Source organism: Amycolatopsis arida (assembly GCF_900115565.1).
GTDB classification, from domain to species: domain Bacteria; phylum Actinomycetota; class Actinomycetes; order Mycobacteriales; family Pseudonocardiaceae; genus Yuhushiella; species Yuhushiella arida.
Map to the genome: position 1 here is coordinate 154,938 of NZ_FOWW01000002.1, position 54,392 is coordinate 209,329.

The window sequence follows — 54,392 nt, forward strand, 5'->3', positions numbered from 1 at the left end:
AACGCGGTGTGCCCCGCCTTCGTGCGCACCGACATGACCCGCGAGTCGGTCGACCGGATCGCCCGGCGCACGGGCCGCGACCCCGCGGAGGCCGAGGCCGCGCTGGCCGCGGCCGCGCCGCTCGGCCGACTGCTCGAGCCCGAGGAGGTCGCGTTCGCCGTGGCGTTCCTCGCCGCACCGGAGGCCGGGGCGATCAACGGCCAGACGCTGGTTCTCGACGGAGGTGGCATCCAGACATGAGTCCGTTCCGCGCGTCGCCCGGCTTCACCGAGCACTGGCGCAACTTCGACCTCTCCCTCGCCGACGGGGTGGCGACGGTGACCCTGTCCCGGCCCGACCGGCTCAACGCGCTCACCTTCGACACCTACGCCGACCTGCGGGACCTGCTCGCCGAGCTGCCGCACCGCGGCGACGCCAGGGTGCTCGTGCTCACCGGGCGCGGGCGCGGGTTCTGCTCCGGCGGCGACGTCGAGGAGATCATCGGCGAGCTGCAGGACATGACGTCCGCGGAGCTGCTGGAGTTCACCCGGATGACCGGCGCGGTGGTGAAGGCGCTGCGCGAGTCCCCGCTGCCGGTCATCGCCGCGGTGAACGGCATCGCCGCCGGCGCCGGCTCGGTGCTCGCCCTGGCCAGCGACTTCCGGCTGCTCGCCCGCTCGGCGACGTTCGCCTTCCTGTTCACCAGGGTGGGCCTGGCCGGCGCGGACATGGGCTCGGCGTACCTGCTGCCCCGGCTGGTCGGCCTCGCCCACGCCACCGAGTTGCTCATGCTCGGCGACTCGATCGACGCCGAGCGGGCCGAGCGGATCGGGCTGGCGAACCGGGTGGTGGACGACGCCGAGCTGGGCGAGGCCGCCGCCGCGCTGGCCCGCCGACTCGCCGAGGGACCGTGGAGCGCCTACTCGGCCACCAAGGTGCTGCTCACCCGCGAGCTGGACATGGACCTGGGCAGCGCGGTGGAGCTGGAGGCGATCACCCAGGCGCTGCTGATGACCGGCGAGGACCACCGCGAGTTCCACCGCGCGTGGTCGGCCGGCCGGAGTCCGAAGTGGACCGGCAAGTGACCGGGGAGGCGCCGGTGCACGAGGTGGTGGTGGCCCCGGGGTTGGCCGCGCCGGTGGGCTTCGCGCACGCGGTGGTCGCGGCCCCGGGCCGGACGGTGTACCTGGGCGGGCAGACCGCGCAGGGACCGGACGGGGCGATCCGCGGCGACACCGTGGTGGAGCAGTTCGACGTCGCGGCCGGCAACGTGGTGGCCGCGCTGCGCGCCGCCGGGGGGCGGCCGGAGCACCTGGTGTCGCTGCTGATCCACGTCACCGACGTGCCGGCCTATCGGGCGGCGCTGGGCGAGCTGGGCGCGGTGTGGCGTCGGCACTTCGGCCGGCACTACCCGGCCGTGGCGCTGTTCGGCGTGGCCGAGCTGTTCGACCCGGACGCCAGGGTGGAGCTGCTGGGCACGGCGGTGGTCCCGTGACCACGTCGGCGTCGGCGGACGCCAGCGACGGCGGTCACATGAGCGGTCCGGTGAGCGGGTCGGAGGAGCTGCTCGCGCGCGCCGAGCGGGTCGGCCGGGAGCTGGTGCCGCTGGCCCGGGCCGGGGAGCCCGGCGCGGTGAACCGGCCGCTGCTCGCCGCGCTGGCCGAGCACGGGCTGCTGGCGAAGGTGGGCACCGCGGGCACCGCCATGGACCTGTGCCTGCTGCGGGAGGGGCTCGCCCTGCACTGCACCGAGGCGGAGACCGCGCTGGCGCTGCAGGGCCTGGGCGGCCGGCCGATCCTGGCCGCGGGGCGGCCGGAGGTGGTCGAGGAGTGGATGCCCCGGGTGCTCGACGGCAGCGCCGTAGCCGGCTTCGCGCTGACCGAGCCGGCCGCGGGGTCGGACGTCGCGGCGCTGGAGCTCGCCGCGGTCCGCGACGGCGACGGGTTCCGGCTCACCGGCGAGAAGGTGTACATCTCCAACGCCCCGGACGCCGACGTGTACTCGGTGTTCGCCCGCACCACACCGGGCGCCGGCGCGCGGGGCATCACCGCGTTCGCCGTGCCGGCGGCCAGCCCCGGCCTGTCCGGCGAGCGGCTGGCGATGCTGGCGCCGCACCCGATCGGCCGGCTGCGCTTCGCCGACGTGTCCGTGCCGGCCGGCAACGTGCTCGGCGAGGTCGACGGCGGGATGCGGGTGGCGATGTCCACGTTGGACCTGTTCCGGCCGAGCGTGGGGGCGTTCGCGGTGGGGATGGCACGGGCGGCGCTGGACGCGGCCGTGGCGCACGCGGCGTCCCGCCGCGCGTTCGGCCGCGCGCTGCGCGAGTTCCAGGGCGTGTCACACCAGCTCGCCGACGTGGCCACCCGGGTCCGCGCGGCGGCGTTGCTGGTCCGCGCGGCGGCCACCGCCTACGACACCGGGGCACCCGACGTGTCCGCGGCGGCCGCGATGGCGAAGCTGTACGCCACCGAGACCGCCCAGCACGCCGTGGACGTGGCGATCCAGGTGCACGGCGCGCGGGCGCTGGAGCGGGGCCACCCGCTGGAGCACCTCTACCGGGAGGTGCGCGCCCCCCGCATCTACGAGGGCGCCTCCGAGATCCAACGGGAGATCATCGCGAGATCACTGTTCCCCCCCTGACCACCGTGTCCGCGCCCTGTGCACGTGTGTCCGCGCTCTGTGCACACGTGCCCGCGTTCCGGGTACGGCCTCCGGACGGGAATGTCGAACACGCGGTCAGGAAACGCGGACACTGGCGCGGGAGGGACGGGGGCGGGTGGGGGTCTGCACGGTGCCCAGTGCGGAGTGCACGGCGGACTCGGCCAGCGCGGCCAGCTCGCGGCGGTCGGCGGCGCGGCCGGGGGCGATCTCCGGGCAGACGAACACCTCGAGCACCAGCCCGCGCAGCCGGGCCACCCGGCGCACCGAGTCGACCAGCGTCTCCGGGCCGACGAACGCCGGCCGGGTCGTCTCCCTGCCGTCGGCCAGCCGGTAGCGCAGCGCCAGCGGCCGCACCGGCACCCCGCCGTCGATCGCCGCCTGGAAGGTGGCGCCGCGGAACCGCCCGGAGGCGAGGCCGCACCACGTGGTGCCCTCCGGGGTGACGCTGACCAGCGAGCCGGCGCGCAGCGCCGCGGCCAGTTGGGCGACGGTGGCCGGCAGGGTGGACAACCGCTCCCGGTCCAGGAACACCGCGCCCGACCGGGTGACCAGGCCGCCCAGCACCGGCCATCCGGCGATCTCGCGCTTGGCCAGCGCGCGCATCGGGCGGATCGCGTTGACCGCCACGATGTCCAGCCACGAGATGTGGTTGTTCACCACGAGCGCGCCGCGGCCGGGCGGGGTGTCCCGCAGCTCCGCGTCGCCGTGCACGACCAGCCGGACACCGAACGCGCGCAGCAGCGCGGCGAAGATCGCCCGCACGGCCCGCTCCCGTGGCCGGGACGGAAGCGCGACCAGCAGCGGGGCGAGGGCGAGTGCCGCCAGCAGCACGCCGAGCGCGGCGCCGACCCGCAGCACCCCGCGCAGCGCTCCCACCCCCGGGGAGTCGCCGGTCAGGCAGGCCGGGCCGCACGGCGACACCGGCATCCAGGGGTGCGCGGTCACGTCGCCGTCCCGAGGAAGAACTTCAGGTAGCGCTGGTCGACGGTGGGCAGGTCGAGCAGCACGAAGAAGTCGGCCACCCCGAACTCCGGGTCGTGCGCCGGCGGTCCGCACACCACGGCGCCGAGCCGCAGATATCCCTTGAGCAGTGGGGGCAGTGCCGTTCGCGGCTGCCGGACGACGTTGGTGGGGTCCCACGGGTGCAGCGGCGCGACCCGCTGGTCCGGCGGCGCGAAGTGCTTCGTCCGCACGGTGTCCCACACGCCAGCGGCGAGCGCGCCGCCGTCGGTGAGCGGCACGGACGCGCAGCCGGCGAGGTAGCGGTGCCCGGACAGCAGCATGTACCGGGCGATCCCGGCCCACACCAGGCCGACCACGGCGCCGGTGCGGTGGTCGGGGTGCACGCACGAGCGTCCGGTCTCCACCAGCGACGGCCGCAACCCGGCCAGCGCGGTGAGGTCGAACTCGGTGTCGGCGTAGAGCCGGCCCGCCGCGGCGGCGCGCTCGGGCGGCAGCATGCGGTAGGTGCCGACGATGGCGCCGCTGTCGTCGTCGCGGACCACGAGGTGGTCGCAGAACTCGTCGAAGGCGTCGGCGTCCAGGCCGGGGCGCGGCGAGTGCAGCGTCGCGCCCATCTCCTCGGCGAACACCTGGTGGCGCAGCCGCTGCGCGGCCACCACCTCGTCGTTGTCGTAGGCCACGAGCAGGGAGTACCGGGGCGCACCCGCGGAGGGCTCGGCACCGGCCCGATCGGTGCTGACGAGCAGTTGGGACCGCGTCATGCTGCTAGGTCTACCGGCCGTTTCGGGACCACGGAGAGTGCGATCCGGTGAGCGCTGGATGCACAGTCCGTTAACGCCCGGTTTGCCGGTCCAGCACGATCGGCGGTGTGGCAGACCCGTTCGTGGCGAGCGTCGAATGGGATACTGGAGCCGACGTGAAGGAGCTTGCCGTGAGCACTCTGCCCGAGCCGCCGAGCCATCTGCTGACGATCGCCGAGTACGCGGCCCTCGGTGAGGTCGAGACCGGCTACACCGAGCTCGTGGAAGGCCGCCTGCTGATGTCGCCGAGCCCGGCACCCCGCCACAACCGTGCGTCCGGCCGCTTGTTCACCCAGCTCGACCAGCAACTGCCCGAAGATCTCGACATCGTCCAGGATGTCGATCTCGATTTGGAGCTGGTGGCACCGAATCAACCCGGGTTCTCGCGCCGACCCGACCTCGTGATCGTTCGGAAGGACGCCCTGGATCGCGTGGACCGGGAGGGTGGACTACTGCGAGCGTCCGAGACCGTGGTGGTCATGGAGATCGTCTCGCCCGGATCGCGGCGGACCGACTACCACGTCAAGCGCTCGGAGTACGCCGACGCCAACATTCCCCACTACTGGATCGTCGACCTCGCCGACCCGGTGACGCTGACCGCCTGCCACCGCACCGAGGAGTTCGGCTACCTCGACAGCGGGACGTTCACCGGCGCCTTCACCACCACCGAGCCGTTCGCCGTGCGGTTGGACCTCGACCGGCTGCGCTGATCACCCGAACGTGCCCGGCCCGGCAGCCGCGAGGCCGCCGGGCCGGGCACGTGTCCGGGCACTCAGCCCTTGCGCTTAACCACCTCGTCGGTGAGTTGCGGCGCGACCTTGAACAGGTCGCCCACCACGCCGAAGTCGGCGATCTCGAAGATCGGCGCCTCCGGGTCTTTGTTCACCGCGACGATCGTCTTCGACGTCTGCATCCCGGCCCGGTGCTGGATCGCGCCGGAGATGCCCAGCGCGATGTACAGCTGCGGCGACACCGTCTTGCCGGTCTGCCCCACCTGGAACTGGGCCGGGTAATAGCCGGAGTCCACCGCGGCCCGCGAGGCGCCCACGGCCGCGCCGAGCGCGTCGGCCAGCTTCTCCACGACCTCGAACTTCTCCGCGGAGCCGACCCCGCGGCCACCGGAGACCACGACCGACGCCTCGGTCAGCTCCGGACGGTCGCCGCCGACCACCGGCTCGACACCGGTGATCCGCGCCGCCTTCGCCGGGTCCACCGCCGGCAGCTGCACGGTCTCCTCCGCCGCGGCGCCCTCGGCCTGCTCGGCCTCCACGCTGCCCGGCCGGACCGAGATGATCGGGAAACCCTTCGTCACCTTGGACTTCACCGAGAACGCGCCACCGAAGATCGACTGCCCGGTGGTGCCGTCGGAACCGACCTCCACCGCGTCGTAGAGCAGGCCGGAGCCGACCCGGACGGCCAACCGCCCGGACACCTCCTTGCCCTCGGCCGACGCGGCCACCAGCACCGCCGCCGGGGACACCTGCTCCACCAGGGTGGCCAGCGCGTCGACCTTCGGTGTCACCAGGTACTTGCCGGCGTCCTCGGACTCGGCGACGTACACCTTCGCCGCGCCGTGGGCGGCCAGCGACTCCTTCACCTTCCCGGCCGTGCCGGGCGCGCCGACGACCACCGCGGAGGGCTCCCCCAGGGCCCGCGCCGCGGTCAGCAGCTCGAGGGTGACCTTCTTGAGCTCGCCGTCGACGTGGTCGACGAGAACCAGTACCTCAGCCATGTCCGTTGTCTCCTTCTCGCTGCCGCCGTCGTCAGATGAGCTTCTGGCCGACCAGGTACTCGGCGACCTTCGCGCCGCCGTCGCCCTCGTCCTCGACGCGCTGACCGGCCTGCCGCGGCGGCTTCGGGGCCGCCTCCAGCACGCTCGTCCACGCGTCGTCCAGGCCCACCTCGCCGGCGTCGACGCCGAGGTCGGCGATCGTCACCGTCTCGACCGGCTTCTTCTTGGCGGCCATGATGCCCTTGAACGACGGGTACCGCGGCTCGTTGATCTTCTCGCCGACGCTCACCACCGCGGGCAGGTCGGCCTCCAGATGCGTGATGCCGTCGTCGGTCTCCCGGTCGGCCTTGACGGTCGTGCCCTCGACGGTCAGCGACCGCACGTGGGTCAGCTGCGGGAGGCCCAGCAGCTCGGCGACCATCGCCGGCACCGCGCCGCCCCGGCCGTCGGAGGCCTCGTTGCCGGCGATGACCAGGTCAACGCCCTCGACCCTGCCGATGGCGGCGGCCAGCACCTTGGCGGTGGCCACGATGTCGGAGCCGTGCAGTGCCTCGTCGGACACGTGGACGGCCTTGTCGGCGCCCATGGACAGCGCCTTGCGGATCGCGTCGGTCGCGCGGTCCGGGCCCATCGAGATCACGGTGACCTCGCCCTCGCCGGCTTCCTTGATCTTCAGCGCCTCCTCGACGGCCTTCTCGTTGATCTCGTCGAGGACGGCGTCGGCGGACTCGCGGTCCAGGGTGTGGTCACCGCTCGAGAGCTTGCGCTCCGAGTAGGTGTCCGGCACCTGCTTGACCAGGACAACGATGTTGGTCATGGGGCTTGCTCGACCTCCCGATGGCTGGAGCGCTCGGCTGGGCTCTACTGGCCGGTAGCTTAGGCCGGTTTCGCCACGGTGGCGTGGCGAGGTGACGCCATTCACCTGGATTCGCCAGTTAGTGGGACTATAGTCCCGATTCTTCTCGGACGCCCGCGGGATCGCTACTTTCGGTGGGGGTCATCCACCATTCGGTCGCACGTCGCTACTTCTACCGGGTGCGAAGGCGTTAACCTCCGGCCTGTGCCCGTTGCCGTGATCACCGACTCGACCGCCTGCCTGCCGGACCAGTTGGCCGCGCAGTGGGGGATCGGCATGGTGCAGGTCCAGCTCCGGCTGGGCGAGCGGCTCGACGACGAGAACCGGTACGACCGGGCGCGGATCATCGACGCGCTGCGGGCCGGGGAGCCGGTGTCCACCGCGCCACCCGACCAGGGCGCCTTCTTCTGGACCTACCAGCAGGCGGCCAGCCAGGGCGCCGACGCCGTCGTCAGCCTGCACATCTCTGGTCGCATGTCGGCGACGGTGGACGTGGCCAGGGCGGCGGCGCGGCAGGTCAGCGTGCCCGTGCACGTGCTGGACAGCGGGACCACCGGGATGAGCCTCGGGTTCGCCGCGCTGTCCGCCGCCAGGGCCGCCGCGGCCGGCGGGCACACCCGGCGGGTGATCGAGGCGGCCGAGCGCCGGTTCTCCGGCAGCAGCGAGCTGCTCTACGTCGACACCCTGGAGTACCTGCGCCGTGGCGGCCGGATCGGCGCCGCCGCCGCGCTGCTCGGCACCGCGCTGTCGGTCAAGCCGCTGCTCACCGTGCGGGGCGGCGAGGTGGCGCCGCTGGCCAGGGTGCCCGGGACGAAGCGGGCGCTCGCCAAGCTCACCGACCTCGCCGTCGAGCGGGCCGCGGGGCGACCGGTGGACGTCGCGATCTCCTGCGCCACCCCCTCCCAGCGGGAGATGTCCCTGGTCCAGCAGCTCCGGGCCCGGCTGCCGGCGCTGCACGACATCATGCTGGTGCGGGCCAGCACGGTGATCGGCGCCCACGTCGGCCCCGGGGCACTCAGCATCACGATCTCCCATCCGGGCTGACAGGGAACTCGACCGATCCGCGGGACGTTGACGATCGCGACGACACCGGCGGCCAGGAGGACTGACGATGGCACTGTTCGGCAAGATCGCCCGATTCGCCAGCAGCCCGGCGGGGCGCCGGGCGATCGCCCAGGCCAAGCGGATGGCCAACGACCCGCGGACCCGCCAGCAGGCCAAGGACGCGCTCGACAAGGTGCGCCGCCGGGTGAACGACACCCGCCGCGGCCGCGGCGGCGGCCCCACCCCACCCCCGGCGGCCTGAGGCCCACCGCACGTACGGTGCCTTGGGTACACGCACCGCGCCCAAGGGCGGTCTTCGATACCCACCCAACGTGCCCAGGGCGGCCTCGGGCGCGCCCGACGCCGGCGGGAGGGTGGGTTACCGGCCGGTTAGGGTCGGGGCGTGAACACGCCACCCACCGGCGCGGCCGGCCGGGCCGAGGCCCTGCACCTGACCGGGGAGCGCACCGTCCCGGGTGTGCCCGAGGAGAACTACTGGTTCCGCCGGCACGAGGCCGCTTACCTGGCGCTGCTGCCCTACTGCGCCGGGGCGACCGTGCTCGAGGCCGGCTGCGGGGAGGGCTACGGCGCGGGGCTGATCGCCCGGCACGCCGCGCGGGTGCTGGCCCTGGACTATGACCCGCCGACGGCCGAGCACGTCGCCCGGTGTTACCCGGAGGTGGACGTGGTGCGCGGCAACCTCGCGTTCCTGCCGGTGGCGACCGGCGCGGTCGACGTGGTCGCCAACTTCCAGGTGATCGAGCACCTCTGGGACCAGGCCGGGTTCCTCCGCGAGTGCCGACGGGTGCTCCGCCCGGGCGGGCGACTGCTGGTCACCACACCGAACCGACTCACCTTCACGCCGGACAGCGACACCCCGCTCAACCCCTACCACACCCGCGAGCTCGCCCCCGTCGAGCTGGCCGAGCTGCTGGGTGCGGCCGGCTTCACCGTCGAGCGGCTGGCTGGGCTGCACCACGGCCCCGCGGTGCGCGCGCTGGACGAGCGCCACGGCGGCTCGATCATCGCCGCGCAGCTGGACGTGGTGCTAGGGCAGCTGCCGGGGCAGGCCGAGTGGCCGGCCGACCTGCTCACCGACGTCGAGGCCATTCGCGCCGACGGCTTCGTGGTGTCCGATGCGGACCTTGACGAGAGCCTGGACCTGGTGGCGGTGGCCCGGTGAGCGGCGGCTCCGAGGGCACCTTCTGTCTGGTGCTGCACAGCCACCTGCCCTGGCTGGCGCACCACGGCTCGTGGCCGGTCGGCGAGGAGTGGCTGTACCAGGCGTGGGCGCACTCGTACCTGCCGGTGGTCGACCTGCTCCGCCGATTCGCCGCCGAAGGCCGGCGCGACGTGCTCACCCTCGGCGTGACGCCGGTGCTGGCCGCGCAGCTCGACGACCCGTACTGCCTGCGCACGTTCCACGAGTGGCTGGGCACGTGGCGGCTGCGCGCGCAGCACGCGGGCACGCTGTGGCGCGGCGGGCCGGAGCTGCTGCGCGACCTCGCGGCGCGGGAGCACCGAACCGCGGAGGCGGCGCTGGCCGACTTCGAGACACGGTGGCGGCACGGCTTCTCGCCGATCCTGCGCGGGCTGGTCGACGCCGAGGTGGTCGAGCTGCTCGGCGGACCGCTGGCGCACCCGTTCCAGCCCCTGCTGGACGAGGGGGTGCGGGCGTTCGCGCTGCGCGGCGGGCTGGCCGACACGGCGCTGCGGATCGGGCACCGCCCCGCGGGGATCTGGGCGCCGGAGTGCGGGTACGCGCCGGGGATGGAGGACGGCTACGCGGCGGCGGGCGTGCGACGGTTCCTGGTGGACGGGCCGTCGCTGCGCGGGGACACCGCCGCGGCGCGGCCGGTCGGGTCGTCCGACGTGGTGTGCTTCGGGCGGGACCTGGAGGTGACCTACCGGGTGTGGTCGCCGAAGGCCGGGTACCCGGGGCACGCCGCGTACCGGGACTTCCACACGTGGGCGCACGAGGTGGGCCTCAAGCCGTCGCGGGTCACCGGCAAGCAGGTGGCGCCCGCCGACAAGGCGCCCTATGACCCGGCGCTGGCCGCCGACACGCTGCGGCTGCACGTCAAGGACTTCGTCGACACGGTGGTGACCCGGCTGCGGTCGCTGCGGGACCGGCACGGCCGGCCGGGGCTGGTGGTGGCGGCGTACGACACGGAGCTGTTCGGGCACTGGTGGCACGAGGGGCCGGCGTGGCTGGAGGGGGTGCTGCGCGCGCTGCCGGAGGCTGGCGTGCGGGTGACCACGCTCCGCGGCGCGCTGGCCGCGGGGCACCTGGGTCCGCCGGTGGACCTGCCCGCGTCGTCGTGGGGGTCGGGCAAGGACTGGCGGGTGTGGGATGGCGCCCAGGTCGCGGACATGGTGGCCGACAACACGGCGTTGCAGGAGCGGCTGCTCGCCGCGCACGTGCGGACCGAGACCCGCGACCCCGTGCGCGACCAGGCACTGCGCGAGGCGATGCTGGCCCTGTCCAGCGACTGGGCGTTCATGGTCACCAAGGACTCGGCGGCCGACTACGCCCGCCGCCGGGCCCGCGTCCACACCGACCGGTTCGACGAGCTGGTCGCGTTGCTCTCCGCCGACCCCGACGCGGCGCGCCGCCGCGCCGCCGAGCTCCACACGGAGGACGGCCCGTTCGGCCAGCTGGACGCCCGCGACCTCTGACCCACGAGATCTACGTTCGAGAGCGCGAACTCGACACTCGGAACCCCGAGTTCCACGGCGGGATCGCGCGGCGGCTCACCCGGCAGCGACGCGAGCGGCGAACACGGCGACGGGAACGGCGGACACGTGCGCACAGACGGCGGACACATGCGCACAGACGGCGGACACATGCGCACAGACGGCGGACACATGCGCACAGACGGCGGACACGTGTGCACAGAGGGCGGACACGTGTGCTGTCGGGTCAGGGGGGCGTGGTGATGACGGCGCGGTTGTGGTCGGCTACGGCTTCCGGGTCCACCTTGAGGACTCGGCGGTCGTAGGTGAGCAGGCCGTTCACCTCGGTCTCCACGTCGGTGAGCTGCGTGTAGATCGCGCCGGAGAGACCGAGCTCCGGGACGAGCCGGGCCACCTCGGCGCTCACCTCGACGTACCGCCGGGTCAGCTCCGCCCTGCTCGCGCACATCTCGTAGGCCATCGGCTCCCCCGGCCACACGTGCCCCGCGACGACCAGCCCGAGCCCGCCGTACTCGCCGTCGAGCACCGCGCGGTGGTCGCGCGCCTCCGGCCGCCCCGGCCCGACGTAGGTGTGGTCGTCGTACACGTCCCCGGCACCGGAGTCGGGCTGCGAGTGGCAGCAGTTCACCCCGCTGTCGGCGATCACCAGCCGGGTCGGATCGGCGGCCTTGACCAGCCCCGCGATCCGCGCGGTGTCGTACTCGCCCCACCCCTCGTTGAACGGAACCCACCCGACGATCGCGGTGCACCAGCGCAGCCGCGCCACCATCTCCAGCAACTCCGCCTCGAAGTGCCGGCGGGCCTCGGCCACCGGCGGCGCCTGCGGCCCCGGCGGGTTGTCCAGCAGCACCGGCAGCGACGGCATGTCCTGCCACACCAGCAGCCCGATCCGCTCGGCCCAGTCGTACCACCGCGCGGGCTCCACCTTGACGTGCTTGCGCACGCAGTTGAACCCCAAGGCCTTCGCCCGCTCCAGGTCGAATCGCAGCGCCTCGTCGGTGGGGGCGGTGTAGATCCCGTCCGGCCAGTACCCCTGGTCGAGCGGCCCGTGCAGGACCGTGACCCGCCCGTTCAGCGCGATCCGCGGCCGGCCCCGCTCGTCGTCGACCAGCGAGACGGTGCGCAGCCCGACGTGGCTGGCCACCTCGTCCAGCACCCGCCCGTCCGCGTCGAGCAGCCGCACGGTGAGGTCGTACCGGAACGGGTCGTCCGGGCTCCACGGCCGCGGGTCCGGCACGTCGACGCGCACCCGCCGGCCCACCGGCGCGCTCGCCCTGGCCACCTCCGTGTCGCCGGCGCGCACCACCACGTCGACCGAGGACGCGCCCTTCCCGACGACCCGCGGCGTCACCGCGAACCCGGCGAGGTCGGTGACCGGGTCCAGCGCGGCCACGTACGCCGGTCCGACCGTCTCCAACCACACGGGCTGCCAGATCCCGGACGCCCCGGTGTAGAGGATCCCGCCGGGCCGCAGCGCCTGCTTGCCCACCGGGAACGTGCCCCGGTTGCCGACGTCCTCGGCCCGCACCACCAGCTCCTGCTCGCCACCGGCGCGCAGCACGCCGGTCACGTCCGCGTCGAACGCCGTGTACCCGCCCTCGTGCTCGGCGACCAACTGGTGGTTCACCCACACCGCGGCCCGCTGGTCGACCGCGCCGAAGTGCAGCAGCACCCGCCCGTCCCGCCAGCCGTCGGGGACCTCGAACGTCCTCCGGTACCACATCACCTCGTCCCGGCGGCCCACGCCGGACAGCGCCGACTCGGGCGGGAACGGCACCAGGATCCGCCCCCTGTACCGCTCGGCGCCGCCGGTGTACTCCCACCACCCGTTGAGCGAGCGCCACCGCGGCCGGTACAGCTGCGGCCGGGGATGCTCGGGCAGCACGGCGTCGGGGTCGACCTGGTCGGCCCAGGGCGTCCGCAGTGGCGACGGCAGTGGCGACGGCACAGGCGAAGATCCAACGGCACTCGACACAATCCAACAGTACGCACCAGATCGTTCCGGCGTGAGGGACGCCATGGCGGTGGTGCGGGCGCGGGGTGCGAGGATCGACGGACCATGCGCGTGTTGATGCTGTCCTGGGAGTACCCGCCGGTAGTCGTCGGCGGACTGGCCCGGCACGTCCACGCGCTGGCCCGCCACCTCGTCCACGCCGGCCACGACGTCGTCGTGCTGTGCCGGCACGTCGCGGGCACCGACGCGGAGACCCACCCCACCACCGATCGAGTGGTCGAGGGCGTGCGGATCATCCGGGTCGCCGAGGACCCGATGCACGTGACGTTCGAGCGCGACCTCGTCGCCTGGACGCTCGCCATGGGGCACGCCATGGTCCGCGCCGGCACCGAGTTGCTGCGCACCTGGCGGCCGGACGTGGTGCACGCGCACGACTGGCTGGTGACCCACCCGGCGATCGCGCTCGCCGACGCCGCCAGGGTCCCGCTGGTCGGCACGATCCACGCCACCGAGGCCGGCCGGCACTCCGGCTGGCTGTCCCACCCGCTGAACCAGCAGGTGCACTCCGTGGAGTGGTGGCTGGCCAACAGGGCGGACGAGCTGATCACCTGCTCGGAGGCGATGCGCCGGGAGGTGGCGCACCTGTTCGAGATCGACCTCGCCGAGATCACCGTGATCCACAACGGCATCGAGGAGCGCGGCTGGCGGGTACCCGAGGAGGAGATCACCCGCGCCCGCGCCGTGCACAGCCCGGCGAAGGCGCCACTGCTGCTGTTCTTCGGCCGGCTGGAGTGGGAGAAGGGCGTGCAGGACCTGCTCGCCGCGATGCCCAGGATCCGGCGCCGGCACCCGGGCACCCGGCTGGTTGTGGCCGGCAAGGGCCGCCACCTCGACGAGCTGGTGGAGCAGGCGCGGCGGCTGCGGCTGCGCCGCGCGGTGGACTTCGTCGGCCACCTCTCGGACCGCGACCTGCGGGCGGTGCTCGCCGCCGCGGACGCCGTGGTGCTGCCGAGCAGGTACGAGCCGTTCGGGATCGTCGCGCTGGAGGCCGCGGCGGCGAAGGCGCCGCTGATCGCCTCGACCGCGGGCGGCCTGGGGGAGGTCGTGATCGACGGGCAGACGGGCCTGGCGTTCCAGCCGGGCGACGTGGCCGGGATCGTCAGCGCGGTCGACGCCGTGCTCGCCGACGCCGACGCCGCCGGTAGGCGGGCGCTGGCCGCACAGTCCCGCCTGGCCGCCGACTTCGACTGGGGCCGCATCGCCGCGGCCACCGCGGCGGTCTACCGCCGCGCGCGAGTCGGCGAGCCGACGATCCTGGGTCGCCCCAAGATCGCCACCGGCAACGCCTTCGACATCTGACCGGCTACAGCGGGCACCTCAGGCACTCGACGCCGGTCGAGACGGCCGTTTCCGGGCCGGCGGCCACCGCGGGGGCGGCGGCGCCGAAGACCAGACCGAACGCAGCGAGCAGGGCAAGAACAAAGCGTGCTCTCATATCCAGGCTCCTCGGATGCAGGGGAGATCCGCATGCGTCAGCATCGTTGGTCGGGCCGCCAGAAACAACTAGTAGTTCAGTAGGTATACCTACTCATTCCCGCGAATTGCGCCAGGGGCGCCGGCTCGGTGGACCGACCGGAGCAACGCGCGCTCCTCCGCCCGGCGGGTCCGACGATCCGCAGCTGGCGAAACCTCCGTGTCGGCCAGCACGATCCGCTCGGGGTTCCGAGTGTTCCCCGCGTCCTCGGCGGCCAACACCTTCTGCCGTGCGGTCTCCTCGAAGAACGGGCAGCGAGGGGTCGTGCCATCCCGGGCCTCCTTCGGTGAGCGGAGAACGGTCGGCGGCGTCGACAGCACAGCGGGGCCGACCGAGTGTCCCGGTCAGCCCCGCTGTCACGCTGCCAGACCAGCGTGGCCGGTCTCCCCCGTCAGGAGGAAAGGGAGACCGGAACCCTGCTCACGAGCCGGCGGGCTGTGCCGTGCCTCCGGAGCCGGCGGGCTCGGTCAGGTAGCGGGCGTAGGCACCGGTGGTGAAGAAGCTCGGCAACCTCTCCCCCAGCGCGGTCTCCACGAAGATCTTCCGCGCGTCGTCCAGCCGGTGGTCATGGCCCAGGTCGGCCCGCACCGCCGCCAGCTCCTCGTCGAGCAACTGGTGGACCAGCTCGGGAACGATCGCGGTGCCGTCCGCCAGCTTGGTGCCGTTGCGGACCCACTGCCACACCTGGCAACGGGCGATCTCGGCGGTCGCGGCGTCCTCCATGAGGGAAAGCCGCTGAAGGGGGGTGGCGGGCGGGGTGAAGGGCGGGCTGATCGACGCGGCACCGGTGCCGCGCAGCCAGGAGTCGACGTAGCGCAGCGCCACGTTGATGTTCGCGCGCAGCCCCTGCTCGGTCACCTCACCGCCGGCGCTGGCCACGTCGAGCAGGTCCGCGGCGCCGACCACGACGTCCTCGCGCAGCCTGTCGAGCTGGTTCGGCCGGTCGCCGAGCACCCGGTCGAACACCTCCCGGCAGACGTCCACCAGGCCCGGGTGGGCGACCCAGGAGCCGTCGAAGCCGTCCCTGGCCTCCCGCTCCTTGTCCTCCCGCACCTTCTCCAGCGCGGTCGCGTTGGCCTCGGGGTCACGGCTCGGGATGAACGCCGCCATCCCGCCGATCGCGTGGGCGCCGCGCCGGTGGCAGGTGCGCACCAGCAGCTCGGTGTAGGCCCGCATGAACGGCACGGTCATGGTGACCTGCGCGCGGTCCGGCAGGACGAAGTCCGCGCCGCGCTCGCCGAAGTTCTTGATGACGCTGAAGATGTAGTCCCACCGGCCGGCGTTCAGCCCGGCCGCGTGCTCGCGCAGCTCGTAGAGGATCTCGTCCATCTCGAACGCCGCGGTGACGGTCTCGACGAGCACCGTGGCGCGGATGGTGCCCCGGGGGATGCCCAGCTCCTGCTGCGCGAGGCGGAACACGTCGTTCCACAGCCGCGCCTCGTGGTGGCTCTCCAGCTTCGGCAGGTAGAAGTACGGTCCGCTGCCGCGGGCCAGCAGCTGCCGGGCGTTGTGGAAGAAGTACAGCCCGAAGTCCACCAGACTGGCCGACACCGGCCGGCCGTCGATCCGGATGTGCTTCTCCACCAGGTGCCAACCCCGGGGTCGGACGACGATGGTCGCCGGGTGCTCGCCGATCCGGTACCGCTTGCCGCCCTCGGTGGTGAAGTCGATGTTGCGGCGGATCGCGTCGTAGAGGTTGAGCTGCCCGCCGATGACGTTGTGCCAGGTCGGGGAGAGGGCGTCCTCGAAGTCGGCCAGCCACACCCTGGCGCCGGAGTTCAGCGCGTTGACCGTCATCTTCCGGTCGGTCGGGCCGGTGATCTCGACCCTGCGGTCCTCCAGCCCGGGTGCCGCGCCGGCCACCCGCCAGGTGTCGTCCTCCCGGATGGCCCGGGTCTCCGGCAGGAAGTCCAGCGTCTCCTCGCCGGTGCTCAGCCGTTCCCGGCGGAGCCGGCGGGCGTCCAGCAGCTCCCGTCGGCGGCCGGCGAACGCGTTGTCCAGCCGGGCCACGAAGTCGAGGGCCGCCGGGGTGAGGATCTCGTCGAACCGGTCGCCCTGCGGACCGGCCACCTCGGGGCGGCCGGCGGTGGCGAAGATGCGGTTGAGCGGGTCAGCCATCTCGTCCTCCAGAGGCTGGGTGGGGTGGGGAGGTGGCCCGGTCAGGCCGGGCCACCTCCCGGAGGGGTCAGAACTGCGCTTCCTCTGTCGAGCCCTTGAGCGCCGTGGTGGAGCTCTCCGGGTTCAGCGCGGTGCTCACCAGGTCGAACCACCCGGTGCCGACCTCGCGCTGGTGCTTGGTCGCGGTGTAGCCGCGCTCCTCGGCGGCGAACTCGCGCTCCTGCAGGTCGACGTAGGCGGTCATGCCGTCGGACGCGTAGCCCTTGGCCAGGTCGAACATCGAGTAGTTCAGCGCGTGGAAGCCGGCCAGCGTGATGAACTGGAACTTGTAGCCCATGTGGCCGAGCTCGCGCTGGAACTTCGCGATGGTCGCGTCGTCCAGGTGCTTCTTCCAGTTGAACGACGGCGAGCAGTTGTAGGCCAGCAGCTGGTCCGGGTACTTCGCCTTGATGGCCTCGGCGAACGTCCTGGCGACCTCGAGGTCGGGCTCGGAGGTCTCCATCCACAGCAGGTCGGCGTACTTCGCGTAGGCGAGGCCGCGGTCGATGCACGGCTCGATGCCGTTGCGCACCTTGTGGAAGCCCTCCGAGGTGCGCTCGCCGGTGATGTACTTCCGGTCGCGCTCGTCGACGTCGCTGGTGATCAGCGTCGCGGCCTGCGCGTCGGTGCGGGCGACGATCAGCGACGGCACGTCGAGCACGTCGGCGGCGAGCCGGGCCGCGTTCAGCGTGCGCTCGTGCTGCTTGGTCGGGATCAGCACCTTGCCGCCGAGGTGGCCGCACTTCTTCTCGGACGCGAGCTGGTCCTCCCAGTGCACGCCCGCGGCGCCGGCGGCGATCATGCCCTTCATCAGCTCGAACGCGTTGAGCGGGCCACCGAAGCCGGCCTCGGCGTCGGCGACGATCGGGGCGAACCAGTCGATGTCGGTGTTGCCCTCGGCCCAGGTGATCTGGTCGGCGCGACCCAGCGCGTTGTTGATCCGGCGCACCACGGCCGGCACCGAGTTGGCCGGGTACAGGCTCTGGTCCGGGTAGGTCTGCCCGGCGAGGTTGGCGTCGGCCGCCACCTGCCAGCCGGACAGGTAGATCGCCCTGAGCCCGGCCCGCACCTGCTGGACGGCCTGGTTGCCGGTCAGCGCGCCCAGCGCGTGGATGTAGTCCTCGGTGTGCAGCAGCTTCCACAGCTTCTCGGCGCCACGACGGGCCAGCGTGTGCTCCTCGACCACGCTGCCCCGCAGCCGAATCACGTCGGCCGCCGAGTAGGACCGCTCGACACCCGCCCAGCGGGGGTCGGTCTCCCACTTCTTCGCGAGCTCCGCTGCTGCCTGCTCCAGGTTGCCGGCCTTGTCTGCCATGGGTCGCTCTCCAACTTTGCGAACGTTGCGATTCCTCGCTTGCTTACCCTCACCATGGCATGTCCTGCGAAAACACCGCCAGATGTCCAACTTGCCAACTTGTGCTAAGTTTCTTTAGCATCTTGTGAAGCTTGCGAACGACTACTTCGCAAAGCCCGGGGAAACGGTCCGCTTGATCGGTACCGAACCGGAAGACCTTCGGACTGGACGGCCAACATGGACAAGACCTTCGCCGGGGCCCGGCTGCGACACCTGCGGGAGAGCCGGAGGATGAGCCAGGCCGACCTCGCCCGACTGCTCGAGATCTCACCCAGCTACCTCAACCAGATCGAGCACAACACCCGCCCGCTGACCGTCCCGGTCCTGCTGCGCATCACCGAGGCGTTCGGCGTCGACGCGGAGTTCTTCGCCAACAACGACACCGCGCGGCTGGTGGCCGACGTCCGGGAGGCGCTGCTCGACGAGGCGGTCGGTGTGGACGTCTCCAGCAGCGAGATCAACGAGCTGGCGGGCAACCTGCCGACCGTCGCGCAGGCGCTGGTGAAGCTGCACCGGCGCTACCGCAGCGCGGTCGAGCAGACCGCGGCGCTGACCACCGAGAACGGCATGGGGCTGCACGGCAGCCCGGCCGCGCCGCTGCCGCACGAGGAGGTGCGCGACTTCTTCTACGAGCGGGAGAACTACGTCGCCGAGCTCGACGAGCGTGCCGAGCGGATGGCCAGCATGATCGGCCTTCGCCGGGGCGAGGTGCGCAACCGGCTGCGCGAGCGGCTGGTCGAGCACTACGGCGTGCACGTGACCAGCGAGGGCATCGACGAGACCGCCGGCGAGCAGCACCGGTACGAGCCGGACACGAAGACCCTGCGGCTGGCGCCGAGCCTGCGGATCGGGCAGCAGGCGTTCCGGCTGGCCTCGCAGATCGCGGTGCTGGAGTACGACGACCTGATCACCGAGCTGGCCGACTCGTGGGCGTTCTCCGGGCCGGCCGCCCGGTCGCTGGCCAGGGTGGGGCTGGCGAACTACTTCGCGGGCGCGCTGATCCTGCCCTACCGGGCGTTCCACTCCACCGCGGAGGGCTTCCGCTACGACATCGAGCGGCTCTGCGACCACTTCGGCGTCGGATTCGAGACGGTCTGCCACCGCCTGTCGACCCTGCAACGGCCGAAGCTGCGCGGCGTGCCGTTCTCGTTCGTCCGGGTGGACCGGGCGGGCAACATGTCGAAGCGGCAGTCGGCGGCCGGCTTCCACTTCTCCCGGGTCGGCGGCGCGTGCCCGCTGTGGAACATCTACGAGGCGTTCACCTCACCCGGCAAGATCCTCACCCAGGTGGCCAGCCTGCCGGACGGGAAGACCTACTTCTGGGTGGCCAGGACCGTCTCCCGCAACATCGGCGGCTACGGCAGCCCGGGCAAGATGTTCAGCGTCGGGCTCGGCTGCGAGCTGCGGCACGCCCGGCGGCTGGTGTACTCGACCGGGCTCGACCTCGACGACAAGGCCGCCGCCACGCCGATCGGCATGGGCTGCAAGGTCTGCGAGCGGCCGGCGTGCCCGCAGCGGGCGTTCCCGACGATCGGCAAGCAGCTCACCGTCGACGAGAACGCCAGCACCTTCGTGCCCTACCCGGCCGTTCCCAAGGAGGACTGAGCCGCCGCCCCACCGCACCGCCGAGTGATGCCATGAAGGCCACCGTGATCGCGTTGAACGCGACCAAGGTGGCCTTCATGGCGTTGGGCACCCGCGTCGAGGTCGCGGGGTCAGTTCTCCAGGAGGGTGATGCGCGACCGCTGGGCGTCGGCGTCGTCACCGGTGCCGATGTTCGGGCCGCGCGGCGGGATCGCGTCGTAGGCGGCGGGGTCGAGCTGGTTCACCCGGCCGCTGGCCACCGCGGAGAGCATCCCGTCGAGCCCGATGTAGACGGCGCGGGTGAGCACCGCCCGGTACTTCTGGCCCAGCGACTGGGTCTGCCCGCGCACCTCGAACAGCACGGTGCCGCTGCCGTTGAGCGCGAAGCTGCCCAGCCCGGTGCCCGGCAGGTGCAGGTCCTGCGGGTAGAGCGTGACGTTGCCGAAGATCGGCCGGTCGTTGGCCTTGCCCTGCAGCGCGTTGTAGACCGCCACGTTCAGCCGCTTCGAGTAGTCGAGGTCGTACTTCGGCGCGTACTTCTCCAGGCCGGGCGTGGTGGCCGGGTCGGACACGAACTTGCCGGAGATCGACAACGTGACGAACTCGTCGGGATCGTCCGGCATCACGTAGCACGCGCCCTGGTGGTGCAGGTCCACGTAGGTGTCGACCTCGCCGAACTCCGCGGCCAGGCCGCGGTAGACGTCGCGCACCACCTTCGACTCCGGGGTGATGTACCAGCCCGGCTGGTCGGAGCTGCCGGGGAAGTCCTCCCGGCGCGGCGTGTAGGTCAGGTCGGGGTTGTAGTCGCGGTTGACGTCGAACCCGGGCCGGGTGGAGTAGTCGTCGCCCTGCCGCGTCCCGGTGTAGTAGTTCCACGCCGGCTGGCTGCCGCGCAGCTGCGGGTAGCGGGCGGTGACCTCCTGCCAGGTCAGGTCGTTGCCCCTGCGGTCGAGCTCGGCGCCGTCCGGGTTCATCTTCGGGATGGCCACGATGGTGAGCGCCTCGCGCCACCGCTTCGCCTTGGCCGACTCGCTCGTCCCCAGCCAGCTCAGCAGGTCGAGGATGGCGTCGGTGCCGGTCTTCTCGTTGCCGTGGATCTCGCTGGTGATCAGCACCGCCTTGCGCCCGGTGCCGACTCGCGCCGACCAGATCTCCCGGCCGCGGTTGCTCCGGCCGACCTGCTCGACGTCGACGGTGCCGCCACTGACCCGCTCGATCCGGTCCAGCTCGATGCCCAGCTCCCGGTGGTCGGTGAACTGGTGAATCGGCAGGTCGCGGGGCTCCTCGCTGCACTCCTTGGCGGCGAGGAACGCGGCGTCCTCCGGCTGGGCCCGATCGAGCTGGGCGGAGTAGGCGGGCGGCTCGGTCCGGTCAGCCGGCCGCGCGGCCGCGGGTGCGGTGATGCTGCCAGTGGTGACCAGTGCCAGCACGGCGGCGCCGGCGAGCACGGCGCGCAGGGGTCGTCTCAGTGGGGACACACTCACTCCTCCAACGCAGGGAAAGTCCTTGTGGAGTAGCTACTCAACCCACCGCTCCCGGCGGGCCCACCGGCGAAAGTTACTTATATCAACAAACGGTCCGCGGCGGAAGCGGCATTCTTTCCGGTCCTTTCCGGTCGTCCCCGCGGTCAGGACTCGCCCAGCGCCCGCTGCAGCGCCCAGGACGCCTTGCGTGCCATGTCCCGCACCGCCTCCCGGCGGGCCGCGTCGGCCTCGTAGTCGGCCTTGCGGTCGCGCACCACCCGCGCTGGCGAGCCGACGGCGATGGCGTAGTCGGGGATGTCGCCACGCACCACGGCGTGCGCGCCGAGCACGCAGCCCCGGCCGACCCGGGTGCCGCGCAGCACCGACACCTTCGTGCCGATCCAGGTGTCCGGGCCGATCCGCACCGGCGCCTTCACGATGCCCTGGTCCTTGATGGGGAGGGTGATGTCGGTGGTGACGTGGTCGAAGTCGCAGATGTAGACCCAGTCGGCGACCAGCGCCGCGGAGCCCAGCTCGATGTCGAGGTAGCAGTTGACCACGTTCTGCCGGCCGAACACCGCCTTGTCGCCGATCCGCAGCGAGCCCTCGTGGCAGCGGATGGCGTTGCCGTCGCCGATGTGCACCCAGCGACCGATCTCCAACCGGCCGTAGCCGGGCCGGCAGTGGATCTCCACGTTCTTGCCGAGGAACACCAGGCCGCGCAGCACGACGTGCGGGTTGGCGAGGCGGAACCTCAGCAGGCGCCAGTATCGCACCAGGTACCAGGGCGTGTACGCGCGGTGGCGCAGCACCCAGCGCAGCGAGTCGACGGTCAGGAAGCGCGCCTGCTGGGGGTCGCGGCGGGTGCGCCGCCACGCCTGGACCCGGGACAGCACGGGTGAACCCCACATCGACGTCATAGCGGTGACCGTAACCTGTCGGGCGGAACGATTGAAGCTGAGGGAGCGGCACGGATGAAGCTGATCATCGACACCGACCCCGGCGTGGACGACGCCTTCGCGATCGCGCTCGCCGCGCTGAGCGACGACGTCGACCTGCTCGGGGTGACCACCGTGTTCGGCAACGTCCCGCTGTCGGCCACCACCCGCAACGCCCAGCGCCTGCTGGCACTGTGCAAGCGCACCGACGTCCCGATCGCCGCGGGCGCGCAACGCCCGCTGGTGCACCCGCAGCCGCACCGCGCCCGGTACGCGCACGGTGCCGACGGGCTGTCCGGGCGGGCCGGCACGCTGCCCGAGCCGGCCCGCGACCTGGAGCCCACCGGCGCGGTGGGACTGCTGGCGACGCTGCTGGCCGCCGCCGACGAGCCGGTGACGCTCGTGCCCATCGGGCCGCTGACCAACATCGCCACGCTGCTGGCCGCCCACTCCGAACTGCGGGAGAAGATCGCCAGGGTGGTGATCATGGGTGGCGCGCTGGCCGGCGGCAACACCACGGCCGCCGCCGAGTTCAACATCTGGAGCGACCCGGAGGCCGCGCACCGGGTGCTGGCCGGCGGCGAGGTGCCGTGCGTGCTGGTGCCGATGGACCTCACGTACCGTTGCGCGGTGGACGAGGAGTGGCTGCGAGGACTGGCCGAGTCCGGCCCGCTGGGTGCCGCCCTGCACGGCCTCACCCCGGACTACGTCGAGTACTACCGGCACGCGCTGGGTTGGCCCGGGCTCGTGCTGCACGACGCGGTCGCCATGGCCGAGGCCGTCCGGCCCGGGATCCTGCGCACCGAGGCCTACCCCGTGGAGGTCGACTGCGGATTCGGCCCCGGCCGGGGCGCCACGCTGGCCGACCAGCGCCGGCCGGAGCTGCGCGAGCGGGTGGACGGCGAGCGGGCCGCGGTCGAGGTGGAGGTGGCCGTGGACACCGACCTCGACGAGTTGCGCGCGTTCGTGCTGGACCGGATCGCGGGCGGTGGGGTCCGATGACCGAGGAACGGGACGCGGAGCCGGCTTCGCGGGCGCCCGGGGCGCGCCGAAGGCTGCTGTTCTCGCTGCTGACCGTGGTGGTCGTGGCGGGGGCGTTCCTGGTCGCGCAGCGGCTGGCGCCGGCCCCGCCGGAACCGTCGTCGACGCCGGCCGCCCACCAGCCGCCGGCCCCGGTGACCACCGCGCCGGCCGCGCCGTCGGAGGTTCCCCGGAAGGAGGAAGGGCCGCGGTTCGAGGCGTGGGTGGACGAGGTCGCGGAGTGGCTGGACATCCCGCGGCGGGCGATGCACGCCTACGCCGGCGCGACGGTCGCGCTGGGCGAGGAGATGCCGGACTGCCACCTGTCGTGGGTGACACTCGCCGGGCTCGGCAAGATCACCACCGACCACGGCAGGGTCGGCGGCGAGCTCGACGAGGATGGCCGGCCCGGCGACCCGATCGGCACGGTGGAGATGAAGGACTTCTCCGGAGCCACGATCTCGGTCCGCGGGTCGGCGGGACCGCTGCAGCTGTCGCCCGCGGTGTGGCAGCGGTGGGGGCGCGGCGCGTCGGGTGGTGAGCCGGACGTGCAGGACATCGACGACGCCGCACTGGCCGCCGGGCACGCGCTGTGCGCCGAGGGCCGCGACCTCGCCAGGGGCGACGACTGGTTGGCCGGGGTGGCGACGCTGCACCCGGCGCCGCTGTTCCTGCACCGGGTGCTGGCCACGGCGAACGTGTACGGGACGGTGGGGCAGAACCCGGAGCCGCCGAACCCGGCGGCCCTGCGCGCGGTGTCGTTCGCCATCGACAAGATCGGGCTGCCCTACGTCTGGGGCGGCAACGGCCAGGAGAAGGGGGACGCGGGCTTCGACTGCTCCGGGCTCACCACGGCGGCCTACGCCAGCGCCGGGATCGAGCTGCTGCGCACGGCGCACTGGCAGTACAACAGCGTGCCGCTGGTCCCGCCGGACGAGGAGCCGCGGCTGGGCGACCTCGTCTTCTACGGCAACCCCGCGACGAAGATCCACCACGTCGGCCTCTACATCGGCAACCAGCAGATGGTCGACGCGCCCACCTTCGGCCAGGCCGTGCAGGTCCACCCCTACCGCAAACCGAACGACGACTACGCCGGCGCCGGCCGCCCAGCCCACTGACCACTACCGCACCTGATGCGACATTGGCCACGGTGGAATGCTGTCGCAAGCACCTTCCCCACGCCTGGCTGACGCACCATGGACCGTTGACGAGCACGACCCGACGTCTGGGCGATCGACATATCGCCGTAGGTTCGCGTTGGGATCGGTGAGAGGTCGGTCAGTGCGCTCGCGCGTGGCTTTCTTCCAGTGAGAGGCCACGCTGTCGCCCTTCGATGATCAACCAGAATCGGGAGCACTTCATGGGATCGCTGGCCGGGCATTGCCGACCGTGTTCGAGTGCGGTGCGGGCCACCTCGATACGGTGTTGCTGCTCGGCCAGCTCGGCCAACTTGTGATCGATCATCTCCTGTCGGCTTTGGCGCTCGCCTGCGAGGAAGCGCCCGATCTCCGCCAGCGAGAATCCGACCCCGCGGAAGAAGAGGATCAAGGTGACGTCCCTCACTGCCGACGCGGCATAGCGCCGTCGTCCCGCCGCCCGCGCCGCCGGCCGCACCAAGCCGAGTTCGTCGTAGTAACGCAGCGCGCTTGTCGGCACGCCGGTGCGTTCGGACAGTTCACCAATGGACAACGACGTCGGCGTGGTCGACGAAGCCGGGGTGCGCTCGGTAGCAGACATTGACTTCAAGCGTACTCGAAGTGCTTGGCTCACCTCATGAAGATCAAGGAGAGGGTGCTGGGTCGCATCCTGCAATGGTGGGGTCCTCGCGGCGGGCTGGCACAGTTCCACCAGCCGACCGGAGCCGTCGGGCACGTCGCCGGCTGGATCATGGGCCGGCGCTCGTCGAACGTGGCGCGCAGCCGCTGGGCGGTACGGCTTCTCGACGTCCAGCCGACCGACCGCGTCATCGAACTCGGCTGCGGTCCGGGCGTGGCCATCTCCGCCCTCGTCACCCGAGCGTCCCGGGGCTTGGTGGTCGGCGTCGACCACTCGCAGGTCATGATCCGCCAGGCCCGCCGCCGCAACAGGGCCGCCATCCGGGCCGGGCGGGTACGCCTGATGCACCTGCCGGTCGAGAAGCTGTCGATCAGCGACGGGCCGTTCGACGCCGCGCTGGCAGTCAACACAGTCGGCATGTGGCCCGACCCAACCGCCCGGCTACGCGAACTCGCCCGGCTGTTGCGGCCCGGCGGGCGCATCGCTGTGGTGTCCCAGCCCCGCTGTCCCGGTGCCACCGCGGCCACTTCGGCGGCGGCGGCCAAGGAGTTGGCAGGCCAGCTTACCGAGGCTGGGTTCGAGCGCCTCCGAACCGAGATGCTCGACCTCGACCCGCCGGCAGCGTGCGTCATCGGGCAGGTAACACCTGCCGATAACGCCGAACTCGCCGACCATCCACCAGCGCGGTCGTGACCCCCGAGTGCGCAAGTCGTCGACCTGACGTGGACTGCCCATGACTACCGGCCAAGATGTCGACGAACACAGCACGGTTCGAATACTGCTACTCCACCAGTTCACTGACCACTACCGCACCTGATGCGACATTGGCCACGGTGGAATGCTGTCTCATTCTCGCCGGCCGACGGCGTTTCCCCGGGAAGCCGCGTGATCCGTCGGCGTGCCGCTGAGCTGGGCCGACCGGCGTGGACCAGCGCCCTGCTCCACACCCGGCGCGAGCACGGCACCGGCGCCGCGACCCTCACCCGCACCGACGCCAACGGATCTCACTGCTGTTCCCCGGCGTTTCCGGGTGGAGTTGAGTACCGGACGGGAATTTGCTCGAGTTCGGCGGAAGTTCGGTCAGGTGGGCGAGTTCGTCCGGGTTGGCGATCCCGTGGCCTGTGCTTACCCTCCGCGGCCGGCCGGCTGACGACCTTCCCGCCCGTGCTGCCGACGAGGAGCTCTTCTGCCGGACAGAAGAGCTCCTCGTCGGCAGGCTCACCGCGTCCTGATGTCGTGAGCGGTGCCGTCGGTGACGGCCTGGAGTTTGTCCGGGTTGGCCATGTTGTGGATGGCGATGATGCGGCCCTCGGCGTCGAAGTCGAAGGTGACGGTGGCGATCACGCGGTCCGGTCCGCTGAACACCATGCCGGGCCCGCCGTTGATCTCGACGAGTTCGGCGTTCATGTCGGCGGGCTTGACGCCCTGGTAGGTGACGGTGCCGATGGCTGCGAACCAGGCGGCCACCGTTTGTGCGCCCACGACCGGACGCATGGCCTGGCGGACCTTGCCTCCCCCGTCGGTCCACAGTGTGACGTCCGGCGACAGCAACTCCATCAAGGCGTTGACGTCACCACCGGTCGCCGCGGCGAAGAACCGCTCGGTGACCTTGCGCTGCCGTGAGCGGTCGGCGGTGAAGCGCGGCCGCTGGGCCCGCACGTGCTTACGAGCGCGGTGCGCGGCCTGCCGCACCGCGACTTCGGAACGCTCCACCGCCTCCGCGATCTCGGCATGGCTGAAGTCGAAGACCTCCTTCAGCACGAACACCGCGCGCTCGAGCGGGCTCAACGTCTCCAGCACCACCAGCATCGCCATCGACACCGACTCCGCGTCCAGAGCGGTCTCGGCGGCGTCCCCGCCGGTGAGGATGGGCTCCGGAAGCCACGGTCCCACATAGGTCTCCCGCTTGGGCCGGGTGGAGCGTAGTCGTTCCAGCGCCAGGTTCGACACGATACGCGTCAGATACGCCTTGGGATCGGCCACCTGCGAGCGGTCGGCGGCCGACCACCTGATCCAGGCGTCCTGGACCGCGTCCTCGGCGTCGGCCGCGGTGCCGAGGACGCGGTAGGCCACTGAGAACAGCAGGTTCCGATGCTGGTGGAACACCTGCTGGTCGCGGTCGACAGAAGGCCGGGTCACCGCGCATCCCGGACCCGCGTGAAGCGGCCGCCTCGGGGCCAGACCGCGCCCGAGGTGGGCATCTTCTTCATGCGGCCGAAGGTCGGCCAGGGCGAAGCGGTCACCATCTCCTTATACCGGGCCGCCAAGCGTCCGGTCAGATGGGTGCGGCGAGGGCTGTCGTCGGGGCGGGTGAACTGCACCACCGCGTCGTCACGGCCCAGGCTCACCGGCGTGTGGTAGTAGCCGAAGCGGAACGGCTTGGGCTGCTTGCCCCGCAACGCGCGGACGATCGACAACGCGGCGTGCACACCGGTCGGCATGCCGCCCTGGCAGGTGCCGTGCATGACGCCGTAGCCCTGGCGGATCGCGGCCGCGTCCCCCACCGCGTACACCTCCGGGTGCGACACCGACCGCAGCGCGTCGTCGGTGACGACGCGGCCGCGCTCGTCGACGGTCAACCCGGCGGCGGCCGCCAGCGGCGACACCCGCATACCGCTGGTCCACAGGACCACATCGGCAGCGACCGTTTCCCCGCCCACCAGCTCGACCGTATCGGGCAGCACCTTCACCACCTCGACCCCGCTGCGCACCTGGACGCCCAGCCGGTCGAGCGCGGCCTGAAGATACGCCTTGGCCTTCGGGTTCATGGCCGCACCGGGTTCACGTCGGCCCAGCAACACGACGTTCAGCTCCGGGTGTCGCTCGGCGATCTCCGCGGCCGACTCGACGCCAGTCAGCCCGCTGCCGGCGACCACCACGGTGCCGCTGCCCAGCCGCGCCAGCCGGTCGGCCAGCACCTCGGCGTCCTGTGCGCTGTTCAAGGTGTAAGCGTGATCCTCGACACCCGGCACGGCCGCCGTATCGGCCGCGCTGCCCAACCCGTACACCAGCGTGTCGTAGTGCAGGACCCGGTCGTCGTCGATCCGCACCGTCTTCGCGTCCGCGTCCACCGCCGTCACCCAGCCGCGCACGAACCGCACACCCGTGCCCTCCAGCAGTTCCGGAATGTCCAGCTCGGCAAGCTGCTGCCCGGTCGCCGTCATGGGCAGCCGCAACCGCTCGGTGAACCGCTCCTGCGCGTTCACCAGGGTCACCCGCACGTCCTCGCGCCGCTTGACCCGCGCCGCGAGCTGGATCGCCGCGGCCATGCCCGCGTAACCCGCACCCAGGATCACCACGCGGTGCACGGTCGTGCCTGCTTCGTGCTGTGCGCTCATCGTTCCGCCTTCCTCCACCGGCTGCTGACAACCACCAGATGCAAGCTGCCCGACCGTCCGTGACCCGAGGCCGGCGTGATACCCGACACAGTCGACTTGGCCATGGCCGCGATCCGCCGGGCCCTGCGCACACACCTGCCCGTCCACCTCCGTCACGCCCGCGGCGCCGCCCTCGCCGCCCGCAACCGATTCAGGGGCAGGACCGATCTCGGTTCACAGGCATGCCACAGTGCGTCTTCGTGGGACACAACGACAACGACGCGGACGCGCTCCGGCGCAGGGCCGGGCTGGCGACGCCGATGGCGTTGCGGGTCGCGGTGACCCTGGGCCTGCCGGACCGGCTCCTCGGCGGCGGCGCCGCCGCGGATCGACTCGCGGTCGAACTCGACGTTTCACCGGTCGCTCTCGATCTCCTGCTGGGTCACCTCACGACCCTCGGTGTCATGGAGCGGACATCCACCGGCTACCGGACCACCGAGTACGGAGCGAACCTCTGCGCCGATGCCGACCATGGCTTCACCAACATCCTCCTGCGTCTGGATTCCGCTGCCGGCCGCGCCGAACTAGCCTTTGTCGAACTCGCCCACAGCATCGCCACCGGCCAGGCGGCCTACCCACGCCGCTACGGCCAGGACTTCTGGGCCGACCTCGCCGAACATCCGCACCTGCGGAAGTCGTTCGACCGGCAGATGACCCTGCGGTTCCACGAGCAGATCCCGCGGATCGTCGCCAACTTCGACTGGTCCCAGTTCTCCACCATCGTCGACGTCGGCGGTGGCCGAGGCACCCTGCTCGCCGCGATCCTGACAGCCCACCCTCCGATGCACGGCCATCTCGTCGATCTCCCACCCACCGCGGCCGACGCCAGAAACACTTTCAGCGCGCACAACCTCGACGACCGAACCGAAGTAACCGCGGGCAGCTTCTTCGACCCGCTCCCGGCAGGGGCGGACGCCTACTTGTTGGTCGACATCCTCCACGACTGGGACGACGAGCACGCCCACCGCATCCTCGCCCGATGCGTCGAGGCCGCCCACCCAACCGGCCGCGTCCTCGTCATCGAACCAGTCGGAGGACAGCGAGCCACCACCGAGATGGACCTGGCCATGCTCGTGATCCACGGCGGCCACGAGCGCCGGATCGACGAGTTCCGCACGCTCGCCTCGGCACACGGACTGGCCCTCGACACCGTCACCGAGCTGACCGACCAACGCTGTCTTCTCGAGTTCTCGCGACCTTGATCTGCGGCAGGTCCCGGGACAACTGGCGAAAGCCGACGCCGTAGTACATGTTCCTGGCGGCCGGATGCGCCGGCGCGCCGAGACAGGCGACCAGCATGCGGTGCGCGCCGGCAGCCCTGGCCCGCCGCATACCGTACAGCTGCAACGCGGTACCCAATCCCCGTCGCCGGAACTCCCGGTGCGTGCCAACCGGCTCGAATTCAGCGGTTCGCGTCACATCGTCCAGCCAGACAATCGCGGTCGCGGCGAGCGTGCCGTCCGGTGCCTCGATCAGCACATGCAGATCGGCGCGATACGGCCAGGTCCGCCGGACCCGCTCGAACGCCGCCTCGGTGAGGCTGGACGGATACCACGCGTCCCGATGCGCCTTGACCGCGTCCGCTACCGAGACGTCCTCGGCCACCAGGAATCGGAAACCCGTGGGCGGCACCGGGTCCGGCAGGTCGGCCAGCTCCCGCACGTTGAGCTGCACCCAGGACCCGTTGTCCGAACCGGTTTCCGCGTCGAACGCGTAGCCGTGCGCGGCGACGCTGGCGCGCGCCTGGACGTCCGCGTCCTGTACCGTCAGCAACCGGTCGACGTCGCCCGCCACGTCGTCGTACCAGTCCAGGATCTCGGTCAGCAGCTCCGGCCGGTCCGGATGCACCTGCCAGATCAGGTTGGCCGCCTCGACCTCGAGGAACTTCCCATCGCCGCGCGGGACCCGATAGGGCAGATACACCCACGCCCACGCGGCCAGCCGGCCGTCGACAAACCAGAGCCGGTGCCGCCAGAACTGGCTGAGCGCGTCGACATCCTTGCCCCAGCCCCAGGCCAGTTCACCGACGGTCGCGTCGGCGTTCAACAGTTCCGGCCGCAGTGCGGTCACCTGTTGGGCCAGGCCCTGCATCAGCCGGAGCTCGGTCGGGCCGAGGTCCTTCATTCGGGCACTGTGGCAGCACCGGACCGTCCTGTCGAGGGAATTGGGTCAGGACAGCGCGGACCGGCCCTCCTCATCGTGGACCCGCGCGTCGAGCAGGGCGGCCGGAGGCGGCACCCGGGTGCCCGGTGCCGCCGTCCGCGTCCAGGCAACCGAACGCCTCCGCCGAGCGAACGCCCAGCCACCGTTCTCGAGACGAGCTCAGTCGGCGGCGGCGCCGAACCACCGAGGCAACTGGTCGAGCAGATCCTGCTGATCGTCACCCGCCCACGCCACATGGCCGTCCGGCCGGAGCAGCACGGCGGGCACGTCCAGTTCCTCGCTGACGTCGACGACGTGGTCGACCCGATTCGCCCACCTCGCCACCGAGAGCCGGCCGGTCTGGTCGAGCAGCAGTCCGCGGCCGCCGTGCATCCGCTCGTAGAGGCGGCCCCGCTTCAGCCCCACGTCCCGCATCCGCCGGCCGAGCAGGTCATGCCCCGCACCGAGGTCGTAGCGGACCCCGATCGCGGTGATCTTCTCGATCAGGTACCGGTTCACCTCCTCGAAGTCCATCAGTTCCGAGAGCAGCCGGCGCACGGCCCGGGGACCCGGCTCGGTGGACATCAGCTCGGTCTGCGCGCGGGTGTTGTCCAGCACGTCGGCGGCCACCGGGTGGCGTTCGGTGTGGTAGCTGTCCAGCAGCCCTTCCGGGGCCCAGCCGTTGACCTCGGCGGCCAGTTTCCAGCCGAGGTTGAACGCGTCCTGGATGCCGAGGTTGAGGCCCTGCCCGCCCAGCGGTGGGTGGACGTGCGCCGCGTCGCCGGCCAGCAGCACCTGGCCGACCCGGTAGCGCTCGGCCAGCCGGGTGGCGTCACCGAAACGGGACAGCCAGCGCGGTGAGTGCACGCCGAAGTCGGTGCCGGCGAAGGCCCGCAGCTGTCGCTTGACCTCCTCGAGGGTCGGTGGGATCGAGCGGTTCTCGGCCACCCCCTCCGCGGGCACGACGACGCCGAACACCCCGTCCCCGGAAGGGCCGACGCCGAACCCCTTGTGAGTCTCGCGGACTTCGGCCACCACGGCGGCCAGTTCCTCCGGTGGCACGGCCACCTCCATCTCGCCCCGCAGCCACTCGACTCTGGGCGGCTCGCCGGGGAAGCCGACGCCGAGCAGCGTGCGCACCGTGCTGCGGCCGCCGTCACAGCCCACGAGGTAGTGCGAGCGCAGCCGCGTGCCTCCCTCTCCTGCGGCGGCTACGCCCCCACTGCCGGGGGGACCCCCATCGGCTACGCCCTCATTGGCGGGGGTGCCCCCACTGGCCAGCTCGACGGTCACCCCGTCGGCGTCCTGGCTCAGCCCGACCAGTTCGCAGCCGCGCCGGATCTCGGCGCCGAGTTCGGTGGCGCGCTCGGCCAGGAGGCGCTCGGTCGTGGGCTGCGGGATGCCGAGGAGGTAGGAATGCGCGGTGTCCAGCCGGTCCGGCCACGGCTTGTCGATGCCGGCGAAGTTGTGCGGATAGCCGCTGAGCGCGTACCGCTGGCCGTGCGCGAGGAACCGCTCCAGCAGACCGCGCTGGTCCATCACCTCGACACTACGCACGTGCAGGCCGAGCGCACGGACCTGCCTGGTCGGCTCCGCCTCCTTCTCCAGCACGAGCACGTGCACACCGTGCAGCCGCAACTCGCTGGCCAGCATCAGCCCGGTCGGTCCGCCGCCGGCAATGATCACGTCGATCATGAAACCCCCCTCGTTCGACAAGTCACCTTTCGGCCAGTTGCTCCGCGATCCGGCAATGCGCATCCGCGAGCACATAAACGTCACGAATCCCTGATTCCCCAGGCCCTGGCCCGGCCGGAGATTCTGCGGCACGACCCGGGTCTTGCCGCAAGACCCCCGGTGCGCTGTATGGTGAAGGTGGCAGGGAGCTGGTGCTCCTGACCTTTCGCGTCCGATGTGGACCAACAAGCTCCCCTCGAGGTGATGACGCGCCACGCACGCCGATCCGGCCCTGCCGCGGTTCGGCCACGCGTTCCGGGAGCGGCGTAGCAGGGTCCGGAGATGCGCGGGCCCGGACCAGATCGAATGGTCCTGGTCCGGGCCGGGTTCGCCGGCCGATCAGCTTGTCATGCTGGCGAACATTCCGGGCTCGTAGGAACCCGCCGGGTTGCGCACGATGACGTTGAGCCGGTTGGCCGCGTTGATCAGGGCGACCAGGGACACCAGCGCGGCGAGCTGGTCGTCGTCGTAGTGCTCGCGTACCTGGGACCAGGTCTCGTCGGACACGCCGTGGTGGATGTCGGCGATCCGGGTGCCCTCCTCGGTGAGCGCCAGCGCCGCCCGCTCGGCCTCGGTGAACACCGTGGCCTCGCGCCAGGCGGCGACCAGGTTGAGCCGGACCGGGGTCTCCCCGGCGGCCGCGGCCTCCTTGGTGTGCATGTCGGTGCAGAGGCCACAGCCGTTGATCTGGCTGGCCCGGATCTTGACCAGCTCCTGGGTGGCCTTCGGCAGTGGCGACTCGTCGATCACCAGGCCGGCGTTGAGGAACCGTTTGGCGAACTTCGTGGCGATCTCGTTGTCGAACAGGTTGAGTCGGGCTTCCATGGTTTCGTCCTCGCTCGTGGTGTTGGGTGCTGCCGCACTGGACGAACACGAGATGCCGGCGACCCGAACCTTGTGACAGCGCGGCTACGTGACGGGCACCACAACCCGGCGGCGCCCGGTGGTGACATCCGAGGCCGGCCCGGTGTCACATGAGCAGCGGGTGACAAGGATTGACTACGGTCGGCGGTGTCACACGACGGCGGGCTCCGGTGTCTGGTGGGTGACCCAGTCGAGAGTGGAGAGGAGCCACCCATGGCCGGCACGCCGCGGACCGCACCCGACGATCGCGGCGGGAGCACGCGCCGGGACGACCGCGCGGACCCCGCCACCGAGGCGTTCCTCGCCCACCGCAACCTGCTGTTCACCGTCGCCTACGAGATGCTCGGCTCGGCCGCCGACGCGGAGGACGTCCTGCAGGAGACCTGGCTGCGGTGGGCCGGAATCGATCTCGACACCGTACGGGCCCCGCGTGCGTACCTGGTCCGGATCACCACCCGCCAGGCGCTCGTCCGGCTGCGCACGCTCGACCGCCGCAAGGAGTCCTACGTCGGCCCCTGGTTGCCGGAGCCGCTGCTCACCGCGCCCGACGTGGCCGAGGACGTCGAGCTGGCGGACAGCGTCTCGATGGCGATGCTGCTGGTGCTGGAGACGCTTCCGCCGACCGAGCGGGCGGTGTTCGTGCTGCGCGAGGTGTTCGCCCTGGCCTACGACGAGATCGCGGAAGCCGTCGACAAGAGCCCTGCCGCGGTCCGCCAGATCGCGCACCGGGCGCGGGCCCACGTCGCGGCGCGCCGGCCACGCGGGGTCGTCTCCGCGGCCGAGACCCGGGGCGCGATCGAGGCGTTCCAGCGGGCGGTCGAGACGGGCGACCTGCAGGGCCTGCTCGACATCCTCGCGCCGGATGTCGTCCTGCTCGGCGACGGTGGCGGAGTCAAGCAGGCCGTCCCGCGGCCCATCGTGGGAGCCGACAAGGTGGCCCGCCTGCTGGCCGCCGGGCTGGGCAGGATCCCGGCCTCGGCGTCGCTGCGGCCGGCACAGGTCAACGGCTACCCGGCGCTGATCCTCCGGCAGAGCGGCGAGATCGACACCGTCCTGGCGGTGCGCGTCGACGACGGCCTCGTCACCGGGCTCTACGCCGTGCGCAATCCCGAGAAGCTGTCGCACATGGAGCGCGAGACCACCCTGTGCCGCTGAGTGCCGGTGGCGTCGCTCGGCGCGGCCGGAGCCACCGCTACTCCCTACGGCCCACCGACCAACCCTTCCTTGACACTAACCCCTTGTGGGGTTATGAAAGGGGGTAGATCGAGTTCGACTGGTGCGAGGAGCGGCCCGGTGCCGAAGATCAACGTCTACCTGCCCGACGAGCTGGCCGAAGGGGTGAAGTCGACCGGCGTGCCGGTCTCGGCGATCTGCCAGCGGGCGCTGGAGCAGTCGGTGCGGTGGGTGAGCGCGATCCGGGCGACCGTGCTGGGCGACCTGGAGACCGACGACCCGACGGCCCAGCTCTCCCAGTTCACCGAACGCACCCGCACCGTGATCAGGCTGGCGATCGAGCGGGCGCGGGCGAGCGGTGCCGCCGGCGTCGGCACGGAGCACCTGCTGCACGGGATGCTCGCCGAAGGGACCAACCTCGCGCTGCGGGTGCTGCACGCGATGGAGACCGACCCCGATCACGTGGCACGAGCGCTGGCCAACGCCTCGCCCACCTCGCCGGAGAGCCCGGACGGTCCACCGGCGACACGGTTCAGCGGACCCGCGGCCAACGCGCTGGAGCTGACCGTGACCGAGGCCCTCGCGCTGGGGCACAACTACGTCGGGTGCGAGCACCTCCTGCTCGGTCTGGTCGGCGAACCCGACGGAACCGCCGGGCAGGTCCTGCGCGAGCTGGGCGTCGACCTGCGCGCCGCCCGCCGGACGGTCGTGGCCGCGCTCACCGGCTACGCCCACCTCCGCGCCCAACCGGGCGCCACGCCCCCGGCGGACGCGGCGGCCACGATCGCCACCGCCGTCCGCAGGGAGCTGCGCCCCGTCCTCGCCCGCCTCGAGCGGCTGGAGCGGCACGCCGGCCTGACCACCGAGAACTGAGACGTCCATGATGGAATCCGTCGTGCGACGCCTCCTGTGGTCGGCCTGGGTCGCCCTGCTGACCGCGATGCTGGTGGTCACCACGCTGGGAGCGGCGTGATGGCACGCGTGCTCCTGGTGTCCACGGGCGACACGATCGCCCACCGCCAGCACTCCGGCCGGCCCGCGATCGCGACGGCGACCGAGCTGCTCGCCGCCGTGGCGGCGCACCTCCCCACGGTGGACGTGCGGGGCGAGGACGTCATGGCCGAGCCGAGCTGGGACACCTCCCCGGCCACGATGCTCGCACTGGCCCGCCGGGTTCGCGCCGCACTGGTGGACGACGGGTTCGACGGCGTCGTCGTCGCCCACGGGGTCGACACTCTCGAGGAGACCGCCTTCCTCACCGATTTGATGGCGGGCCCCGCCGCCACCCGTGGCGGGATCGTGTTCACCGGCGCCACCCGCTGCCTGGACGACCCCGCCGCCGACGGCCCGGCCAACCTGGCTTCGGCCATCACCGCGGCCGCCGACCCCGCCACCCGCGGGCTCGGCGCCCTCGTGTGCTTCGACCGGCGACTGCACGCCGCCCGCTGGGCGAGCCTGGCCGACATCAGCGGCGCGTCGGCGTTCTCCTCGGCACCGCACCCGCCACTCGGGCACGTGACCCGCGCCGGCCGCGTCACCATCACCGCGGCCCCGCCGGCCCGGCCAGCACCCGTCGAGGGGGCACCGGAGTCCGACGTCGCGCTGATCAAGACCTACCCCGGCGTTCCACCGGCGCTGCTCACCACCGCGGCCGACGCGGGCGCGCGCGGCATCGTGCTCGAAGGAACCGGAGCGGGAAACGTCCCCGTCGAGCTGTTCACCACCATCGGCGAGCTCACCGAATGGGACATCCCGATCGTCCTCGCCTCCCGCGCCCGCACTGCCCCGGCGGCCCTCGACGACACCCACGCCGGGACCGGCCTCGCCACCAAGGTCGGCGCCATCGGCGCCCGCGGCCTCGGCCCCACCCAGGCCCGCGTCGCCCTCATGGTCGCCCTCGGCGCCGGCGGAGTGACCGCCGTCCGCGACTGGTTCGCCCAGCTCTGACCCCGGCCAGCTTTGCGGTTCTGGCAAGGACCTTTGTCAACCACTGAGCGAAAGGCGCAGGGTGGGCAGCGGTAACTCCCCGACCACCGAGGCAGGGCACATGGACACGCGGGTTTTCTGGGACGAGCGGTACGGCAGCCGTGACCAGCTGTTCAGCGGCGCACCCAACGGCGCACTGGTCACCGAGGTCGCCGACCTGCCGCCGGGGCAGGCACTCGACGTCGGATGCGGCGAGGGCGCCGACGCGCTCTGGCTCGCCCAGCGCGGCTGGCGGGTCACCGCGGTGGACATCTCCCGGGTCGCGCTTCGCCGCGCCGCCGCCGCGGCCACGGACGTCGCCGGTCGCGTGGCATGGCTGTGCGGCGACCTGACCACAACGCCACCACCGGCCGGCGCGTTCGACCTGGTGAACGTCCAGTACTTTCCGCTCCCCCGCCAACCGCACCACGCCGCGTTACGCCGCCTGCTGGACGCCGTCGCCCCCGGCGGCACCCTGCTCTTCGTCGGCCACGCCCCCGCCGACCTCCCGCACCAGGACGGCAACGGCTCCACATCGGACGACTACGACCAGCCCGGTGACGTCGCTCGACTCCTCGACGACGGCTGGGTCGTTCAGGTCGACGAGACCCGACCGCGCACCAATCCCACGGTCACACCCCACACGCACGACACCGTCCTGCGGGCACGCCGCCTCCGCGCCGAGGAGCACCGGTAGCGGTCGCTGCGTGCGTCGCCGGACCGGTCACGGGGGCGCGACGGCCAGCCGCGTGTCCGTGACGTTGTCGAAACGGGTGTCTCCGCCCCGGATGAGCACGAAGTGTTGGGTGACCTCGGCCTGGTAGATCCGCAGGGGGCCGGGCGGTTCGACCGTGCCGGGCCGGAGCCGGCGATCACGCGGCAGGCGGGCGTTGAGCAGGGCGAGGGCCGCCGTCCGGCCGCGATCGCCGAGCGGGCCGGCGGTCGCCTCCAGGTAGAGGGCCTCGGCACCGCCGATCGGCGCGTGGGAGTCGAAGATCGTGATCGCGACCGCCGGCCGGGCGGCGATGTTGCGCGAGTGCCGGCTGCCGGGCGCCGACACCCAGAGCAGGCGCCGCGTTCCGTCGGCCGCGTAGAACACGGGAGTGACCCACGGGCGGCCCTCGGCGTCGGCGGTCCCGAGCACCAGATAGTGGTGCTCGGCGAGCAGCCGCGGCACGGTGTCCCACACGGTGATCACCCGCGCACGCGGTAGGTCAGGTGCACGGCGGCCGGGGTCGGCACCGAGTCGATCAACTCCAGCTCGTGTCGTGCCGCCGTGGCGTGCGGGAACAACGGCGTTCCGCCGCCGAGCACGACCGGCGCGACGTGCGGGACGAGCACGTCGACCAGGCCGTGCTCGAGATCGGTCCCCGCAGCGGTCACGTACCCGTCCAGGGACATCGACATGTCCACGACCACGTCACCGCGTCGCCAGTCCGTCATTCGGTCCTCCAGATCGCTCGATGTGGTCCGGCCCAGCCAGGATGAACGGTGAGCGGCTGATCAACGACGAGATCTGTCACAATTGTTCGCGCGGGCTGAAGAATGCGGGGCCACGAATGCGGGGGTTGGAACGGCAGGACATCGAGGTGTTCCTCGCCCTGGCCGACGAACTGCACTTCGCCCGCACGGCGCGGCGCCTGCACATCGCCCCGGCATCGGTCAGCCAGACGATCAAGAAGCTGGAGCGCCGGTTCGGCGCGCCGCTGTTCACCCGCACCACTCGCCGGGTGGAGCTGACCCCGCTGGGCCGGCAACTCCTCGACGACCTGCGCCCGGCCTACGCACGGGTCCAGGCCGCGACAGCGCGGGCGACGGCCGCCGGCCACGGCATCACCGGAGAGCTGCGCGTCGGCTACATGTCCGCGGCCGTGGCCCGCTGTGTCGTGGAGCTGACCGAGACGTTCCGCGAGCGGACTCCGGGGTGTCGGACGAGCATCCGCGAGACGGCGTTGGCCGACCTGTGTGGGCCACTGCGCAGGGTTGAGGTCGACGTGTCCGTGCTGCCGCTGCCCGTCGACGAACCGGACCTCACGGTCGGGCCCGTGCTGCTGTCCGAGGCCGCGATGCTCGCCGTCCCCACCGACCATCCGCTGGTCCGGCGTGCCCCGTGTCGACCGACGACCTCGTCGGCCGGACCGTCCTGTTCGCCCAGAACCTCCCGGAGTACTGGGTCGACCACCACCTGCCCGCCGCGCGTTCGGCGGTGGAGATCGTCACCCTGCCCGGTTTCCGGGAGATCCTGGCCTATGTCACCTCCGGCTCCGGCGTCGCCGTCGTCGGCGCCCAGGTCGAGCACCTCTACCCACGCCCCGGGCTGACCTGCGTGCCCCTCGCGGGCGAGCCCAGCTTCGACTACGCGCTAGTCTGGCGCACCGACCAGCTCGGCGCGCTCGCCGAGGCGTTCCTCCACCAGGTGGCCAGCTGACAGAGGAACGCCTCGGAAGGCTCGACGAACCGGCGGTTCAGCCCGGGCCGCGGCCGTCGACGCGGGTCGCGGTGTCGCCGAACACGAAGGGGTTGGTCTCGCACTCCGCGATGAAGTCACCGGGGAAGCCGGGCTCGAACTCCACCGCCGCCTCCAGCCGCCGGACCGCGTCGTCGGGCAGGGTGAGCTCGACGGCGCCCACGTTCTCGACCACCTGCTCGGTGCTGCTCGCGCCGACCAGTGGCAGCACCGCGTGGGACCTGGCACGTGTCCACGCGATCGCCACCTGCGCCGGGCGCGCGCCCAGCTCGTCGGTGACGTCCCGGACGGCTCGCGCCGCCGCGCGCTCCCGCGGGGTGAGCGCCGCCGCGTCGACCCGGCGCCGCTCCTCCGGGGCGCCGGACAGCACCCCCGAGGCCAGCGGCGCCCACGCCGCCACGCTCATCCCCAGCGCCTCGGCCATCGGCAGCAGCTCCCGCTCGACGTCCCGGCGCAGCAGGTTGTACGGCACCTGCAGCCCGGCGAACGGCGTCCAGTCGCGCCACTCGGCCAGCGTGTTCGCGCGGACGACCACCCACGCCGGCGCGTCGGAGATCCCCACGTACAGCACCTTGCCCGCGCGCACGGCGTCGTCCAGCGCGCGCATGGTCTCCTCGATCGGGGTGTGCCGATCCCAGATGTGCACCCAGTAGATGTCGACGTGGTCGGTGCGCAGCCGGCGCAGGCTCCGCTCCAGCGACAGCCGCAGGTTCTTGCGGTGGTTGCCCGACGCGTTCGGATCGGCCGCGTCGCGCGACAGGGTGTACTTGGTGGCGATGACGAACCGGTCGCGCCGCTCGACGACCTCGCCGAGCATGCTCTCGCCGTCGCCGTAGGCCGAAGCGGTGTCGAGGACGTTGCCGCCGGCGTCGGCGTAGGCGTCGATGATGCGGCGGCACTCGCGACGATCGTCGAGCACCATGGTGCCGAGGAGGAGCTCGGAGACCCGCAGGCCGGTGTTGCCGAAGAGCCGGTAACGCATGCTCAGGCCCCCTTCCGCGAGCGGCCGGGAGTTCCGTGGATCGATGTCATGTCGCCAGCCTGGCCGGTTCGGTTCGCCGGAGGGAGGCCGTGCCAGGGCCCCCTTCCGCCTAGACTGCCGATCATGAGCGACAACGCGCTCGGCGGTTTCCTGCGCGCCCGGCGGGAGGCGATCACCCCCGCCGAGGTCGGGCTCCCGGAAGGACCCCGCCGGCGCGTCCCCGGCCTGCGCCGCGCGGAACTGGCCGACCTCGCGGGGATCAGCGTCGAGTACCTGACCCGCCTCGAGCGCGGCCGCGACCGCAGCCCGTCCGGCCAGGTGCTCGGCGCGCTCGCCGACGCCCTCCGCCTCTCCCCCGACGAGCGCGTGCACCTGTACCGCCTGGTCAAGGCCGCCACCGGCGCGGTGTGCGCGCAGGCGGCGGCGCCGGCGCGCTCCGTGCGCGCGGGCGTGCGGGCGCTGCTCGACCGGCTCGGCGACACGCCGGCGTTCGTCACCGACCCGGCGGGTGACGTGCTGGCGTTCAACGCCGGCTTCTCCGCGCTCGCCGCGCCGGTCGGGCTGCTCGACGACGAACCGGCCAACCTCGCGCGCTTCGTGTTCGCCGATTCCCGGGCGCACACCGCGTTCCCCGAGTGGGACCGGGTGGCGGACGAGTGGGCCGCCGCGCTGCGGGCCGCGGCCGACCTCGGCGAGCGCGCGGCGGTCGCCCTCGCCGAGGAGCTGTCCGTCACCGCGGGCGGCGAGTTCACCCGGCGGTTCGCGGCCTCCGCCGTCCTGCCGGCCTGGACGGGGACCGAGCGGTGGCGGCTTCCGAGCGGCGACACGCTGCGCCTCGCCTACGAGAGCCTCCCGCTGCCCGGCACGGACGAGCACCGGCTCGTCGTCTACCTCCCCGCCGACGCCAGCGGCTGCGCGCACACCGCGTCAGCGGGGAGCCGCGCCGTGTCGGTCCCGGCTGGGACACTCTCGGTATGAGCGAGGACTCGACGCCCCGGACCGGCCCGTTCTGGGACATCGTGGCGGGAAGGGTGCCGATGCCGCCGGCGGCGCGGACCCTCGGCTGGACGCTGGAGTCGGTCTCCCCGGAGAGCGGCGAGATCGAGGTGTCGTTCACCGCGCGCGACGACTTCGTCAACGGGTGGGGAACCGTGCACGGCGGCTACCTCGCGGCGATGCTGGACGACACGCTCTCGCCGGCGCTCGTCGCCGGCCTGGCACCGGACGAGGTCGCGCTCACCCTCGAGCTGAAGGTCAGCTACCTCCGGCCGGCCGTGCCCGGCCCGCTGCGGGGCCGGGGCCGGGTGGTGCACCGCACCGGCTCGACCGCGTTCCTGGAGGGAGCGCTGCTCAACCCGGACGGCCGGCTACTCGCCACCGCCACGGCGACGGCGCGGATCACCCGCGCCAGGACCTGAGCGCCGGGTCACCCCGAGGTCTCGCCGCGCGCCCTGAGCGTGCGCCAGCCACCGGCGCGGTTGTCGGCGATGATCTGGCGGAACATCGCGAGCAGCGCCGGCTCGTTGATCGGCTCGCCCGCACGGAAGGCCACCCTGCGGGCGGTCTTGTTGTCGTGGCCGTCGGTGATGATGCCCTCGGGGTCGGGCACGATGCCGCCGTCGTAGAGGAACACGTTGACGTGGTTCTTCGCGGCGAGCAGCGCGCAGACGTTGCCGTCCAGCACGAAGTAGGGCTGGACGGTCCGCTTGATCGTCTCGGTGACCTCGGGGTCGGCGGCGTGCACCAGCTCGCGGACCCGCTGGCAGATCTCCTGTTGCCAGGCGGGCAGCGCCGCGAGGTAGGCGTCCACCGGAGGGTCGGCGACGTAGGACATGGGGGCTCCTTATCCCGTCGGAGGCGCCCAGTGAACCAGGAGGGGCGCCGCGCGGAAAGGCGCGCACTCGGCGGCAAACCCCGCCATGACCTGACGGGGTTCCCGGCTACCGTCGGCGGCATGACGATGTGGACCGAGTTCGCCGCGGCCGCGCCACGGATCGCCGCCACCTTCACCCGCCGGCACGCCGCCACCGGGAACCTGTGCTTCCTGGCCACGGTCCGCCAGGACGGCTCGCCCCGGATCAGCCCGATGGAGCCGCGGTTCTTCGAGGACCGGTTGTGGCTGATCGGCATGCCGGACACCGCGAAGTTCCGCGACCTGGCCCGTGACCCGCGGTTCTGCCTGCACACCGCCACGGTCGACACCGAGGTCAAGGACGGCGACGCGAAGCTGTGGGGCGTGGCGCGCGACGTGCGGGACACCGCGCTGCACCAGCGCTTCGCCGAGGCGCTGTTCGCCGAGACCGGCTTCGACCTCCGCGGCCGGGAGTTCGACCATTTCTACGCGGCCGAGCTGACCGGCGCGTCGTCGGTCGAGGTCGGCGGCGACCACCTGAAGATCACCGTCTGGAAGCCGGGCCGGCCGGAGTACGTGGTCGAGAAGCGCTGAGCTTCCACTCACCGGGAGCCGACGACGGTGAACGGCAGCGGCCGGGTGGGAACGTACTCGGCCGGGGTGCTGCCGGTCAGCGCGCGGAAGTCCCGGTTGAGGTGCGCCTGGTCGGCGTAGCCGCGGAGTTGCGCGACGGCCGACCACGGCGGCGGAGTGGGGCTGGTCAGCAACGTCACCGCGCGGTGGAGCCGGGCGATCCGCGCCACGACCTTGGGCGACAGCCCGACCTGTGCCCGGAAGCGGGCGGCCAGGTGCTGCCGGGACCAGCCGACCTCGCCGGCCAGCGCCTCGATCCGCACCCGCCCATCGCTGGCGACCAGCCGCCGCCACGCGCCGAGCACCGGCGCCGTTAGCCGCGGGCCGTCGGCGAGCCAGGCCCGAGCGGGTCGACCACCACGTGCTCGACTTCGTGCGCCGTCAGGGGGTTGAGCCGGACGTGCTTCAGAAGGCGGCGATGGTGCTCGGGGCGCGTTCGGCGCGGCTGAGCGCGCGCAGGACGGCCGTCGGGCCGTGGCGGCGCACCGCCAGGCGGGACAGCAGGTCGACCACCGTCTCCACGGCGCCCGGTGGGAGCTCGGGCGTCGTCACCCCGACGCTCACCGCCAGGTCGTCCGAGTGCACCGCGAGCTCCATCAGCCGGGTGACCAGCAGGTCCTCGAGCATCAGCGACCACGGCCCCCACAGCGGGATCCGCACCGGTCGCTCCGGTGCCGTCGCCAACGCGTCGGTCAGCTCCGACACGGTCGCGTCCACCCGATCGGCCAGCGCCGCCGCGCCGGGAGCGGCCACGTGCTCGCCGCCCTGCCGGATCCGCACGTTGACCTCGTCGTCGAGGTCGGCGTCGACCCACTTCGCCCGGTCGTAGTGCTCCAGCAGGGAGAGCGTCGGCTCCTCCGGCACCGGGTCGGCCAGCGCGCTGGCGACCGTCAGCACCTGGTAGGCCAGGTGCCCGGCAAGGCCGGCCACACCGAACCCCGGCAGGGCACTCGGCTCGCGCCAGGCGACGGCCACCGCCGGCTCGCGGAGCAGCCCGGCCGCCGACCGGGCCGCCGCCAGGAAGTCGTCCCGCGCACCAGCCATCACGCCTCCTCACCCCGGCGCCGGTCGGGTCCGGCGCGCCGAGGCCAAGGCTGCCACACTGAGGGGCCGCACAGCCCCAAGGTTCACCAGGGCAGCACCACCGACTCCGGGTCACCGTCCGGCACGAACGGTGGTCCCCACAGCACACCGGTGGGACCGTCCGCGCCGAGGGTGGCCAGCTCGACCACCACCCGCGCGCCCTGCTCGGCCGTGCGGAAGCCGCTGTGGCCATTGAGGTCGTCGCGCAGTAGCCGGGGTTCGCGGCGTTCACCGTGATCGGGGTCTCCCACAGCCGCTTGGCGTACATCGCGGTGACCATGTTGACCGCGGCCTTCGACGCGGGGTAAGGAACGGTGTCCATCGTCCACAACGGACTCTTTCGGTCCAGCATGGTCGTCATCGAGCCGACCTCGCTGGAGACGATGACGATCCGCGCCGCCGGCGCCTTCCGCAGCGCCGGTAGGAACGCGTCAGTGACCGCGACGAGCCCGAAGACGTTGGTGTCGAACACCTCCCGCAGCACCTCGCGAGCGGCCGCGCCCGGTTGGCCCTCGACACGGGCGATCCCGGCGTTGTTGACCAGCACGTCCAGCCGGCCGAACTCCTCGCTTACCCGCGCCGCGGCCGCCGCGACCGAGTCGTCGTCGGTCACGTCCAGCGGCACGTGCCTGGCGTCGACGTCGCCGGCCCGCAGCTCCGCCTCGGCCTTCGCGCCCCGCTCGGCGTCGCGCGCGCCGAGCAGCACGGTGGCGCCCCGCTCGCCGAGCAGCCGCGCGGCGGCGAACCCGATCCCCTTGTTCGCCCCAGTGATCAACACGATGGTGTCCATACCCCCAGGCTTCCCCCCGCGCGCCGCCCATGGGAGAGCGTGCCCAGCCTGGTACCGGCGGTACCACCCCGGCGGAGCCCGCGTGCGGCATCCTGGAGCCATGGGTGCGGCGAACCGGGACGAGGCGGCCAAGTTCCTCCGCGCGCGGCGCGCGCGGCTCCGGCCGGCCGACGTGGGCCTTCCCGACGTCGGCCGGCGCCGGACGCCCGGGTTGCGGCGGCAGGAGGTGGCCCAGCTCGCCGGGATCTCCGTGGACTACTACGTCCGGCTCGAGCAGGCCCGCGGCGCGCGCCCCTCCCGGCAGGTGCTCGCCGCGCTGGCCCGCGCGCTCCTGCTCACCGCCGACGAGCGCGAGTACCTGTTCCGCGTCGCTGGGGAGGCACCGCCGCCGACCGCGGGCCCGAGCCGTGAGGTGCCCGCCGGCATCCGTCACCTGCTGGCGACCCTGCCGAACCCGGCGTACGTGCTGGACGCGACCTACGAGCTGCTGGCATGGAACCGGCTGGCCACGCACTTCCTCGGCGATCCGGCCGCGCCGGGCGCGGAGCGCAACGTCATCAGGGTGATCTTCCGCCGGCCCGACGACGACCCGCACTGGGACTCCCCGGCATCGGTCGGGTTCGCCATGGCCACGGTCGCCGACCTGCGCGCGGCGATGGCCCGCTACCCCGGCGACCGCGGGATCGCCGAGCTGGTCACCGAGCTGACCGCGACATCGGCCCGGTTCACCGAGATGTGGAACGAGCACCACGTCCAGGTGCGCCGGAGCATGGTGAAGCACATCGTGCACCCCACGGTGGGGCCGCTGGAGCTGGACTGCCAGATGCTGCACATCGCCGACACCGACCAGCGCCTGGTGATCTACACCGCGCCACCCGGCTCGCCCACCGAGGCCGCGTTCCGCGAGCTGACCACCCGGGACACGCCCACGCTGGCGGACGTCTGACCTTCCCGACTGCCGCGTTCCCGTCGGTGGTTCCCGGTACCGTCCCACCATGGACCTCACCGCCACCACCGCCACACTCGCGACCACCACCGCCCAGGTGGCCGCGCTGCTGCCCGGCCGGGTGCCCAACCCGGTGCTCGGCGGCGTGCTGCTCACCGCCGACGCGCACGGCGTGGTGCTCGCCGGCAGCGACCGGGAGCACGGCCTCCGGCTGACCCGCACGGCGCTGGTGCACGCCGAGGGGCGGGCGCTGGTGGCGGCCAAGCCACTGGCGGAGACGCTGCGCGCGCTGGACGCCGACCAGGTGCGGCTGGTGGTCGAGGGGCCACGGCTGGCGGTCCGCACCCCCACCGCGCGGTTCGCGCTGCCGCTGCTGGACACCGACGCCCATCCCGGTGTGCCGGCCCCGCCGCCGGTCACCGGAAGCGTGCGTGGGGAGGCGTGGCGCCGGGCCGTGCTGGCCGTGGCGCCCACCGCGTCCCGCGACGGCACGCTGCCGATCTTCACCGGCCTGCGGCTGTGGGCCGAGGGCGACCGACTCGTCCTGCTGGCGACCGACCGCTACCGGATGGCCATGGCGGAGCTGCCGTGGCGACCCGAGCCGAACGCCTCCCGGCTCGACCTGCTGGCCCCCGCCGGAGTGCTGGCCGACGTCGCCAAGCAGGTGGGTCGCGGAGAGACCGTCGCACTACACGCCGACCCGGACCGGGTCGGGCTGACCTGGGCAACCGACTCGTTCAGCACGGCGCTGCTGGCCATGCCCTTCCCGGACGACCGGGCCCGCCGGCTGCTGGAGTCGGTGGTGGCCGGCACCGCCGACGTGGACGCCGACACGGTGGCCGCCGCCGTGCGCAGGGCCGCCCCCTACGGCGGGCCGCACGGCACCGTGACCCTGGCGGCGGCCGACGGCGAGCTGCGGGTGCGCGGCAACGACCCGCAGGCGGGCGAGTCGGAGGAGACGGTGAAGGCGACGGTGTCCGGCCACCACGGCACGACCGTCTACCAGGCGCGGTACCTCCTGGACGCGCTCCGTCCGTTCGCCGGACGGTCGGTGCGGATGGGCTTCCAGGAGGGCCTGCGCCCCACCGTGCTCACCGCTGGCCCCGACGAGGACGAGGTGGACCTGACCTACCTGGTAGTCCCGATGCGGCCACCCGGCGAGTAGTGGGTGCTGTCGGGCCGGTTGTGCCAGGCTCGGCTCCGGTGGTGGCCAGCGGGCCAGCACTCCCGGCGACTGACCCAGCCGGCGGTGCCGAGGCACCCGGCCCACGGCACGGCACCGGCCCTCGGTAGCGGGAAACCGCGACATCACGGCGACGATCCACCCTCTTTGCTTCCGAGCAGCCCAACTCCCACTGCCTGGCCAACTCTGTTCCCTACCTGCCCAACTCTCCCCTGCGTGCCCAACTGCCCAACTCGCTCTCCCTCGGCAGCCAATCCCTCCCAAGCCCACGACGGCAACCACCTCACCCACCGCAACACCACATCCCCACCTCAACCCCAAACCACACCACCTCCCCGAGGCGACCACCGAATCCGAGCCGGATGGGTGATTCCGTGGCGACCACCCAAGCAAGACGACCCGTGGGTAGGAATCACCCATCCGGAACCGTTCCTGGGCCCAACCACCTACAAACCACCCCAGGCAGGTGCACCCCGCCCGCGAACCACCAGCAGGTCCGCTCAGCTCTCGGACCCGCCCCGAGCACCCGCGCCCGCCCGCACCCCAGGCACCACCAGCCCGACGCCACCAGCCAACCCACCGACGGGAACGGCCAACACGGCGACCGGAGCGGCGAACACGGTGGGCGGCGGTGCACCGGTCGTTGGGGAGGGTGTCGTCGTCAGGTCCCGGTGTTCCGCAGGGCGGTGGCGATCCGGCCGGCCGCCGTGACGGCCACGTCCTCCGGTTCGACGAGCAGCGGCAGCAGCACCACGCTGTCGCTGCCCACGGCGTGCAGCTCACGCACCCTGGCGACACACCGGTCCAGGTTCCCGCACACCGCGAGCTGGTCGATCCACTCAGGACGCAGTCGCTCCGGAGACACCGTCTCGCCGCCGGGCTGGAGCAGGTCCAGCAGCTCGGCGCCGAACGGCAGCGGCCGCAGGTGCGGCGCGGCGCCGGGCGAGAGCGACGCGGCCACGTCGGCCCGCGCCCGTGAGCGGGCGCGGGCCGGGTCGTCGTCCAGCGCCAGCCAGTTGTACGTCACGAGCGTGTGCCGCGCGGGCACGTCCGGTCCGCTCCGCCCGCGCTCGACGGCCTCCAGCGCCGCCCGCACGTACTCCGGCGCCGCCGGCTCGGCGAGCACGGTCCCGTCGGCGGCCCGGCCCGACACGGCCAGTGACTTCGGCCCGCGCACCCCGGCCAGCACCGGCGGCACCACCGCCGGCGGGAACTCCAGCTCGACGCCGTCGAGCCGGACGTACCGGCCTTCCGTCGACACCCGCTCCCCGGCCAGCAGCCGCCGGACCGCGACCAGCGTCTCCTCCAACGCCGCCAACGGCGAGGCCGGGTAGGCCCCGATCTGCCGCATCCACGACGGCACCCCGTGCCCGAACCCGGTGACCAGCCGGCCGGGGTGCAGCTCCGCCAGCGCGGCGAGCTCCATGGCCGCGATGGCCGGGTTCCTGGCGACCGCGGGCAGCACGCCGATCCCGACGGTGACCCGGTGGGTGGCGGCCAGCACGGTCGCCGCGGTGCTCAGCGCCCCGGCGTAGAAGCAGTCCTCGACCACCCACACCTCGTCCAGCCCGGTGCGTTCGGCCCGCCTGGCCAGCTCGACCAGCCGCGCGGCCGGCAGCTCACGGGGAACCCGCACCCCCAGGCGCGGTCCGGGTTCGGTCACGGCGTCCTCCTTCTCCTCGACAGTGGACATCGACAAAGTGGACATCGACAAAGTGGGCACAGCCACGGTGGACACGGCCACGCCGACCTCACGAGGTGAGCCGGCGCTGGACCCGCAGCAGGTACCCCGCGCGGTCGAGCGGATCGTGGTCGGTCCGCGGGCGGCTCGGCGGCGTGCCACGAACCGGGCGGTGACAACGGAAATCGGCGTCCAGCACGCCCTCGCCGTGGGTCAGCGAGGGAAGCCGGCGGCGCAAATCGTGCACCCTGACCGCGGGCAGCTCCCCCTCGATCCGGGCCTCCGTCCCGCGCCCGGTCGTGGCGTGCGCCGCCCCGCCGAGCCGCGCCAGCTCGCGCGCGACGGGCCCAACCGTGTCCGCCGGAACGTCGAGCCGGACCCGGTGGATCGGCTCCTCCACCCTGGTACCGGCCCGGCGCAGCGCGCTCGTCAGCACCAGCGGGGCGAGGTGGCGGAAGTCGCCGGCGGTGCTCGACATGCTCTTGTCGAATACTCCGTGGGAGTGGCTCTGCCGCGCCCAGTACCCGGAGTGCGTCATGGTCACCACGCAGTCCACGACCTCCCAACCGTGCAGGCCCTGCCGGAGCGTGCCCCGGACCGTCTCCTCGACCGCGCGGACGAACGCCAGCGGCAACGCGCCGAGCTCGACGCCCACCCGGAACTCCACCCCCGCGCCCGGCGGCGCCGGGTCGACCCGCAGCCCGACGGTGGCGAGGAACGGGTTGCCGTCGGCGCCGATCGTCTCCACCGCCTCCCCGGTGCCCACCGGTCGCTCGACGCAGATCGTCGTGGTCTCGCGGAAGGTGACGTCCACCCCGAACTCGCCGGCCAGCGTCGCCTGGATGACCTCCTTCTGCACCTCGCCGTAGAGCGACACCGCGATCTCCCGCCGGACGTCGTCCTGCCGCAGGTTGATCAACGGGTCCTGCTCGGCGAGCCGGGTGAGCGCGGCGTGCAGCGCCGCCCGGTCGGCCGGCCGGCGGGGCACGACGACCGTCTCCAGCGTCGGCGGTGCGAAGTGCCTGCCCGCGGCCGGCGGCGGGATGCCGACGGCGTCGCCGATCCGCACGCCGTCGAGCCCCCACACCTGGGCGATCCGGCCGGAACCGACCGACCCGGCCCGAACCAGCGACCCGTGCTCGAACACGCCGATGGCGGTGACCCGGCCGGACCGCCCCGTGCCGTCGGTGGCCGGCCGGCGGGCTGCCACCGAGCCCGACGGGCTTGGTCATCACCACCGCCCGAAACAGGGCGATCGACCGGCTGCGCCGGGAGGCCGCCCGCGCCGACCGGCACGCCGAGGCCGCGCTGGTGCACGGCCAGGACGACCCCGCCCCACCGTCCGAGGAGGCCGCCGTGCTCGCCGACCCCGGTCCCGGCCCGCCGGTGACGGCTGCGCGTTCCGGCTCACCCTGCCGCGGCACGACTCCGGCGCACGGTGAGGACGAGCAGGCCGATCGCGGCCGCGGCCAGCACCGCGTTGCCGGCGAGGTGCACGGGCTGCGCCCGGCCGAGCAGCGTCGTGAGCACGAAGCCGCCCCACGCGTAGGTCAGCAGGGCGCCCCCGGCGAGGGCCAGCCGGTGCCGGATTCCCCAGCCGGGCCGGCGCGACCAGAACAGCACCACGACGGCGGACACACCGGCCAGCACCACCCCGAGCGCCACCCCCGGCCAGGTCTCGTCGCGCAGGAAGAACACCCCGGACACCACGAACGCCAGCACCCCGACCAGCCACGGGCGCGGGGCCGGACGGGCGGAGATCGACCGCCGCCGGCGCGGGACGGCCAGTGCGCCGGCGACGAGCCCGGCCGCGACCACGGCGACCGTGGCCACCCCCGCCGCCGGGGCGTGCACGGTTCCCTGGTTCCACGCCCACACCAGGATCACCGCGGCGCCGATCAGGTACAGCCCGGCCGCGCCGGCCGTCCCCGCGCGGCCCAACCACGGGGTCTCGGCGCGCTCGGGCATCCACGCCTCGACGATCGCGATGGGCACGCCGATGCTCCACACCGCGTGCCCGACGACGAAGGACAACGCGTCGGCGGCGTTCAGGCCCAGCGCGGGCAGGTGTGTGGCGGCCGGACCGGGCTCGGCCCCCGCCAGGACCGGCGGGGCGAACAGCGACCAGTCGATCAGGCCGGCCTGCGGCAGCCCGTAGGCGAGCCCGAGGACGAGCATCGCGGGCCAGCCCCGCCCGGTCCGCCGGGCCACCTCACGGATGAGCAGCGCCCCACCGCCGTAGAGCGGCGCGAGGAGCGGCAGCGCCGGCAGCTCGGTGATCGGCACGTTGCCGAGCAGGTACTCACCCACCAGCGGGGCGAGCAGGACCAGCCCGAGCGCGGGCAGCAGCCGGGCGGTCATGCCGACGAGCTCCGCTCCGCGGCGACCAGCAGGACGACACCCAGCACGGCGACGCTCAGGTTGGCGAACACCTCGTAGCCCTGCAGGACGTCCACTCGCGGGAACACCTGCCGGTTGAGGACGTTGAGGACCGAACCCATGATCGGTTGGTAGGCCAGGCGGTCGATGGTCCCGCTGACGCCCATGACGAGCAGGACGAACCCGACCAGCTGAGTTGCCGAACGCATGCCGGCGACGCTAAACGGCGTGCCGGCGGGCGCGGATCGGTCACCGGCACCCGTTTCGGTGACGAAGGTCGCCCGTTCGCGGTGGCGGAGCCGACCAAGGTATCGCCGACCGCGACTTCGGTATCGCCCGGCGCCGATCCCCGCGCGCGAGCGGCGAGGCGTGCGTAGGTTCTGCGGGCATGGAGGTTCCGACCACCCGCCGCTCCCGGCCCGGCCTACGGGACTGGCTGGTGGACATCGGCCTGTTCCTGCTGGCCGTGCTCTACGGCGTGCTGATGAGCGACGCCCGGCTCCAGGCGGGGCACCTGCCCGAGCCGGCGTGGCTGTTCGACCTCGACCAGATCGTCGGCGCGCTGGGGTGCGCCGCGCTGTGGCTGCGCCGGCGCTGGCCGGTGGGGCTGGCCGTGGCGCTGGTGGTCGTGTCGACCTTCGCCGAGTTGGTGGCCGGCGCGATGCTGGTGGCCCTGTTCACCGTCGCCGTGCACCGGCCGCCGCGCACCACGCTGGCCGTCTACACGTTGAGCGTGCTCGCGGCGCTGGGCTACGTCCTGATCCGGCCGGAGCCGGGGGAGTCCCCCGCGCTGCTGTGGGTGCTGGGCGTCGCGGTCCAGGGCGCCGCGGTCGGCTGGGGACTGGTGATCCACCACCGCCGCCAGCTCGTGCTCTCGCTACGCGACCGCGCCGCCAGGGCCGAGACGGAAGCCCGGCTGCGGGCCGAGCAGGCCCAGCACCGCACCAGGGAGGCCATCGCCAGGGAGATGCACGACGTGCTCGGCCACCGGCTGTCCCTGCTGAGCGTCCACGCCGGCGCGCTGGAGTACCACCCGCACGCCCCCGCCGAGGACGTCGCCAGCGCGGCCGCGGTGATCCGGAAGTGCGCCCACCAGGCCCTGCAGGACCTGCGCGAGGTCATCGGCGTGCTGCGCGCGCCGGTCGGCGAGCTGCCCCAACCCACCCTCGCCGACCTGCCGCGGCTCCTCGGCGAGGCGGAGCGGGCCGGGACGGGGGTGGAGCTGCGTGACGACCTCGACGACGCCGCGCCGCCGGAAGGGACCGGCCGCACCGCCTACCGCGTCGTCCAGGAGGCGCTGACCAACGTCCGCAAGCACGCGCCCGGTGCCGCCGTGTCCGTGCGGCTCGCCGGCATGCCGGGCCGGGAGCTGACCGTGGAGGTCGAGAACGGCCCGCCTCCGGCCCCTCCCACCCCCGACACGTCACCCGGCCAGGGGCTGGTCGGACTGGCCGAGCGGGCCGCGCTGGCCGGCGGCCGGTTGGAGCACGGCACCACCGCCACCGGCGGGTGGCGGCTCGCGGCCCGGCTACCGTGGCCGGTATGACACCCGACGAGCCGGGAACGGTCGGCGTGCTCGTCGTCGACGACGACCCGCTGGTCCGGGCCGGGCTGACGATGATGCTCGGTGGCGCCCCGGACATCCGGGTGCTCGGCGCGGCCGGCGACGGCACCGAGGTGCTGCCGCTGGTCGACCAGCACGCGCCGGACGTGGTGCTGATGGACATCCGAATGCCCGCAATGGACGGCCTGGCCGCCACCGAGGCGCTGCGCGCCCACCGGCCCGCGCCCGAGGTCATCGTGCTGACCACGTTCGACGCCGACGAGCACATCCTGCGGGCGCTGCGCGCCGGTGCCGCCGGGTTCGTCCTCAAGGACACGCCGCCCGAGGAGATCGTGACCGCGATCCGCCAGGTCGCGCGGGGGCAGCCGGTGCTCTCCCCCGCGGTGACCCGGCGGCTCATCGCCAGGGTCGCCGAGAGCGGTCAGGACGAGCGGCGGCGGCGCGCCCGGCAGCGGCTGGCCCCGCTCAACGACCGGGAACGCGACGTCGCCGTCGCCGTCGGGCAGGGCCGGTCCAACGCCGACATCGGCGCGGTGCTGCACCTCGGCGTGCCGACGGTCAAGACGCACGTGTCGAGCATCCTCACCAAGCTCGGCCTGAACAACCGGGTGCAGATCGCGCTACTGGTGCACGACGCCGGGCTGCTGCCCGAGGAGGGGTGAACGGGCGCGGGCGAGGATCTGCCGCACCACCCAGCCGTTGCTAGCGGACCTTCGTGCCGTGGTCGGGGCTGAAGCTCGGCTTCCCGGCGTAGAACTCCTCACGGCTGGCATGAAACATTTCTGGTGATCATTTCAGGCGTATACCTGGGATGATGTTGGACATTTCCCTCAGCGATGGCCTAATGGGGTGATTGTCGCCCACCAAAAAGTGAGGGCCAGTCACATTGACCGTGGCGGGACTTACCCGGAATGAGCCAAACGGGTGTCCGGGGTTGCCCTCGCGATGGGACGATCTTAATGTCGGTCAGGCCATTAAATGGCCAGTGTGGTCGCAATGGTTTTCGAACCAGGGCAATGAAAAGAAAGGACCAATCTCATGTCATCCGAGCGAAGAGATGTCTGGACGAAGTTACGTATTGCCGCGGTGGGTCTGCTCGCGGCCCTGTCGTCCCTCGTGGTCACGGGCAACGCGCAGGCGGACACCGGCGCCCAACAGGTGGACGTTCCACCGGTGTGCAGCGGCGGAACCGACAAGTACACCTTCCACCAGCCGGGCGACTCCACCAATCCCGGACTGGACCTGGTTCCGAAGCCCACCAAGTTCAGCGGAAGCTCGCAGACCTACAGCACCTGCACGGCCGCGGCGAACGGCGCGACCAAGTTCTTCCTGAAGAGCCTGTCCGGTGAGGGCAACCTGGCCTGCACGGTCAACGCCAACACCACCGGCACCGCCGAGATCCACTGGCTCCGCGACGAGAGCGGGACCGTCGCGGCGAAGAGCCACGGCGAGGTGATCAACCTCGTGATCGACGGCGCCTCCAAGGAAGTGAGCGTCCGCATTCGGGTGGAGAGCGGCGCCTACGCCGGTCACATCCTGGTCCTGAGCTACACCTCCACCGCCGACACGCGGGAATGCGTGTCGCCGGACGGCATGAAGACGGTGTTCGGCCTGCTGAAGGCAGTGACCGTCGTCTGACTCCGGATTCCGTCGGTGGGCGGCGGCCCGGAACCCCTGTTCGCCGGCCCCCGCGGCCCTTCGGTTGCCCGCCACCAGTCAAGGGAGTGGTCAGCTAAAGGGCCGCGGGCACAGGTGCGTCCCACCGGGGAGAGAAACCGTCAGCAATTTTCCGACCCAGGTCACGGAAAAATGTTCACCAAAGCTCCGCTCAACCGGGCGCGGGTCTCGCTGGCAATCGTCGCCGTGCGAATTCTCAGTCTCCGCGTGGCGGGCACTCCATGAACACGTTCTCGGGGTGGACGGGACGCCGACCGGGACGAGTCGACGATCCGGGCGCGGGAACTCGGTCAGCCCGCGGTGAGCCGGCGCGTCCTCCTGCACCGGTGCCCGTCCGCCGGGACGCGCCGCAGCTCGGCGCCGGGAGCCGCGTCGACGACCGTACTCCCGGACCAGCGCCCGCCTCGGTCAGCATGGGACCCGATCGGAGGACGGGCTTGCCCCGGTGGCACGTGACTATCCTGGGCCGATGCTGCACCTCATCCCGAACCTCGGCCTCGAGGACACCATCCGGTTCGAGGGCGAGGCGTACGGAGCCGGCGTCTCGTTCTTCGCCGTCGACGCCGAGCCCGGTGACACCGTGGCGTTGCACCGCCACCCCTACCCGGAGACCTGGGTGGTCCGGTCCGGGCGGGTGCACCTCGACGCCAACGGCCAGCAGGCCGAGCTCGGCCCCGGCGACATCGTGGTGGTGACCACCGGCACCCCGCACCGGTACACCGCGATCGGGCCGGACCGGCTGGACATGGTGTGCATCCACGACGCCGGCCGGGTGTCCACCACCTGGCTGGAGCCCAGCGAGCGGGACGGCTGAGCGGTCAGCCCGCGCGGAGGAACGCGACCAGCTCCGCGGTGAGCCGGGCCGGGGCGTCCTCCTGCACCAGGTGCCCGGCCGCCGGGATGAGCCGCAGCTCGGCGCCGGGGATCGCGGCGGCGAGCTCGCGCCCCTTCGCCGCCGGGATCCAGGTGTCCTCGGCGCCCCAGCACACCAGCACCGGAAGGTCCAGCTCGCCGTAGCGATCCTGCACCTCGTCGGTGTACCGCTGGTCGGCCTGGGCGACCTGCCGGTAGAACGCCGGCTGCCCCTCCGGCCCGAGCCACGGCTCGACCAGGGCGTCCAGCGTCTCCGGCCGCCAGCCGCGGTGCGCGGCCGACCGCACGTACTCCCGGACCAGTGCCCGGTGCAGGTCGGGCGGCAGCCGCTCGAACACCGCGGCGTGCTCGCGGACCAGGCGGAAGAACTCGCTGCCCCACGGCCGCAGGGCGACCGGGTCCACCAGCGCGAGCCGGCGGTAGGTCGCGCCGTGCAGCAGGGTGGCCCGCAGCGCCACCGCGCCGCCGAAGTCGTGGGCGACCACCGACGGCGCGGTCAGCTCCCAGTGCGCCAG

The 54,392-nt window shown here is 72.6% G+C and carries 57 protein-coding genes and 3 pseudogenes (2 of these 60 cut by a window edge); 31 read left to right on the forward strand and 29 right to left on the reverse strand.

The features are described from left to right. The 4 genes in view from BM051_RS05580 to BM051_RS05595 are tightly spaced (at most 38 nt apart) and all read left to right on the forward strand, a layout consistent with a single transcriptional unit that may run on beyond the window. Positions 1-240 carry the end of an SDR family NAD(P)-dependent oxidoreductase gene (locus tag BM051_RS05580; protein WP_092528820.1) on the forward strand. Its footprint begins 456 nt before the window's first position, so only the last 240 of its 696 coding nucleotides appear in the window; its start codon lies off the left edge, out of view; it ends in the stop codon at positions 238-240. Then, on the forward strand, positions 237-1,064 hold the full coding sequence (locus BM051_RS05585) for an enoyl-CoA hydratase family protein (RefSeq protein ID WP_092528822.1): 828 nt from the start codon (positions 237-239) through the stop codon (positions 1,062-1,064). Before BM051_RS05580 ends, BM051_RS05585 begins: the two co-directional genes overlap by 4 nt. Further along, positions 1,049-1,474: a RidA family protein gene (locus BM051_RS05590; RefSeq protein ID WP_243859181.1), complete on the forward strand. Its 426-nt coding sequence runs from the start codon at positions 1,049-1,051 to the stop codon at positions 1,472-1,474. Before BM051_RS05585 ends, BM051_RS05590 begins: the two co-directional genes overlap by 16 nt. Positions 1,475-1,512: 38 nt before the next feature. Further along, complete coding sequence (locus BM051_RS05595; protein WP_092529606.1) at positions 1,513-2,619, forward strand: acyl-CoA dehydrogenase family protein; 1,107 nt, start codon at positions 1,513-1,515, stop codon at positions 2,617-2,619. A gap of 96 nt (positions 2,620-2,715) precedes the next feature. On the opposite strand, the gene BM051_RS05600 is transcribed toward BM051_RS05595, so the two are convergent. Together BM051_RS05600 and BM051_RS05605 are read right to left on the reverse strand one after the other, a co-directional pair. Then, the gene (locus BM051_RS05600; protein WP_092529607.1) at positions 2,716-3,567 is read right to left on the reverse strand and encodes a lysophospholipid acyltransferase family protein; all 852 of its coding nucleotides are present in this window, start codon (positions 3,565-3,567) and stop codon (positions 2,716-2,718) included. A 14-nt stretch (positions 3,568-3,581) separates the two neighbouring features. Then, positions 3,582-4,364, reverse strand: a complete 783-nt coding sequence (locus BM051_RS05605; protein ID WP_092528824.1) for a GNAT family N-acetyltransferase — start codon at positions 4,362-4,364, stop codon at positions 3,582-3,584. Positions 4,365-4,534: 170 nt separating this feature from the next. On the opposite strand from BM051_RS05605, the gene BM051_RS05610 reads away from it, so the two are divergent. Then, positions 4,535-5,113 (forward strand): Uma2 family endonuclease, encoded by a 579-nt coding sequence (locus BM051_RS05610; RefSeq protein WP_092528826.1) that lies wholly within the window; start codon positions 4,535-4,537, stop codon positions 5,111-5,113. A gap of 62 nt (positions 5,114-5,175) precedes the next feature. Here the strand turns inward: BM051_RS05610 and BM051_RS05615 are convergent, their stop codons facing one another. Next, a complete protein-coding gene (locus tag BM051_RS05615) occupies positions 5,176-6,135 on the reverse strand; it encodes an electron transfer flavoprotein subunit alpha/FixB family protein (RefSeq protein ID WP_092528828.1) in 960 nt (319 codons plus the stop codon). 31 nt (positions 6,136-6,166) lie between these two features. Further along, positions 6,167-6,952, reverse strand: coding sequence for an electron transfer flavoprotein subunit beta/FixA family protein (locus BM051_RS05620; RefSeq protein WP_092528830.1), 786 nt, complete (start codon positions 6,950-6,952; stop codon positions 6,167-6,169). Between the two features lie 243 nt (positions 6,953-7,195). On the opposite strand from BM051_RS05620, the gene BM051_RS05625 reads away from it, so the two are divergent. The 4 genes from BM051_RS05625 to BM051_RS05640 all read left to right on the forward strand — a co-directional run bounded on the left by BM051_RS05625 (position 7,196) and on the right by BM051_RS05640 (position 10,714). Then, entirely contained in the window at positions 7,196-8,035 is an 840-nt protein-coding gene (locus BM051_RS05625; protein ID WP_166677551.1) for a DegV family protein, read from the forward strand. 67 nt (positions 8,036-8,102) lie between these two features. Next, a complete protein-coding gene (locus tag BM051_RS05630; RefSeq protein WP_092528834.1) occupies positions 8,103-8,297 on the forward strand; it encodes a hypothetical protein in 195 nt (64 codons plus the stop codon). 141 nt (positions 8,298-8,438) lie between these two features. Further along, on the forward strand, positions 8,439-9,218 hold the full coding sequence (locus BM051_RS05635) for a class I SAM-dependent methyltransferase (protein ID WP_092528836.1): 780 nt from the start codon (positions 8,439-8,441) through the stop codon (positions 9,216-9,218). After that, positions 9,215-10,714 carry a 1,4-alpha-glucan branching protein domain-containing protein gene (locus tag BM051_RS05640; protein WP_092528838.1) on the forward strand — a complete coding sequence of 500 codons (1,500 nt, stop codon included), beginning with the start codon at positions 9,215-9,217 and terminating at the stop codon, positions 10,712-10,714. Before BM051_RS05635 ends, BM051_RS05640 begins: the two co-directional genes overlap by 4 nt. A 244-nt stretch (positions 10,715-10,958) precedes the next feature. Here BM051_RS05640 and BM051_RS05645 read toward each other — a convergent pair whose 3' ends face one another. Beyond that, positions 10,959-12,680, reverse strand: coding sequence for a glycoside hydrolase family 2 protein (locus BM051_RS05645; RefSeq protein ID WP_243859182.1), 1,722 nt, complete (start codon positions 12,678-12,680; stop codon positions 10,959-10,961). Positions 12,681-12,791: 111 nt separating this feature from the next. On the opposite strand from BM051_RS05645, the gene BM051_RS05650 reads away from it, so the two are divergent. Beyond that, positions 12,792-14,045 (forward strand): glycosyltransferase family 4 protein, encoded by a 1,254-nt coding sequence (locus BM051_RS05650; protein WP_092528842.1) that lies wholly within the window; start codon positions 12,792-12,794, stop codon positions 14,043-14,045. Positions 14,046-14,270: 225 nt separating this feature from the next. Here the strand turns inward: BM051_RS05650 and BM051_RS30300 are convergent, their stop codons facing one another. The 3 genes from BM051_RS30300 to aceA all read right to left on the reverse strand — a co-directional run bounded on the left by BM051_RS30300 (position 14,271) and on the right by aceA (position 17,692). Further along, positions 14,271-14,540 (reverse strand): DUF1348 family protein, encoded by a 270-nt coding sequence (locus BM051_RS30300; protein ID WP_425319710.1) that lies wholly within the window; start codon positions 14,538-14,540, stop codon positions 14,271-14,273. A gap of 100 nt (positions 14,541-14,640) precedes the next feature. Beyond that, positions 14,641-16,338: a malate synthase A gene (aceB, locus tag BM051_RS05660; RefSeq protein ID WP_092528844.1), complete on the reverse strand. Its 1,698-nt coding sequence runs from the start codon at positions 16,336-16,338 to the stop codon at positions 14,641-14,643. 67 nt (positions 16,339-16,405) lie between these two features. After that, positions 16,406-17,692 carry an isocitrate lyase gene (aceA, locus tag BM051_RS05665; protein ID WP_092528846.1) on the reverse strand — a complete coding sequence of 429 codons (1,287 nt, stop codon included), beginning with the start codon at positions 17,690-17,692 and terminating at the stop codon, positions 16,406-16,408. A gap of 216 nt (positions 17,693-17,908) precedes the next feature. On the opposite strand from aceA, the gene BM051_RS05670 reads away from it, so the two are divergent. Continuing rightward, positions 17,909-19,336, forward strand: coding sequence for a short-chain fatty acyl-CoA regulator family protein (locus BM051_RS05670; protein ID WP_092528848.1), 1,428 nt, complete (start codon positions 17,909-17,911; stop codon positions 19,334-19,336). Positions 19,337-19,446: 110 nt separating this feature from the next. On the opposite strand, the gene BM051_RS05675 is transcribed toward BM051_RS05670, so the two are convergent. Next, a complete protein-coding gene (locus tag BM051_RS05675; protein ID WP_177216895.1) occupies positions 19,447-20,793 on the reverse strand; it encodes a M14 family zinc carboxypeptidase in 1,347 nt (448 codons plus the stop codon). A gap of 149 nt (positions 20,794-20,942) precedes the next feature. Further along, positions 20,943-21,698 carry an acyltransferase gene (locus BM051_RS05680; protein WP_092528850.1) on the reverse strand — a complete coding sequence of 252 codons (756 nt, stop codon included), beginning with the start codon at positions 21,696-21,698 and terminating at the stop codon, positions 20,943-20,945. Between the two features lie 54 nt (positions 21,699-21,752). On the opposite strand from BM051_RS05680, the gene BM051_RS05685 reads away from it, so the two are divergent. Beyond that, positions 21,753-22,718, forward strand: a complete 966-nt coding sequence (locus BM051_RS05685) for a nucleoside hydrolase (protein ID WP_092528852.1) — start codon at positions 21,753-21,755, stop codon at positions 22,716-22,718. Then, the gene (locus BM051_RS05690; protein ID WP_092528854.1) at positions 22,715-23,854 is read left to right on the forward strand and encodes an NlpC/P60 family protein; all 1,140 of its coding nucleotides are present in this window, start codon (positions 22,715-22,717) and stop codon (positions 23,852-23,854) included. Before BM051_RS05685 ends, BM051_RS05690 begins: the two co-directional genes overlap by 4 nt. Positions 23,855-24,014: 160 nt before the next feature. Here the strand turns inward: BM051_RS05690 and BM051_RS05695 are convergent, their stop codons facing one another. Then, the gene (locus tag BM051_RS05695; RefSeq protein ID WP_092528856.1) at positions 24,015-24,473 is read right to left on the reverse strand and encodes a MerR family transcriptional regulator; all 459 of its coding nucleotides are present in this window, start codon (positions 24,471-24,473) and stop codon (positions 24,015-24,017) included. 36 nt (positions 24,474-24,509) lie between these two features. On the opposite strand from BM051_RS05695, the gene BM051_RS05700 reads away from it, so the two are divergent. After that, complete coding sequence (locus BM051_RS05700; protein WP_092528858.1) at positions 24,510-25,205, forward strand: class I SAM-dependent methyltransferase; 696 nt, start codon at positions 24,510-24,512, stop codon at positions 25,203-25,205. A 525-nt stretch (positions 25,206-25,730) separates the two neighbouring features. Here the strand turns inward: BM051_RS05700 and BM051_RS05705 are convergent. Both BM051_RS05705 and BM051_RS05710 read right to left on the reverse strand, forming a co-directional pair. Further along, positions 25,731-26,651 (reverse strand): RNA polymerase sigma-70 factor, encoded by a 921-nt coding sequence (locus BM051_RS05705; RefSeq protein ID WP_092528860.1) that lies wholly within the window; start codon positions 26,649-26,651, stop codon positions 25,731-25,733. Then, on the reverse strand, positions 26,648-28,006 hold the full coding sequence (locus BM051_RS05710; RefSeq protein WP_243859183.1) for an NAD(P)/FAD-dependent oxidoreductase: 1,359 nt from the start codon (positions 28,004-28,006) through the stop codon (positions 26,648-26,650). The genes BM051_RS05705 and BM051_RS05710 overlap by 4 nt, the downstream gene beginning before the upstream one ends. 65 nt (positions 28,007-28,071) lie before the next feature. On the opposite strand from BM051_RS05710, the gene BM051_RS05715 reads away from it, so the two are divergent. Then, positions 28,072-29,091, forward strand: a complete 1,020-nt coding sequence (locus BM051_RS05715) for a methyltransferase (protein WP_092528864.1) — start codon at positions 28,072-28,074, stop codon at positions 29,089-29,091. Here BM051_RS05715 and BM051_RS05720 read toward each other — a convergent pair. The 3 genes from BM051_RS05720 to BM051_RS05730 form a co-directional block, all read right to left on the reverse strand. Further along, on the reverse strand, positions 29,042-30,013 hold the full coding sequence (locus tag BM051_RS05720) for a GNAT family N-acetyltransferase (protein ID WP_092528866.1): 972 nt from the start codon (positions 30,011-30,013) through the stop codon (positions 29,042-29,044). The two genes, BM051_RS05715 and BM051_RS05720, sit on opposite strands and share 50 nt — an antisense overlap. Positions 30,014-30,211: 198 nt before the next feature. Further along, positions 30,212-31,726: an FAD-dependent monooxygenase gene (locus BM051_RS05725; protein WP_092528868.1), complete on the reverse strand. Its 1,515-nt coding sequence runs from the start codon at positions 31,724-31,726 to the stop codon at positions 30,212-30,214. 378 nt (positions 31,727-32,104) lie between these two features. Further along, positions 32,105-32,590, reverse strand: a complete 486-nt coding sequence (locus tag BM051_RS05730; protein ID WP_092528870.1) for a carboxymuconolactone decarboxylase family protein — start codon at positions 32,588-32,590, stop codon at positions 32,105-32,107. 252 nt (positions 32,591-32,842) lie between these two features. Here BM051_RS05730 and BM051_RS05735 point away from each other — a divergent pair, with 252 nt between their 5' ends. From BM051_RS05735 to BM051_RS05750, 4 genes are all read left to right on the forward strand, one after another. Then, entirely contained in the window at positions 32,843-33,784 is a 942-nt protein-coding gene (locus BM051_RS05735; protein WP_092528872.1) for an RNA polymerase sigma-70 factor, read from the forward strand. A gap of 138 nt (positions 33,785-33,922) precedes the next feature. Then, entirely contained in the window at positions 33,923-34,675 is a 753-nt protein-coding gene (locus BM051_RS05740) for a Clp protease N-terminal domain-containing protein (protein WP_092528874.1), read from the forward strand. Positions 34,676-34,774: 99 nt separating this feature from the next. Then, entirely contained in the window at positions 34,775-35,749 is a 975-nt protein-coding gene (locus tag BM051_RS05745) for an asparaginase (RefSeq protein WP_092528876.1), read from the forward strand. Positions 35,750-35,849: 100 nt separating this feature from the next. After that, positions 35,850-36,464 carry a class I SAM-dependent methyltransferase gene (locus BM051_RS05750; protein WP_092528878.1) on the forward strand — a complete coding sequence of 205 codons (615 nt, stop codon included), beginning with the start codon at positions 35,850-35,852 and terminating at the stop codon, positions 36,462-36,464. Positions 36,465-36,491: 27 nt separating this feature from the next. Here the strand turns inward: BM051_RS05750 and BM051_RS05755 are convergent, their stop codons facing one another. After that, complete coding sequence (locus BM051_RS05755) at positions 36,492-36,965, reverse strand: pyridoxamine 5'-phosphate oxidase family protein (RefSeq protein WP_092528880.1); 474 nt, start codon at positions 36,963-36,965, stop codon at positions 36,492-36,494. Then, complete coding sequence (locus tag BM051_RS28925) at positions 36,962-37,210, reverse strand: dihydrofolate reductase family protein (protein WP_092528882.1); 249 nt, start codon at positions 37,208-37,210, stop codon at positions 36,962-36,964. The genes BM051_RS05755 and BM051_RS28925 overlap by 4 nt, the downstream gene beginning before the upstream one ends. Before the next feature lie 116 nt (positions 37,211-37,326). On the opposite strand from BM051_RS28925, the pseudogene BM051_RS30615 reads away from it, so the two are divergent. Both BM051_RS30615 and BM051_RS29680 read left to right on the forward strand, forming a co-directional pair. After that, positions 37,327-37,827: pseudogene (locus BM051_RS30615) on the forward strand (LysR family transcriptional regulator); the annotation flags it as partial. A gap of 50 nt (positions 37,828-37,877) precedes the next feature. Further along, positions 37,878-38,195, forward strand: a complete 318-nt coding sequence (locus BM051_RS29680; RefSeq protein ID WP_243859185.1) for a type 2 periplasmic-binding domain-containing protein — start codon at positions 37,878-37,880, stop codon at positions 38,193-38,195. A gap of 37 nt (positions 38,196-38,232) precedes the next feature. Here BM051_RS29680 and BM051_RS05770 read toward each other — a convergent pair whose 3' ends face one another. Then, positions 38,233-39,216, reverse strand: a complete 984-nt coding sequence (locus BM051_RS05770; protein WP_092528886.1) for an aldo/keto reductase — start codon at positions 39,214-39,216, stop codon at positions 38,233-38,235. 123 nt (positions 39,217-39,339) lie between these two features. Between BM051_RS05770 and BM051_RS05775 the strand changes: the two genes are divergently transcribed. Then, positions 39,340-40,194, forward strand: coding sequence for a helix-turn-helix domain-containing protein (locus BM051_RS05775; RefSeq protein ID WP_092528888.1), 855 nt, complete (start codon positions 39,340-39,342; stop codon positions 40,192-40,194). After that, the gene (locus BM051_RS05780; RefSeq protein ID WP_092528890.1) at positions 40,191-40,634 is read left to right on the forward strand and encodes a PaaI family thioesterase; all 444 of its coding nucleotides are present in this window, start codon (positions 40,191-40,193) and stop codon (positions 40,632-40,634) included. Before BM051_RS05775 ends, BM051_RS05780 begins: the two co-directional genes overlap by 4 nt. An 8-nt stretch (positions 40,635-40,642) precedes the next feature. Here the strand turns inward: BM051_RS05780 and BM051_RS05785 are convergent, their stop codons facing one another. After that, positions 40,643-41,050: a DUF1801 domain-containing protein gene (locus tag BM051_RS05785; RefSeq protein WP_092528892.1), complete on the reverse strand. Its 408-nt coding sequence runs from the start codon at positions 41,048-41,050 to the stop codon at positions 40,643-40,645. 120 nt (positions 41,051-41,170) lie between these two features. Here BM051_RS05785 and BM051_RS05790 point away from each other — a divergent pair, with 120 nt between their 5' ends. Then, positions 41,171-41,662 (forward strand): pyridoxamine 5'-phosphate oxidase family protein, encoded by a 492-nt coding sequence (locus BM051_RS05790; protein ID WP_092528894.1) that lies wholly within the window; start codon positions 41,171-41,173, stop codon positions 41,660-41,662. An 8-nt stretch (positions 41,663-41,670) separates the two neighbouring features. On the opposite strand, the gene BM051_RS05795 is transcribed toward BM051_RS05790, so the two are convergent. The 4 genes and pseudogenes from BM051_RS05795 to BM051_RS05805 form a co-directional block, all read right to left on the reverse strand. Next, positions 41,671-42,006: a helix-turn-helix domain-containing protein gene (locus tag BM051_RS05795; RefSeq protein WP_092528896.1), complete on the reverse strand. Its 336-nt coding sequence runs from the start codon at positions 42,004-42,006 to the stop codon at positions 41,671-41,673. A 100-nt stretch (positions 42,007-42,106) separates the two neighbouring features. After that, a complete protein-coding gene (locus BM051_RS05800) occupies positions 42,107-42,745 on the reverse strand; it encodes a maleylpyruvate isomerase N-terminal domain-containing protein (RefSeq protein ID WP_092528898.1) in 639 nt (212 codons plus the stop codon). An 83-nt stretch (positions 42,746-42,828) separates the two neighbouring features. Beyond that, positions 42,829-43,035: a Rossmann-fold NAD(P)-binding domain-containing protein gene (locus BM051_RS30455; RefSeq protein ID WP_341770746.1), complete on the reverse strand. Its 207-nt coding sequence runs from the start codon at positions 43,033-43,035 to the stop codon at positions 42,829-42,831. Next, positions 42,954-43,676, reverse strand: a pseudogene (locus BM051_RS05805) (SDR family NAD(P)-dependent oxidoreductase); the annotation flags it as partial. The pseudogene BM051_RS05805 and the gene BM051_RS30455, both read right to left, overlap by 82 nt. Here BM051_RS05805 and BM051_RS05810 point away from each other — a divergent pair. Next, a complete protein-coding gene (locus BM051_RS05810) occupies positions 43,675-44,520 on the forward strand; it encodes a helix-turn-helix transcriptional regulator (RefSeq protein WP_092528900.1) in 846 nt (281 codons plus the stop codon). The pseudogene BM051_RS05805 and the gene BM051_RS05810 sit on opposite strands and share 2 nt — an antisense overlap. 49 nt (positions 44,521-44,569) lie before the next feature. Beyond that, a complete protein-coding gene (gene dnaN / locus BM051_RS05815; protein ID WP_092528902.1) occupies positions 44,570-45,685 on the forward strand; it encodes a DNA polymerase III subunit beta in 1,116 nt (371 codons plus the stop codon). Positions 45,686-46,364: 679 nt separating this feature from the next. Here the strand turns inward: dnaN and BM051_RS05820 are convergent. Both BM051_RS05820 and BM051_RS05825 read right to left on the reverse strand, forming a co-directional pair. Continuing rightward, complete coding sequence (locus BM051_RS05820) at positions 46,365-47,396, reverse strand: LLM class flavin-dependent oxidoreductase (protein WP_092528904.1); 1,032 nt, start codon at positions 47,394-47,396, stop codon at positions 46,365-46,367. A gap of 58 nt (positions 47,397-47,454) precedes the next feature. Then, a complete protein-coding gene (locus BM051_RS05825; RefSeq protein ID WP_092528906.1) occupies positions 47,455-48,594 on the reverse strand; it encodes a translation factor GTPase family protein in 1,140 nt (379 codons plus the stop codon). Here BM051_RS05825 and BM051_RS29685 point away from each other — a divergent pair. Beyond that, positions 48,567-48,743 (forward strand): annotated as a pseudogene (locus tag BM051_RS29685) (RNA polymerase sigma factor); the annotation flags it as partial. The gene BM051_RS05825 and the pseudogene BM051_RS29685 sit on opposite strands and share 28 nt — an antisense overlap. A 48-nt stretch (positions 48,744-48,791) precedes the next feature. On the opposite strand, the gene BM051_RS05830 reads toward BM051_RS29685, so the two are convergent. Together BM051_RS05830 and BM051_RS05835 are read right to left on the reverse strand one after the other, a co-directional pair. Continuing rightward, positions 48,792-49,745, reverse strand: a complete 954-nt coding sequence (locus BM051_RS05830) for a hypothetical protein (protein ID WP_092528908.1) — start codon at positions 49,743-49,745, stop codon at positions 48,792-48,794. Then, positions 49,742-49,972 (reverse strand): hypothetical protein, encoded by a 231-nt coding sequence (locus BM051_RS05835; protein ID WP_092528909.1) that lies wholly within the window; start codon positions 49,970-49,972, stop codon positions 49,742-49,744. The genes BM051_RS05830 and BM051_RS05835 overlap by 4 nt, the downstream gene beginning before the upstream one ends. Positions 49,973-50,151: 179 nt before the next feature. On the opposite strand from BM051_RS05835, the gene BM051_RS05840 reads away from it, so the two are divergent. The 4 genes from BM051_RS05840 to BM051_RS05855 all read left to right on the forward strand — a co-directional run bounded on the left by BM051_RS05840 (position 50,152) and on the right by BM051_RS05855 (position 53,818). After that, positions 50,152-51,309 (forward strand): sensor histidine kinase, encoded by a 1,158-nt coding sequence (locus BM051_RS05840; protein WP_092528910.1) that lies wholly within the window; start codon positions 50,152-50,154, stop codon positions 51,307-51,309. After that, positions 51,306-51,989: a response regulator gene (locus tag BM051_RS05845; protein ID WP_092528912.1), complete on the forward strand. Its 684-nt coding sequence runs from the start codon at positions 51,306-51,308 to the stop codon at positions 51,987-51,989. Before BM051_RS05840 ends, BM051_RS05845 begins: the two co-directional genes overlap by 4 nt. 376 nt (positions 51,990-52,365) lie before the next feature. Further along, positions 52,366-52,965 carry a hypothetical protein gene (locus BM051_RS05850; RefSeq protein ID WP_134045849.1) on the forward strand — a complete coding sequence of 200 codons (600 nt, stop codon included), beginning with the start codon at positions 52,366-52,368 and terminating at the stop codon, positions 52,963-52,965. 508 nt (positions 52,966-53,473) lie between these two features. Further along, positions 53,474-53,818: a cupin domain-containing protein gene (locus BM051_RS05855; protein WP_092528916.1), complete on the forward strand. Its 345-nt coding sequence runs from the start codon at positions 53,474-53,476 to the stop codon at positions 53,816-53,818. Positions 53,819-53,822: 4 nt separating this feature from the next. On the opposite strand, the gene BM051_RS05860 is transcribed toward BM051_RS05855, so the two are convergent. Beyond that, positions 53,823-54,392: the 3' portion of an alpha/beta fold hydrolase gene (locus tag BM051_RS05860; RefSeq protein ID WP_092528918.1), read on the reverse strand. Its footprint extends 252 nt past the window's final position; 570 of the gene's 822 nt are visible here — the last part of the coding sequence; its start codon lies off the right edge, out of view; it ends in the stop codon at positions 53,823-53,825.

Excerpts from the sequence above, each read along its gene's own strand:
- BM051_RS05585 (WP_092528822.1), top strand. The coding sequence starts at position 237 with ATGAGTCCGTTCCGCGCGTCGCCCGGCTTCACCGAGCACTGGCGCAAC.
- BM051_RS05595 (WP_092529606.1), top strand. The coding sequence starts at position 1,513 with ATGAGCGGTCCGGTGAGCGGGTCGGAGGAGCTGCTCGCGCGCGCCGAG.
- BM051_RS05600 (WP_092529607.1), bottom strand. The coding sequence starts at position 3,567 with ATGCCGGTGTCGCCGTGCGGCCCGGCCTGCCTGACCGGCGACTCCCCG.
- BM051_RS05605 (WP_092528824.1), bottom strand. The coding sequence starts at position 4,364 with ATGACGCGGTCCCAACTGCTCGTCAGCACCGATCGGGCCGGTGCCGAG.
- BM051_RS05615 (WP_092528828.1), bottom strand. The coding sequence starts at position 6,135 with ATGGCTGAGGTACTGGTTCTCGTCGACCACGTCGACGGCGAGCTCAAG.
- BM051_RS05620 (WP_092528830.1), bottom strand. The coding sequence starts at position 6,952 with ATGACCAACATCGTTGTCCTGGTCAAGCAGGTGCCGGACACCTACTCG.
- BM051_RS05630 (WP_092528834.1), top strand. The coding sequence starts at position 8,103 with ATGGCACTGTTCGGCAAGATCGCCCGATTCGCCAGCAGCCCGGCGGGG.
- BM051_RS05650 (WP_092528842.1), top strand. The coding sequence starts at position 12,792 with ATGCGCGTGTTGATGCTGTCCTGGGAGTACCCGCCGGTAGTCGTCGGC.
- aceB (WP_092528844.1), bottom strand. The coding sequence starts at position 16,338 with ATGGCTGACCCGCTCAACCGCATCTTCGCCACCGCCGGCCGCCCCGAG.
- aceA (WP_092528846.1), bottom strand. The coding sequence starts at position 17,692 with ATGGCAGACAAGGCCGGCAACCTGGAGCAGGCAGCAGCGGAGCTCGCG.
- BM051_RS05670 (WP_092528848.1), top strand. The coding sequence starts at position 17,909 with ATGGACAAGACCTTCGCCGGGGCCCGGCTGCGACACCTGCGGGAGAGC.
- BM051_RS05680 (WP_092528850.1), bottom strand. The coding sequence starts at position 21,698 with ATGACGTCGATGTGGGGTTCACCCGTGCTGTCCCGGGTCCAGGCGTGG.
- BM051_RS05685 (WP_092528852.1), top strand. The coding sequence starts at position 21,753 with ATGAAGCTGATCATCGACACCGACCCCGGCGTGGACGACGCCTTCGCG.
- BM051_RS05690 (WP_092528854.1), top strand. The coding sequence starts at position 22,715 with ATGACCGAGGAACGGGACGCGGAGCCGGCTTCGCGGGCGCCCGGGGCG.
- BM051_RS05695 (WP_092528856.1), bottom strand. The coding sequence starts at position 24,473 with ATGTCTGCTACCGAGCGCACCCCGGCTTCGTCGACCACGCCGACGTCG.
- BM051_RS05700 (WP_092528858.1), top strand. The coding sequence starts at position 24,510 with ATGAAGATCAAGGAGAGGGTGCTGGGTCGCATCCTGCAATGGTGGGGT.
- BM051_RS05715 (WP_092528864.1), top strand. The coding sequence starts at position 28,072 with ATGCCACAGTGCGTCTTCGTGGGACACAACGACAACGACGCGGACGCG.
- BM051_RS05720 (WP_092528866.1), bottom strand. The coding sequence starts at position 30,013 with ATGAAGGACCTCGGCCCGACCGAGCTCCGGCTGATGCAGGGCCTGGCC.
- BM051_RS05725 (WP_092528868.1), bottom strand. The coding sequence starts at position 31,726 with ATGATCGACGTGATCATTGCCGGCGGCGGACCGACCGGGCTGATGCTG.
- BM051_RS05730 (WP_092528870.1), bottom strand. The coding sequence starts at position 32,590 with ATGGAAGCCCGACTCAACCTGTTCGACAACGAGATCGCCACGAAGTTC.
- BM051_RS05735 (WP_092528872.1), top strand. The coding sequence starts at position 32,843 with ATGGCCGGCACGCCGCGGACCGCACCCGACGATCGCGGCGGGAGCACG.
- BM051_RS05745 (WP_092528876.1), top strand. The coding sequence starts at position 34,775 with ATGGCACGCGTGCTCCTGGTGTCCACGGGCGACACGATCGCCCACCGC.
- BM051_RS05750 (WP_092528878.1), top strand. The coding sequence starts at position 35,850 with ATGGACACGCGGGTTTTCTGGGACGAGCGGTACGGCAGCCGTGACCAG.
- BM051_RS28925 (WP_092528882.1), bottom strand. The coding sequence starts at position 37,210 with ATGACGGACTGGCGACGCGGTGACGTGGTCGTGGACATGTCGATGTCC.
- BM051_RS05770 (WP_092528886.1), bottom strand. The coding sequence starts at position 39,216 with ATGCGTTACCGGCTCTTCGGCAACACCGGCCTGCGGGTCTCCGAGCTC.
- BM051_RS05775 (WP_092528888.1), top strand. The coding sequence starts at position 39,340 with ATGAGCGACAACGCGCTCGGCGGTTTCCTGCGCGCCCGGCGGGAGGCG.
- BM051_RS05780 (WP_092528890.1), top strand. The coding sequence starts at position 40,191 with ATGAGCGAGGACTCGACGCCCCGGACCGGCCCGTTCTGGGACATCGTG.
- BM051_RS05785 (WP_092528892.1), bottom strand. The coding sequence starts at position 41,050 with ATGTCCTACGTCGCCGACCCTCCGGTGGACGCCTACCTCGCGGCGCTG.
- BM051_RS05790 (WP_092528894.1), top strand. The coding sequence starts at position 41,171 with ATGACGATGTGGACCGAGTTCGCCGCGGCCGCGCCACGGATCGCCGCC.
- BM051_RS05800 (WP_092528898.1), bottom strand. The coding sequence starts at position 42,745 with ATGGCTGGTGCGCGGGACGACTTCCTGGCGGCGGCCCGGTCGGCGGCC.
- BM051_RS05810 (WP_092528900.1), top strand. The coding sequence starts at position 43,675 with ATGGGTGCGGCGAACCGGGACGAGGCGGCCAAGTTCCTCCGCGCGCGG.
- dnaN (WP_092528902.1), top strand. The coding sequence starts at position 44,570 with ATGGACCTCACCGCCACCACCGCCACACTCGCGACCACCACCGCCCAG.
- BM051_RS05820 (WP_092528904.1), bottom strand. The coding sequence starts at position 47,396 with ATGTCCACTGTCGAGGAGAAGGAGGACGCCGTGACCGAACCCGGACCG.
- BM051_RS05830 (WP_092528908.1), bottom strand. The coding sequence starts at position 49,745 with ATGACCGCCCGGCTGCTGCCCGCGCTCGGGCTGGTCCTGCTCGCCCCG.
- BM051_RS05835 (WP_092528909.1), bottom strand. The coding sequence starts at position 49,972 with ATGCGTTCGGCAACTCAGCTGGTCGGGTTCGTCCTGCTCGTCATGGGC.
- BM051_RS05840 (WP_092528910.1), top strand. The coding sequence starts at position 50,152 with ATGGAGGTTCCGACCACCCGCCGCTCCCGGCCCGGCCTACGGGACTGG.
- BM051_RS05845 (WP_092528912.1), top strand. The coding sequence starts at position 51,306 with ATGACACCCGACGAGCCGGGAACGGTCGGCGTGCTCGTCGTCGACGAC.
- BM051_RS05850 (WP_134045849.1), top strand. The coding sequence starts at position 52,366 with ATGTCATCCGAGCGAAGAGATGTCTGGACGAAGTTACGTATTGCCGCG.
- BM051_RS05855 (WP_092528916.1), top strand. The coding sequence starts at position 53,474 with ATGCTGCACCTCATCCCGAACCTCGGCCTCGAGGACACCATCCGGTTC.